Origin of the sequence: Gottfriedia acidiceleris (genome assembly GCF_023115465.1) — a bacterium.
Taxonomy (GTDB): Bacteria; Bacillota; Bacilli; order Bacillales; family Bacillaceae_G; genus Gottfriedia; species Gottfriedia acidiceleris_B.
In genome coordinates, this window is record NZ_CP096034.1 from 345298 (window position 1) to 402968 (window position 57671).

A 57671-nucleotide genomic window follows, 5' to 3' on the forward strand; every position below is an offset into this window, starting at 1 on the left:
CGCGAATGTCGTGAATTTTTAGAAACAATAGAACGAGAAGGAAATATCGGACAACTAACAGCTTGTCATAATTTCTTTCCTCTACCAGATACAGCATTGTCCTTAGAGGACATACGCTCAATTAACAATATGTTTGCTTTATTTGGTGTACCAGTCGGAGGATTTGTTGCATCGCAGCTTTCACCTAAAGATTTACACCATTTAGGTCATGGAGTTTGTACAATTGAAAAACACCGATTCTTGCCTAGCCATATTGCCATGCTAGAGTTATTTGCAAATGGTTTTAATGATGTGTTAATTGGAGACTCATTTGCAGATTTATCAGAGCTTAAAGAAATGGCTAGATGTTACAAACAAGATTATATAGAAATTCCAGTTGTTTTTAATCAGTTTGTTCCCGAGCAGACAAAGGCGAAAATTAGCGAGCAGGTTCTTATTTCAAGAGTAGATCAACCAGCAAATCTAATTCGTGCAACTGATACAAGGGGAATGGAAGTTCCTCATTGCTACTGTGCTCCAAGAGAGAAATATACAGTTTCTATTTTAAATAATCGAAGTGCACAATATGAGGGAGAGGTACAAATTTCATTAAAAGATTTAGGACAATCCGTTGAACATAATGTCATTGGATTTATTCATCCTTTTGCATACGATTTAATGCCTTATTTATTAGCAGGCAAAAATAAATTTCGATTAGTTGGATATAAATAAAAAAATATTATAGTCGAGGTATTAGAATGGTAAAAAGTGCAGTAATTCTTGCAGCAGGCAAAGGGAGTAAAATGAATCCTTTCAACGCAGTTCGCTCCAAAACAGCAATAAAAATCGCTGGTAAATCACTAATACGTTATAATATTGAATCAATTGTAACAATGGGAATAGAAGAGATTGTTGTTGTCGTTAATGAGGAACATCAAAGAGAGATTGAGAATCTTCTATTCGACATAGATAATGTTAAATTTGTAGTTGATCAATCAAATTTAGGAAGCGCAGAAAGTTTAGTAAAGGGAGCTGAAAGACTTTCAAGTACTAAGGAGTTTCTTGTTCTTTACGGTGATACGATTATCCAAAAAAAGGATCTCAAGCAATTAGCTAATTCCAACAAATCTACCGTTTTGTTGAAAAAATTAGAAGAATCTTCAAGGAATTGGATCGGTGCAAGTATAAAGGATGGATTTGTCCAGTCAATCGGTGCTCACTACCGTGGTGACAGTATTACCCACCAATTCGCAGGATTTCTTTTTGACGATTCATTACTAGATGAAGTCAGAAGAACGCCCGACTATTTTCCGAATGTAAAAGTAGGAGTGGGTGTTCCGAAAGAACGATACATCGAAGCTGCACTTCTAAAATCACTTGAGAAAACCAAATTACAAGCGATTGAGTGTAATGGCTATTTCTTTGATATCGATAAGCCTTGGCATATGTTAGAAGCGAATGAATATATGGTGAACCATTTTTGTAATGCAATAAAAGAGAATGAACTTGCAGAAGGTGCGACGATTTCTGAAAATGCAACCATTCATGGTCACGTAAAGCTTGGTAAGAATTCCTCAATTGGTGATCGAGTGGTCATTCACGGTAACCTAATTGTAGGTGATAATACAATCATAGATAATGGTGCGATTTTCAATGGCAATGCAGTTATTGGCGATCATACAGCCATTCGTAATTATTGTATGATTTATGATGGCGTTTCAATTGGGTCGCATTGTATATTCGACCATTGTGCAGAGTTCCTTGGCGGAATGGTAATGGATAAGGTATATCTTTACCACTATGGTGAATTTTATGGAGCAATAGGCAGTCATACGGATATCGGTGCTGCAACTGTATGTGGAACATTACGCTTTGATGACGGTGAAACTGAGCACGTTGTAAATGGGCGGAAAGAAATACCTTTACATTTTTCAAATGCAGCTTATCTTGGTGATTATTGTAGAACTGGTGTGAATACGATTATTATGCCTGGATGTAAAATAGGGGCTTATAGTGTGCTTGGAGCAGGTGCAATCATTGATAAAGATATTGAACAAAATAGTCTTGTGTTTGTAAAACAAGATTTAGTTATAAAAAAATGGAGTGAAAAGAAGTACGGTTGGTAATTTTATTAAATCAATAAAAGAAGGTATTCATTTATGGAGAATTATTTTAAGTATGTGATGGCAAATCTTGAAAAACTATATACGACACAGAATCAAAACATTGACCATGCAGCAACTTGTATTTTTGAAGCCATTCAAAATGGTGGTCGCTTCCTTGTTACTGGTTCGGGTCATTCCCATATGTTTGCAGAAGAATTTTATGTAAGAGCGGGTGGATTTGCGGAGGTCTCTCCAATTTTGCCCAATGAGTTTTTTTTACATGACCATCCATTAAAAAGTACTGTGATTGAACGAATAGAAGCTTATGCAAAGGTAATTTTTGAATTATACAAAATAAGCTCAAAGGATATTCTTGTGATTGCTTCCAATTCGGGAAGAAATGGAATGACTGTTGAACTTGCAAAAATGACACAGGAATGTGGTGCAAAGGTAATTGCTTTTACAAATCCAAATCATCCAGAAGGCTCAAAATCCAGACATAGTAGCGGAAAATATCTTTGTGATTTTAGTGATGTAGTCATAGATAATTGCACCGGACCTGGAGATGCTGCCTTTTATGTAGAAGAAGCAAATACAGGTATGGGGGCAACTTCTACAATGGCCGGAGCATTTGTTGCTCAATCAATTTCTATATTATTAGCCAAAAAATATCATCAAGCTGGATTAAAACCACCTGTGTTTAAAAGCTCTAATGTAGATGGTGGAGATGAATGGAATAAAGAGTTGTTCGCTAAGTATTATGGTGTTTAATAATGAATCGAATATCGATCAAAAAGGATCTATAAGGTTTAACTTACTTTTTGGCTCCCTTTTGCGTTCCCAGTTTATGGGAGCGCTTTTTCACGTTTGAACGGAATAAAGTGTTAACATTGTCTTACAGAATTTCTAATACAACGTTAAGAAATGCTTAAAACAATAAAAAGACAAAATCCTTGTGCTTAGTGCTTTTATGCTAAGATAAGGATTTTTTTTGTATACAAAAGAATTAGAAACGATTGGTGCTAGTAAAATGTTCCTGTATTTTGCGGTAGGACTTAGGGCGTATTATAGCATTGTAAGTATATAAGACATATGAACTAGACGTATTTGTTTTAAATTGCGAACTATATTGGAAAAATTCAAACTGTTAAATAGATTTGCTGGAAAGTAAACTTAAAATACTAGATTAGGCATCTAGGGTGGTGAGGTAATGTATGCGAAGAGATTTAATTTTGCAATATTTGTATCAAAAAGGAAAATCACTAACTTCACAGGAACTTGAATCAGAATTCGCTATTTCAAATCGTACATTGCGAAATGAATTGAAAGAATTAAACACGATTGGAGAAAAGTCCGGATTTGTGATTCAGAAAAAACGTGGTGAGGGCTATTTACTTTATGTAGAGAACCAAGAGTTGGTTCAAACATATATGAAAGAAATAGACGGGGCATTGGCACCAGATTTACCTCGCGTTCGAGTGAATAATATCATTATGCTTTTACTTCAAACGACAGAGTTTCAAACAATCGATATGTTTGCTGATAGTCTAATGATTAGCAGATCGACAGTTTTTACCGACATGATTGAAGTTGAAAAGCAAGTAAGGATTTTTGATTTAAAAGTAGAAACAAAATCACGTTACGGAGTTCGTTTACTTGGCGATGAAACGAATTTTAGAAGAGCGTTTTCCTACTTCCTAAGTCAAAAAGAAACAGGATTATTAAAGAAGTCAAATTATCAAACTTTTGAGAAAGCGTTTCCGTTTGAGGAAATTCGAGCTGTTTTGAGTGAAGAAGTACAGAATAATCAACTGAAATTAAGTTATTTTGCACTTGAGAATATTTTAGTGCATATCCAAGTACTCTCGTTTCGAGTAACTCAACACAACTTTATCTTGCCTAATCAAGAAAAAAAGTTAGATGTTTCTCTAATCAAACCATCGTTTATGAATATAGCAAAGAGAATTTGTGAAATTCTATCTGAACTATATCATGTCATATTACCAGAGAGTGAAATAATCTATTTAGCTGCTCATATAAGTGGTAAGTCGAGTGTAGACGATATTGAGGAACATGAAAAAAATGACCTAAAACAAAAACTAAAGAATTGTTTAGAAAGATTAGATCAAACTTTCTTAACTCAGTTTTCAGGTGATCAGCAACTTTTAAATACGATGATCATGCATATGTATCCATTGTTAAGAAGATTATATTTTAATTTGAAGCTTACGAATCCATTAATAGATGATGTTTATAGTAGGTATTCGGATGTGTTTATGATTGCTCTAAATTTTTCTGAAATGATAAAGGAAATATGGGGGTTCGAACTTTCTAGTGACGAAATGGGTTATATTACAATGCATTTAGCAGCTCACGTGGAAAGGGAGAAGCAAAAACAATTAAGTTCCTACAAAAAAATTCTACTCTCTTACGGATTAGGAGCAGGGTCGGCTGAATTAATGAAAATGAAACTTGAGACACTTTTCCAAGGCGCAAAAATTGATGTCGTTTTGTATAGTGAGCTTCAATTATTAAATTTAGAAGATTATGACTTATTAGTTTCATCGACTTCGATTCCATTTGACAATATTTCGATTCCGTATATTCAAGTAGCACCAATACTAACTGAAACGGATGTCCAAAGAATTCGTCGTACGCTTACTAGATACCCGGCTAATAAAGTTAAAGAAGATGTACCAACACTTTTATCTTTATTTCATACAGATTTGTTTTATATAGAAGAAAGCAAAGAGTCGTTTGACTACAAAGCCTTTATTAAAGAAAAGGCAAAAAGGGTTGTTGAACTAGGGTTTGCAGGACCTAACTATCCAGCTTTAGTTGTCGATCGTGAGGAAAAAATATCGACGATACTGCAAAATGGAATTGCTGCACCACATGCATTAAAAATGGTTGCGATTCAGGATTCGATCAGTGTGGTGATTTTTAAAAATCCGCCAACAATCGATGGGAAAGTTGTACAAATCTTATTTTTAATTAATCTTCGTGCCGGAGACTTATTTTTACACAAAGAGTTAAGTCGATTATTTTTACATTTAATGGACCACCCCGAGACGAAGCAGAAAGTATTAAAATCAAATAATTTTAACGATTTTCAGTATGAAATTTCAAAAATCCTGTTTCAATATGGTTCGTAGCAGTTTAGCGATCATTCTAACAAAAGAACTGGTAGATGATCGCTAATAGAAACGAATCAACTTCATGCTATCATTTGTCCTTTTTAGATAATCTTGAAAACGGTTACTTACTAAAAAGGTGTTCTTCGATTAGAAAATTAATTAAATAAATTATTTTGGAGGAAGATAAATGAAAAGAAATAAATGGTTTTTAGGTAGAGCACTTCCAGCTTCTGTACTAGCGGCTTCAATGTTTGCAACTCCATTTAGTGGCGTTGTTGCAAAAGCTGCACCAACTATTACAACTCAATCAGTAGCGCCAATCTCAACTGGCACTAAGATTTTTATGAATACTACACAAATCACTCATGCAAAACCAAGTGGTTTAGATACAACAAAGCCAGTAAAATGGACAACTTCTGATCCATACGTTGCATATGTTGACACGATTGGTAACGCAAAAGGTGATTACAGTGGAAAGATTTTAGGTGTATCTGGTGGATCGGCAATCATCACAGGTACTGGAGTAGATTTAAGTGGTAATGCAGCTACTGTGAATATTACGGTTTCTGTAATTGAGACTCAGGCATCTACTAATCTTGAAAAAGTAGTTTACTATTACAATGCGGGAGATTCAAAAATCCCTGCTGCTCTTTCATCATCTAATTTGCAAACAACAAATATTCCAACTGCTCCATCAGGAACTAAGTTTCCTTCTAAAAACTATGTTGGATATGTTAATGGAGAAAATGGCGTTAAATGGTTAGTTTCAAAGGATACTTTAATTAAGTCAAATGGTAACGTTAATTTTGGTGACGAAAAAGATCATCCTGTTACTACAGGTATCGTATCTGATGCAATTACTCTATATGATCCTAACTTAGCTCCAGCTGATCAAATTCAATATTTACAAGGTGGAAGATATATTCCTCAAACTGGTGAAAATTCAGGTTCAGGAGTCGATAAAAACGGAAACCCGATTCAATTTAACGCTAAAGAAGTAATTACAAACATTATGCCTGATGGAAATAATGGTCTTTGGATTCTAGGCGAAAAAGGAAATGCTACTCATATTGTAAGAAAACAAATGTCTCTAATGGGCAAATCATTAGTTCAAGAAGAAATTTCTAGAAACTACGCAGATCGATTTGGATTCCAATCTGGATCTATGAGTTTTGCAAATAAGGATAATATGATTAAAGCTCTTATGACTGCAGATAAAGATGCTTTAAGCTCAATTTCTGATACGGATAATGATGGATTATGGACAACGATGTACGCTTCAGGTGAAATTTGGAGATACAACTACATGAAAGAAAACTTTGGTGAAAAAGATGCTAGAACAATAGATGCTAAAGCCTCTGCTATTCGCGCTGTTGAAGCCATTGTAACGCTTGGTTATGTATCTGGAACGCAGTTAAAGGTACCTTCAAAAGACAATGTTAACGATGTTGTTTATGTTGTTAACTCACTAGGTGGCAATGTAACGACAATTGATGAAGGTAAGAAGTGGCTTGCAGATAACGAAGGTAAACCAGTGTTCGTTGATAATGAAGGAAAGTATACGTTAGACACAACAGGAAAACCTGCTTCTGCTGGCTTCTTTGCAAGATCATATAAAGTAGAGGGCAGCAACAATGGTTCTAATACTGCAGAAAGCAAATCATGGGATCAAGCATGGCTTCAAAAAAGTGCAGGAACTACTAAAGATGTAAACGGGAATACAGTTAAATATTCTGTTCCAGGTAAAATCAGTGGAGGAACTGCTGGAATCAAGGCTTATGACACTGTTGCTGTACCACCGCGTTTAACGAATATTGTAAATGAACAAAATCCTAATTTAGATGATGCAACAAAAGCTTTAGACTCAAACAAAGTCTATTATAAAGCAACTACGTCTACAGACGAATTAGTTGGTCATTACTTTACACTAGACCTTGCTTACAACACGTTTAAAGATAGTGATCCTGAATTAGCGGCTCTTGTGAAAAATGATTTAATTAACCATACAAATGCAATGGTTTTAAACAACTATTATCAAGTAAGTGTTACTGGGGAGAATCCAATTGAATCTCGTTTCAATGGAACAGCACCTGGAGATGGATTAAATGCTCCTTCAGCTCCAACTAAATGGGCAAATTTAAATCCAGAATTCCTTGACGGTGTGTCTAATGCATGGGGTAGAAATGACTACGAAGATGGTCCATTAAATGCAACATTAGCATTACAAATGCTTGTAGCTGCAAGAGATATGGGCGGCTATACGCCAGCAGAAAAAGCTGCTCTTGAAGCACAAGGAGTTGCAGTAATTTCTCCACTTGATTTTGCAAATGAATACAAAGTAATGAATGGTGTGAAAGCTTCTACAACGGCTTCAGAGCACAATGATTATGAAACAAGATATCCGAAGTCTTATAATTCAACTTCATTACTTGATATGTCATTACAGTACCATTCTAGATACTTTGGTATCTCTGCTCATAACGGAGACGATATTGGCGTAAGTGGTGTTTCTTACGAATCATACATGAACTATTCAGATGAAGAAGAAGCTGCACTATCATACTACACATTATCTCACCATGCAGAGAAAATGAATGCTAAAGGGATCTTAGATGGTATGAACCAATGGTGGTTCAATGAAAAGAGAGAGAAAAATCCATTTATGTCAACTTTCTATGCAGCTTCTCTAGGTGCATTGAAAGAAAAAGGATTTAGTATCGGAAGTTCAACGGTTGACCTTGCAGGTTCAACATGGCAAATGACACGTATACCAAATAACTTCATGAACTGGGATGTACTTTCTGCAAACAGAAATGACGTAACGCACGTGACACCTGATTTAATGGTTGATCAATTAATTCCACGTGATGAAGTGATGATGTCTAAATACAATACAAATATTTTCGGAACGATGGACCGAAGAACAATTGATTCTGGAAACAGCTTATCAATGGAATCTTCAACTGTAACATCTATGCCTTATTGGTTAACTCAAAACCCTGAGGATGCTGCATATGTAGAAGATTTAGGATCAAAAGTTACTGCGCCAGTAAATAACGGAACAGAAAGTATTAATTATCCAACGAATGTAGCAGCTATGAATCCAAATGCTAAATATAACGAAGACACACATACATTTACGATTAATGTTGGTGACTCTGTTAAATTAGATGCTAAAACAACAGGATATACGAACAACGTATCTTGGTTAACTAATTCATGGGATTTAGCTGGTTATAGCAATGGATTACCAACACAAGTCAATGCTGATTCAAATGTATCTCAAGTTCTCGATTTAAGAAATTTAGCAGCTTACGGTGAAGTTGGTAATGTTAATGCAGCTGGAATTAGTGTAGATGGTGTGCACTATGGTTCATACGCAACTGCTTTAAGACCAGGAACTAGTACAGTTACGGGCTATGTGATCGATGGATTCTTTAGAACACCGAAAAAAATCACTTACACAATCAAAGTTGTTGATCCGATGAAGTCAGCTGAAAAAATTGCTCCTACTGAGCTTGACAAGAACTCATTTGCATACCCAACGTGGTTAAAAGATGCAATGGCTGAAAAAGGATTGAATACAGACGGAAACAAATATGTAGAAGTTAGTTACGAATCATCATCACCAGACGACGTTGCTGTTGATGCAGATGGAAAAGTAACGTACAACACTGATAAACCAGCTAACATCACTGCGACGGTTGTATACTCTGGAATGACATTGAACGGAGATCCACAATTTGCAAATGATAGCCACGTGATGACTTTTGTACGCACAGTATCTAAAGATGCAAAACAAACAGTATCATTTAATTCACAAGGTGGATCTGCAGTTGATCCAGTAACTGCAACATACAATGAAGCTTTAACATCTCCAACACCAACAAAAACAGGATATACATTCCTTGGTTGGTATAAAGATGCTTCATGTACTCAAGCATGGAACTTTGCAACTGATAAAGTAACAGAGTCTACTACGCTTTACGCTAAATGGGGTATTAACAAATACACAGTTACATTTAACAGTAAAGGTGGATCTAATGTAGCTACTATAACAGGAAACTATGATTCTATCATTGAGAAACCAGCTAGCCCAACGAAAAAAGGATTTAACTTCGTTGGATGGTACAAAGATGCAGGGCTTAAAACAGCATGGAACTTTGCAACTGATAAAGTAACAGCAAATACAACACTTTACGCAAAATGGACTGTTGCTACACCAACAGGATTAAAAGCAACAAAAGCGAGTACAACTTCAATTAAAGTAAATTGGACTGGAATAAGTGGTGTTTCTGGTTATGAAATCGTTCGTGCAACAAAAAGCGATTTCTCTGATCAAACAACAAAAACAACGACAACTGGAGCATTTACTTCAACAGGATTAGTTAAAGGTAAAACGTACTACTTTAAAGTTCGTGCTTTCACTCTAGAAGGAAAAGTTAAAGTTTACGGTAGTTACACAACTGTTATTAAATTCAAACTTTAAATCTTAAATTTAAAAATGAAATAAATTCTAAAAGGGATCTTGGTATATGGGGAGTTACTGATTTACCAAGATCCTAATTCCTTAGAGAGGGGATAACGAAATGAACAGCAGCTTTTTTGAAAAAAAATTCTTACCGATCGCTTCGAAAATAGGTAATCAAAGACACTTACTTGCTTTGCGTGACGGTATTATGTTTGCGATGCCACTAATGATCATTGGTTCATTTTTCATTATCGTAGCTTGGTTAGAAGCGGATTGGTATCAAAACTTCATGTCAAAAGTATTTGGCGAAAATTGGAATGCTTTTGGAGATATCGTTTATAACGGTTCAATGGGGATTATCGCATTAGTTGCAGTATTTGGTGTAGCGTATTCCTTAGCAAGTAGTTATAAGGTCGATAAAAAGAATATTGATGGGGTTCCAGCTGGGGTATTAGCATTAGCAAGTTATTTAATCGTTAATATTATGAGCACTTTTAAAGATGGTAAGGAAACAGTATCTGCATGGTCGCCTGATCTTTTTGGTGCACAATACTTGTTTGTTGGATTAATCATTGCAATTATTACTGCTGAAATTTATCGTTACTTCTTACAAAAGAAGATCATCATCACTTTACCAGATACTGTGCCGCCAACAGTTTCACGTTCATTTACGGCTCTTATTCCTGGCTTTGTGATTATCCTTTTCTTCTTACTAGTTCGATACGGATTTAGTCATACTGGTTGGGGAGATTTTGCAACGTTTGTTCATAAAGTTGTGACACAGCCATTTACGATTTTAGGTTCAACTTATATTGGTACACTTGTTGCATGTCTAATGGAACACCTTCTATGGAGTTTTGGTATCCACGGTTCATCAATCATCACGTCTGTTATGGAACCAATTTGGATTACAAATGCAGATGCAAACTTAGAAGCACTTAAAGCAGGTAAAACGTTACCACATATCATTACGTATACATTTTATGAGAATGGAATTTGGATGGGTGGTTCTGGTGCTACTTTACCAGTTGCAATCTATATGACATTTTTAGCGAAGTCAAAACTTCTTAAGAAGGTAGGACGTCTAGCAATCGGGCCATCTATCTTTAACGTTAATGAGCCAATTATGTTTGGTGTTCCGATTGTTTTAAATCCATTTTTAATGATTCCTTATATTCTAGCTCCAGTAGCAGTATTAACAGTAACGTACTTTGGGACAGCAATGGGAATTTTCCCACATACAACTGGAACAATCATCCCGTGGACAACACCATATTTCATAAGTGGTTATCTAATGACGGGTGGTAAGATTATGGGTGTAGTCATGCAATTGGTAGCTTTTGCAGTGGCTTCGATCATTTGGTTCCCATTCATTCGAATTTGGGATAAGAAAAACTTAGAAATGGAGAAAGCTAGTAAATAATTCTCGCGTGCAAATAGATGGATAATTGATTAGAAGAAGGGACTTAAACTTATGGAAAATCGACAAAAAATAATAACTTCGTTTCGATTAAAAAGAATCGGTGCCTTTGCCATTGATGCAATAATTGTTTCAATCATCTTGTCAATTGTGTATCGAATCACTGGATTTCCAAATTTTCCAGGAGTTCTAGCAAATATGATTGAGCTTCAAAAATCAACTGCTAGTCAAGATGCAGCTGTAAAGGTAATGGCTCTTTTTAATGAAGCATTTCTCCAATCGCTTATAATCTATTTTTGTTATGACGTCTTAACAACCTTATTGTTAAGAGGATCAACAATTGGAAAGAAGATCTTTCGATTGAAATTAACACGCATTAATAATAAAAAGGGAATACTTCCTTATGTATTACTAGTGATTGTTAGAAGTTTCTTTAAATTTTTGACGATGTTTATATTTCAAGGTCTTCCGTTCTTTTTATCCGTTATTAGTATGTTTGCAAATAAAAAATCATTAGCTGTTCACGATCGAATCGGTCGATTTGTCGTTATAAATAAGAATGAAATCTAAATAATCTTACTAAAGAAAGAGGAAATCATCATGAATATCTTACTTTGCTGTGCTGCAGGCATGTCAACAAGTCTAATCGTTTCTAAAATGGAAAAAGTTGCTGAATCAAAAGGGATTTCAGCACGAATTTGGGCAGTTTCTGAATCAGTTGTTCGCTCAGAAATCGATGAAGCTAATGTGTTATTGTTAGGTCCACAAGTACGTTTCCTTTTAGAAGAAATGGAAGAAATATGTGAAGAGAAAAACATTCCAGTTGAAGTAATTAATATGATGAATTACGGCATGTGTGATGGTGAAGCGATCCTAGAGCAAGCTATCAATTTAATTGAAAATAAGTAGTAATTTGTTTAGAAATGACTTTTCTGATCTTTACTCAAGAAAAATACGATGAATACCTTAAAGGTTTATAACTTTGAAAATTAATAACCGTGGGGTTATGACGATAAAAAAATTTATTAATCAAGAGAGGAGGTCAGTTTATGGTAAAAAATGAAACGGAAATTTTCACACTGATTCTTCATGGTGGAAATGGTCGAAGTGCTGCAATGGAAGCGATTCAAGCAGCAAAAAAACAAGACTTTGATTTGGCTCGTAAGAAATTGAAAGAATCAGGTGATGCTTTAAATGAGGCACACCATATTCAAACAACGCTTATTCAATCAGAGATCGGTGGCACTCCAACGGAGATTTCACTTTTAATGATTCATGCTCAAGATCACTTAATGAATGCAATGACTGTAAAAGACTTGGCAAAAGAGTTCGTTGACATGTATGAAAGGGGCCTAAAGTAATGTCAAAGAAATTTAAAATCGTTACAATAGGTGGGGGCTCAAGTTATACGCCAGAATTGGTTGAGGGAATTATTAAGCGCTATGAACAAATCCCAGTAACTGAGCTGTGGCTTGTTGATGTAGAAGCTGGACGCGAAAAATTAGAAACAGTTGGTGCACTAGCAAAGCGTATGGTCAAAAAAGCTGGAGTACCAATGGAAATTCATCTTTCGTTTGATCGTCGTGAGGCCTTAAAAGATGCTGATTTTGTTACAACACAGCTTCGTGTTGGACAACTAGCTGCACGTGCACTTGATGAAAGAATTCCACTTAAACATGGGGTAATCGGACAAGAAACAAATGGTGCAGGTGGACTGTTTAAAGCTTTACGTACAATTCCTGTTATTTTGGATATTTGTAACGAAGTTGAGGAGCTATGTCCAGATGCTTGGATTCTTAACTTTACAAACCCTGCGGGTATGGTTACAGAAGCAGCATTAAGATATTCAAATATTAAGAGATTCATTGGTCTTTGCAATATACCGATCGGAATGGAAATGGGTGTTGCAAAACTATTAAACGTAGATCACTCACGTGTACGTATTGATTTTGCAGGTCTAAATCATATGGTATATGGAACAGAGGTTTATTTAGACGGAGTTAGTGTAAAAGAGCAAGTACTTGAAATGATTATGGATCCTGCTAATGCTAGTTTTGTAAAAAATATAGATGCTGAAGAATGGGCACCTGAATTCCTAAAAGCAATCAATGTCATTCCTTGTTCTTATCACCATTACTATTACAAAACATCTGAAATGCTTGAAAGAGCATTAAAAGATTTTGAATCAAATGAAACGCGTGCAGAAGTCGTACAAAAAATTGAAGCTTCTCTTTTTGAAAAATATAAAGATGAAACGCTAGATATAAAACCACCTGAGCTAGAAAAACGTGGTGGAGCTTACTATTCTGATGCGGCTTGTCGTTTAATTTCATCTATTTATAATGATACGAGAGATATCCAACCATTAAACACGATAAACAAGGGAGCTATCTCAGGCTTACCATATGACGGTGCAGTAGAAGTTAGCTGTGTCATTACAAAAGATGGTCCAATTCCACTGACAATCGGGGAATTACCAGTTCCAGTTCGAGGATTAATTCAAACGATTAAATCTTTCGAACAAACAGCAATTGAGGCTGCTGTAGAAGGAAGTCGAGAAAAAGCAATTCTTGCATTGACGATTAATCCGCTTGTAGCAAATGATAAAGTAGCGGTAGCGATCGTTGACGAAATGCTAGAAGCTCATAAAGAATATTTACCAAGGTTTTTTAAATAAAACGATTGTTTAAGGCAGCGAACCCGATGTGGGTGCTGTCTTTTTTATTTTTTGACTTATTTAAAGCTATTCGTTAGCCATGGACCATCTTATTGCTTATTTAATTTGGGATTTCAAACACCTAAATTTACTATAGAAGTCTTACAGTGTTTTTTTTTTTTCTATTTTTAAAAAAATATGAATATTTATCTAGATAAATAAACAATTCTAGAACTTTAAGTCTATAAAATACATACTTAAAACGCTAATATAATACAAATTTTTACATATTTTTATCAAAAATACATTAAAATTTTAATAATTTTAAAAATATTTGGAAATTTATAAAGGAGTTTTGACTCAAAAAAAGAATTACTTAATTTATCTATTATTCCTTAAATACTTTTTAAAAATTATTTAAAAAGTATATGCAATAATAGTTTTAATAACGATGAAAGGAGATATTAGGGGGTTATCTGGAATTAAATTTTAGAGGTAATTTGGCATGCTCTTGATTGAGAAATCTTTTCATTGATGTGTCGATATTCCTCGAATTGCCGTATTAAAAAACAGGGGAAGTTTTTTAAGAAAGTTTATAAAAATCTATTTTATTTTTTACTTAAAATTTTCATGAGAGGAACTAAAGAAATGAATAACAAGAAGAACCGTAAAATTACTACATATGCTTTGGCATCTGCTCTTGCTCTTTCTAATTTAGCATTTGTTTCACCAACTTCAGCTGAATCTTACCGACCAGGTGACTTAGCTTCAAAGTTGGAACAAATTAAACAATCACAAGAATCAAAAGAACTACAAAATAAAAACAAAGTATCTGAACAAAAAGCAAATTTAAAAGCTTCAGATAAAGTACGTGTCATCGTTGAAGTGGACGGACAGTCACCAATTGAATACGCAACAAAACAAGGTAAATTATTTAAGGACCTATCTGAAAGCCAAAAATCTAGTCTTTATGCTACTGTAGAAAGCCAACAAAACTCAGTTAAATCTAAGTTACAATCAAAAGGAATCAACATTAATTATAAGAAACAATTTTCAACTGCATTTAACGGTTTCAGTGGTGTAGTTGAGTTTGGTGATGTAGCAAAAATTGAAGCTACTTCAGGTGTAAAAAATGTTTATTTAGCAAATGAATATAACCGTCCTACAGCTGAGCCATCTACTCCAGATATGACGAAGAGCCATCAATTTATTCAATCTAAAGAAACTTGGAAAGACACTGGATACGACGGTAAAGGGATGGTTATCTCTATTATTGATACAGGGATTGACCCAACACACCGTGACTTTAAATTAACTGATCCCTCAAAAGAAGACTTAACAAAAGATTCAGTAGCTCAACTTGTAAAAGATAAAGGATTACCTGGTAAATTCTACACTGATAAGGTTCCTTATGGTTATAACTATTATGACCAAAATAGTATTGTAACGGATCTTGGACCTGGTGCTTCAATGCACGGTATGCACGTAGCAGGTATTACGGCTGCTAACGGTGACGAAGCAAACGGTGGTATTAAAGGGGTTGCACCAGAAGCGCAAGTTCTTGCGATGAAGGTATTCAGTAATGACCCAAGTTATCCATCTACATGGTCTGATATTTATCTTGCAGCGATCGACGATTCTATTAAACTAGGAGCAGATGTATTAAACATGAGCCTTGGTTCTGTAGCATCTTCTTATGAGCCAAATAGCGCAGAAGATCTTGCAATTACTCGTGCAGTTGACAATGGTATTGTGTGTGCTGTTTCTTCTGGTAACTCGAATCATATTGGTTATGGATGGGGAGATCCTCTATCACAAAATCCTGATATCGGTGTAACTGGTGCTCCAGGTCTTAATAAAGACACAATCTCAGTAGCTGCTTCTGGTAATGAAGCTTATCTTTTTGAACATGCGATCACTGTTGATGGTAATAATGATCTTAGCGTTGTTGGTAAGGGAATCGATGCTTGGAAAAGTTTATCTGATAAATTCAGTGGAAATATTCCAGTTGTGAACCTTGGTAAAAAGGCTGATGGAAGCTACAAATTAGGTTCACCTGATGATTATAACGGTGTAGATGTAAAAGGAAAAATTGTATTAGTAGCACGTGGTTCTTTAACTTTTGCAGATAAAACGAAATATGCTGCACAAGCTGGAGCAGTTGGTATTATCGTATGGAATGCAACAAACGGTACTCAATACGCTGACCAAGGCGGATGGGATGTGCCTATTATGCTTGTTAACTCAAAAGCAGATGGTGAAGCATTATTTAATTCGATTAATGGTTCAGGAACAATTCATGTTAACCAAACAGCTAAAAATGAAAGTCCTGAAATGGGTCGTATGACAGGCTTCACTTCATGGGGAGTTACACCTAGCCTTGAGTTAAAGCCAGAAATTACAGCTCCCGGTGGAAATATTTATTCAACTGTTAATAACAACCAATATGAAGTAATGAGTGGTACTTCAATGGCAGCTCCACACGTAGCTGGTGGTTCTGCATTAGTACAAGAGTACTTGAAAAATGATAAACGTTTCAGTTCTTTAAGCTTAAGTCAACGTACTCACTTAGCAAAAGTATTATTAATGAATACTGCAAAAGTTATTAATGACTTAGATGGTCATCCGTTCTCACCACGTCGTCAAGGTGCAGGTATGATGCAAATTGAAAACGCTGTTACAACACCAGTTTATTTCTATAGTAAGGCAACAGGTGAAGCAAAATACGAATTAAAAGATTTCCAATCTAAGCAAGTATCAATGACTTTCACAGCCAAAAATATTTCTGAAAAAGATGCTGAATATAAAGTTGACACAAATGCGCTAACAGATGAATTCTATCAAACTGCTAATGTTGATCGTAATGCGCTACAAACAGGTGCATTAGATGGTGCAAAAATAGATGCTCCTGAAACGATTAAAGTTCCTGCAGGTAAATCTGTTGATTTCACTGTGAAAGTTGATTTAACTAATGCAAAAATTCCAGGATTCGATAAAGCTGGGAAAAAAATCCTAGCAGATCTTCATGACAACATATTCGTAGAAGGTTCTGTAAATCTTATCGGTACAAATGGCAATCCAAATTTAACAGCTCCATACGTAGGCTTCTACGGTAAGTGGGACAGTCTGCCAATCGTTGATGGATTCAAAGATCTTGGTGAGACTCGTTATTTTGATTTACAACCGTATTTTAAAAAGTATTATAATATTGACGATGCACATGACATGACAACTGATGGCGATAGTACATTCTGGGATGCTGCTCCTGGAAAGGATGGAGGGCAGAACTATTACGCGTTTTCACCAAATGGCGATAACAGTGGTGATGATATCAATGCACTTCCATCATTCTTAAGAAATGCATCAGAAGTACAATATAACATCCTTGACAAAGGCGGAAAATCTCTTCGCCGTTTAAGTGCTCAATCTGATGTTACAAAAAACGCATATGACAATGGTAAAGGCACACCGTTTAAGGATAGTGAGTCAACTATTTGGGATGGTAAAGTAAATGGTGAAGTTATGCCAGACGGTTTATACTATTACGAGATTAAATCTGTAATTGGCTATGATAATGCAAAGTGGCAGTCTAAAAAGATTCCAGTTTATATTGATACTAAAGCTCCAAGTATTAAAGCAACTTATGATCCAGATAAGAAAATTGTATCTTGGGAAGGATCGGATGATGCAACAGGAGTCAAAGTATATGGTATTTTCGTAAATGGTAAACTAGATGGAACAACTGATAATACAAAATCTTCTTATGATCTATCTAAAGCTCCTGCTAAAGCTTTAGTAGAAGTAGTTGCTATGGACTATGCAGGTAACGGGGTAGAAGATATTGCAACAATTGGTGATGTAGAACTTCCATTAGTCTATATAACTGACGGATCCAAAGATGATAGTGGTGAATATATTCCAAACTCACCAGAACCATGGGGGGCTTACAGTGATAACACAATTCCTGTTAAAGGTTTCGTAACAGATGATATTGGTATTAAAACAGTTAAGGTTAATGGAAAAGAAGTTCCAGTAGATTTTGATGCTAAGACTGGACACTACAACTATTCAACAACTGTAACATTTGACCAAGATGGACCGTTCACAGTTCAAGTAGAAGCAACAGACTTTGCTAACAAAAACTTCTCAGTTGCGCGTCATATTTATGTTGATACTCACGCAGCGGAAATCAATGTATTAAACGCTCCTACTCGAGTGGATAAAAAGGTAGATCAAGTTACATTTAAAGTAAACTTAAAAGATAACTACAGCTACTTAAACTTCTTCGTTGGTGAAAACCACGAATTTGAAGTACCATTAAAAAGCCCAGTAGATGTTGTAAAACCACTAAACAAAGATTATGAAGTAACTGTACCGTTAAAAGAAGGACAAAATAAAATTACGTTAAGAGCGACTGACCTTGCTGGTAATGAAACAGTGAAGGAAGTAGTTATTCATCGCGCAGATGTACCGATTAAAACTGGTTGGGTAGTAGAAAGTGGCAAAAAATACTACTACAATAGCAAAGGTGTTAAAGTAACTGGATGGGCAACAATCAGTGGTAAAAAATATTATTTCGATAATAACGGAGTAATGAAAACTAGTTGGTTAACTTACAATGGCAAGAAATATTACTTCGATAAGTATGGAGTAATGAAAACTAGCTGGTTAGTATTAGGAAATAAACACTATTACTTTGATAAGTACGGAGTAATGAAAACTAGCTGGTTAGTATTAGGAAATAAACACTATTACTTTGATAAGTACGGAGTAATGAAAACTAGTTGGTTAGTATTAGGAAATAAACACTATTACTTTGATAAATACGGAGTAATGAAAACTGGTTGGTTAGTATTAGGCTCTAAACACTACTACTTCGATCCAAATGGTGTAATGTTTAGTAATGGCTGGAAAAAAATAAATGGTAAATATTATTACTTCAACAAATCTGGCATAATGGCTGTGAATACTACAATCGGTAAATATAAAGTAGGTAAAGACGGAGCAAGAAAGTAAGCTTTTAATTTAATAGTTTACTAGAATGCGAAAATATTGGGCATGTATTCGATTTAAGATCGGATACATGCTTTTTGTTTTGAACAGGATTTATTGGAAAATAGGAAAGAAAGGGATACTTAAATTAACAAAAAATGCCACAAGGAAAGGAATTTTCCTTGTGGCATTCTTTATTTTTAGTGGCTTTTTGTGATAGCCATTCTTTTGCTACTTTAGCTTATTTTAGTTTTATTATTGTTGTTGTCATTCGCAGTACCCAGTGTACTTCTTTTCTTACCATATAATCCATACACAACAAGTCCTATAGCCATCCAGACAATAAAACGAATAAATGTAATACCTGGAAGACTAGCGATTAGATAAGCAGAAAATCCAATCCCAATTAATGGAATAATTGGTACTAATGGTGTTTTGAAACCTCTTTTTAAATCAGGACGTTTTATACGTAATACAATAATAGAAGAACAAATTAAAATAAATGCTGTCAACGTTCCGATATTAACTAATTCTGCCACTTCATTAATTGGCGTAACACCTGCTACAACTGCCGTAATTAAACCAATTAATAAAGTAGGACGATAAGGTGTTTTATATTTAGGATGTAATTTTGTAAACCATTTTGGTAATAGTCCATCTCTACTCATTGAGAACCAAATACGTGATCCGGCAAGCATAAATGAGAATAATACTGATAGAATTCCTGTAATTGCAGCGGCAGAAATGATTAACGTAATCCACTTCATACCAATATTACTAAAAGCTTTTGCTACAGGTGCTGCATTATTAAGTGTTTCATATGGAGCCATCCCTGTAATAATAAGTGACATTGCAACATACAAACATAAAGCGACAGCTAATGATATGATAACTGCAAGTGGTAAATCACGTTGCGGTCTTTTTGCTTCTTCGGCTGCTGTAGTTAATGTGTCATATCCGAATACAGCAAAGAAAACTAGAGCTGCTCCACTCATTACGCCATGAAAACCAAAAGGCATGAATGGGTGCCAGTTAGCTGTATTAATATGAAAGCTTCCAACGCCAATAACTAAAAGAATAATACCTAATTTGATTATAACCATTAATGAATTAAATTTAGAACCCATTTCAGTGCCTAATGTAAGTAAGCCCGCAATTCCAAGACTAACTAAAACGGCAATTAAGTCAACTTTGTGACCTGCTCCAGTACCAGGCGCGCCTTGTGCCCATACAGGAATATGAACTCCCATTTGTAATAAAAACTCTTGCATGTAGCCAGACCATCCAATAGCTACTACTGCAACAACTAAGGCGTACTCGAGTAACAAATCCCACCCGATTAACCAAGCTGTACCTTCTCCTAAAACAGCATAGCTGTAAGTATAAGCACTTCCAGCTACAGGTATTAATCCAGCAAATTCTGCATAACACAATGCTGCTGCTGCGCTAGCTAAACCAGCAATAATAAACGATATAAGAACTGCCGGACCGGCGTGTTCAGCCGCAGCTACACCGGTTAATACGAAAATACCTACACCTATGATTCCGCCTAAACCAATGGCAGTCAGTTGCCATAAACCTAGAACGCGGTTAAGTCCGGTATTTTTAGCCCCATCCTGTTGGAGCTGTTCAATCGACTTTTTCCTGAAAAAAGCATTCATCCAAAGACTCCCCCTTTATTGTGAATAATCTGTATTTTTAGTAAATAAATACACACCGCTTAAAAGAGTGCGTAGTAACTAATCAATTTGCATCGGGAGATTTGAAATAATCTCAAAATTGATAGAGAAAAAATGTTAATTCCTTGAAAAGTTCGTAAGCGTTTTCCAATACGTATACGAAAAACATTTTAATAGACTTATAGAATGGAAAAAATATCCTATTCTACAAAGATATTTTTTGTATTGTAACATAGTTCAATAATACTACGCAATAATAGTATGAATGTTTTAAATATTATATTTTAATCTTATAGAGTCTAAATTTTAATTAAATTAATGAAAGTGTGTGAGAAAATACATAGATTTATCAAGGGGTTCTGTGACTTTTTTAGTAGACTCTACTCATTCATTCTTCCTGGGAAAAATTAAAACAGTAACGATAAAATTATTTTTTTAAAATTAAAATTTGAATATTCTGAAATAATTTAAATAAGTCCAAATCAACCTAAAAATCCCCTCAAAAGGACAAATAAAATGTTTTTTAAAAAAAACATATCAAATATTTATCATTTTCTAAAAAATCTCCTTGAAACGCTTTTTAAAACAATAGACAATAGATATAGGAGATGTCGTATTAAGTTTTTGGCAAGATAAGGAAGGGGCAAAAGTTTTATGCAAACGGCGAAAAGAATTGACGAAGAAAAAGAACAAGTAAAAGTAATTACGCCACGTCAGAAGAAAATTATTTTAATGGGGATCATTGTTCTTTTCATCGTTTCTGTGGTTCTTAGCGTAGCGGTGGTAGAAATTAAAAAAAGTAAATCTAAAACATTACAGTTTATCAGTCCAACGGTAAAAAATTTTACGAAAACTGAAACTGTGTCAGGTAGCGTCGTACAAAGTCAGACTGAAACAATTTACGTTAATCCAACTAAAGGTTCTATAAATGAGATTTTTGTTAAAGAAGGAGATACTGTCACTAAAGGGCAAAAACTTTTTTCTTATGAAGATACAACTATAGCAGCTGAACTAGGACAAGCAGAAGTAAATAAGAAGCTAGCAGAAACAACTGTTACCCAGAAAAACGACCAAATTGTATCATTAGAGAAAGACATTCAAAATGCTATTTCAGCGTCAACATCAACATCTAATACATCTGATGTAAATAAAACAGATAAAAATGCAGCAAATATAACAAATACATCTGAGATTCAATCGTTGCAAGCTGAACTTAATACTACAAAGGAAGAGCTTAATGCTGCACATCTAAAAGTAGAACAATATACACTTGAAGTTGAAAAGCTAAAAGCACAACAAGAATCATTAATTGTTAACAGTAATAATGATGGAGTAGTACTTAATTTGAACAAAAGTATCGGTCAAGGCTATAAAGCAACAGATAAACAGCAAATCTCAATTATGCAAATCGCTTCAAACGAACCTTTTCAAATTGAAGGAAAGCTAACAGAAGAAGAGAAAGCAAAAGTTGAGCCAGGTCAAGCAATTAAAGTCACTTCAAAGGTTGTTGCCGATAAGAACTGGAAAGGAAGCATTTCAGAGGTAAGTAACTATCCTATGAATGATCAATCCACAAATCAAGATAAAAATTCGAAAAAAGAAGCTAAACCATATTATACTTTTAGAGCAACGCTAGATTCACAAGAGAATCTATATCCTGGTTATGAAACAAATCTTGAAGTAGTAGTACAATCAAAGGATTTGTTAGCAATACCAGTGACGAGCGTTAAAGGATCAGGAAAATCAAAATATGTGTATGTACTTAAAAAAGGAACTATTTATAAACAAAATGTAAAAACAGGTCAAAAACAAGGGAAATATATTGCCATTCTTAAAGGAGTAAAAGAAGGGGATAAGGTAGGAAAAAATCCTTCTTGGACTGTCCGCCCTGGAACTAAAATTGATTTAAATAAGTAATAGAAGAGATAATCACTGTAGAAAATTCAATTTTCGATCGTGATCATCTCTTTGTAAAAGAAGGCGTCTCATAAAGTCAGATTAACTGACACGAGACGCCTTTTTTAATATGAAAATAGTATTTAGTTTAATTAGTAGCGGTATCTCAATAGAACCTTTTGAACTAACACCAAATATACGGGTTAATGCAGTAGCGCCAGGAGGGACAATAACAGCACTAACTATCATCCCACCTTTACCTACTTTTACTAAATCTGTGGATAATGATACAAAAGCAAGCAATATAAAAAGAAAGAAATCCACTTCAACTTGCACAAATGCCTGAAAATCATGTCGCTGCATATGTACTTTTAGCATCCGACCAGTCACGTGCACTCACTGGTGAAGTCATTTCTAGTGACGGTGGATTATCGGTTCGAGGACTTGGTTAAGAAATTTTTGTTAAAGTATAGGGTGTCTTAAAGGGTTACAATTTAAGGACACTCTCTTTTTTTAGTGTTAGTGGTAGTAGTTCTAACCGTATTCATGATGGGTTAAATAGAACCAGATATATGAAATATTGTATGAATACGCTGCTTTTTCATCTAATTTACCTTTGCATAGATGCAGGTATCAGTTAGCTTTTTACCGTCAGCTGAAAGATCTTCATTACGTAATATCCCTTCAAGCTCAAAACCTAGTTTTTCAGGGATCGAACGACTTTTAGTGTTATTAGAGTCACAGCGTATTTCAATCCTTCTAAATTTGAGTAGCTGAAAGCCAAGGTTTGTTAACTCACTTACTGCTTCTGTCATATATCCATTGCCACTAAATTGTGTGTTTATCCAGTATCCAATTTCACATTTAGAAATCTTCCAATCAATTCTGTGAAGGCTAGCAGTTCCAATAAATTCATTAGTATCCTTATGATAGATAAGATAGCGAAAGCTTTCTCTTTTCAAAAAATCTATATGGGCATTTCTAAGGAGAATTTCCGTTTCTTCAATAGTAGGAATTGACTGGAATAAATGCAACCATTGCTTTAACTCACTAATTGAAGCATTAATAGCTTGGTATACTACATTCCCGTCACCAGCTTGAAGTGGTGCTCTAAGAATTAGTCTGTCTGTTTCTATTTGTAACGGAACATCTAATAAAATAGGATTCATATAATTTCCCCTCTCGAAAACTTTAAATTATAATCTAATGAAACTTAAATGATAAAAAAACTATCATCCGAAAGAAATAATGATTGAGGAAGAGAGTTACAAATTCTTAGTACCACCCCAGTTGGTTGATATATGATAATATCAACCTCTTCGGGCAACTATAATATATAAATTCGCTACTCCTTCTTATGCATGCTAGGTCTATTCAGAATCACTAAATTTTCTTACAACGAAGTAACAATTACTTGATACACAGCAATATAGTAAAGCTGATCTATTATAAAGGAACCTCCTGCAAATTGATAAACAATAAATATATATTCAATTAATCACTTAGACATCCCTTTTTCCAAATTGAAAACTAAACTGCCAGTTGTTCCAAAAAAAATAGGCTACCTAAGCAGTCTTCTTATTGTCCAACTATCGCAATGCGTTCGTTACATTAGGTTATGATTTCTTAATAAAGCCCATCCTAACTTGAGTTAGAATGAGCGTCAATCTATTTCAATATTAATTTAGCAACAGGTTCCTAAAATTGCTCCAATTAGGCCATTTTCATTTTTTCAATCACAAGTTAAAGTGTTTTTTTAAAACAAACTATCCATTTCCAATAGGTTAGAAAATCTTAGATTAAAAGGGTTAGGAATTTCGTTCTAGTTTACTCTTAGAAGTTTCCGTAGAAGGAAATTTGATAAAAAAGGATAATAAAAAACCTACTAAGAGAATGGTACCTAAGATTCCGAAAGAAAATACATATTGATCTATTTTTAGTAAGTAAATAGCTAATATCGGACCCGTACTGGCACCAAGGAAGAGAATAAACGCGTTAAACGAAATAGCACTTCCCCTTGCATTCCCAGCTAGTTGACTGATAATTGAGATGATTATGGGAGTTACAACTGCAATACCGGCTACAAATACTACACTCATTAGGATAATTAATGGCAAGTAAGAGTTAAGACCCAAAGCAAGCAGTCCAACAGCAGCTAAAGCTAATCCCCCTCTGAGAACAATTTCTATTCCCATTTTTTGTGCAATTTTTCCGGAAAACAGTGATAGAAACATCCCAAGGATCCCAACTGCTCGAATATTTAGGATCTCCTGGTTAGTAAGTGAGAACTTAGTCGAACTTAAATAACTTCCCAGTATGGTATACATTCCAACTAAAGATAATAGGAGCATAAACGTAATAGAAAAAGCTAATAGTAACTGTGTTTGTTTTAGTAGAGTTGCCATTTGTTTAAACTTAATAAGTATATTTTCTCTTGGTCTTAGTATTTCATCTTTTGGAAGAATTCCTATAACGACTAGGGAAGTGACAAAATACAAAATTCCTAAAATAAAGAAAATAGCGTGCCATCCTAAATACTCATTTACAAGTCCGCTAAACACTTGTCCCACTATGCCTGCCATAAGAAGCCCTGAACTGATACATCCAATAGCTGTTAGCCTTTTTTGGAGCGGAAACATTTCCCCTACATATACTAATGAAATTGGAGCAAACGCAGCAGCTACAATCCCTTGAACCCCTCTTAGGATAATAAATCCGTAAAAACTGTCTACAAATCCAATGGCAATTGTAACAACTGTTAACACACTGATGCTCGTTACTAAAAAGACTTTACGTCCATATCTGTCGGAGAATGGTCCATAAAGGAGACACCCCAGTGCATAACATAGAGAAAATGAACTTCCAATCCAAGCTGCTTGTGAAGAGCTAACCTGAAAGGATTGGATAAATACAGTTGTTAAAGGAATCGTAATATACATACTCGTTAAAATAACTAAACCACACCAAAATAATATCGTGGTTATTAAAAAATAATTCTTATTGTATGATGTTGTAATTTCCGGTTGAATCACCAGTATAAATCCTCCTTTTTTAAGATTGATTCGGGATACTAATTCCCTTCATAACATGGGTTAATAATTCGTTGATATAGTCTTCATCTGGAACTTTTTTAAATATGAGTATTTGGAAATAAATAGGACCATATAACATATCTAAAACTACATCCGAATTGATTGTGGATTGGATTTCACCTTTATCCATTGCAGCTTGAAGTAAATGTTTTGCTTCACTTCTTCTAAGGCTAAGATATGAAGTGTAAAATTTCTTAGCAACTTCTTCATTCTCTGTAACTATGGTTAATGTTGACTTTCCAATCTTGCTGTTAAGAATACGTGCTAAAGCTTCCATATGTTGATTAAAAGTATCCTTTATAGGATCATTGCTGTTAAATTTAAATTCTGAATCTGCTGTCATTAAAAAAGCATCTAACACAAGGTAAGCTTTATTTTCCCACCATCGATAGATAGTTGTTTTTCCGACTCCAGCTTCTGAAGCAATTGCTTCAATTGTTAAAGAAGAATAATTGGTGAATTCTAACATCTCAATGGTTGCATTAAGAATCGCATTCCTACTTCGAGGTTCTTTTTTCTTTTCTGTCATATTGATTTCACCTCCTTAATTTAAACAGTCAGACTAATGAAACGATACGTATCGTTTTGTTTTATGATTACAATATACTTTTTGAAATTCATTTTTGCAAGTTAAAAGGATTAACAAGAAATAAAGTAATTAACTTCCCTATATAAATAACAGATGAGGGTTATTTTACCTTAACAAAAAACACCACTCTATTAGATAAAGGAATGTAGCAAGGCGATCACTCCCATACAAAAGAGGCGTCCTAATCATACCGAAATTTAAAAGTGCTTTCTTCTACTAAATGGCCCAGTCAACGTCATAGGTGCATTCATTTTAATTTTTGATGATCATTGATAAGGGAACTACCGTATTTTCTTAATTTTTTATAAAAACACCCACACAAAGAGACCTATAAAAATCCCCTTACAATGATTCAAAAGAGGAAGTTTATAGGTCTTTTTTTTAAAAGATTAATAATTACTGTCTGTAATTAATTAAAACCAAGAACGTCTTCTACTGCTTTTTATCATATTCCACATTTCTCTTTGGTGATCAGGATCTTGTGGGTTTACGTCACAATTCATTAGCCATTGAGCTGCGTTTTCACGTTGTTCCGCAGTTATTGTTACACTGCAACAATCCGAGAGTCTGTCAATCATATGACATGCACCTTCTCGACTTTTTAAATCATTTTTACGATATGATCGAAGAATACTATAAATGCGTGGAAACTTGCGAGGATCACAAATTTTCCCACAAAATTCTCTCATTAAGCTTGGGTCAAGATTTCCCATAAAGCCACTCCTTTATTGTTTGAACCATAAACTAAAATGACATCTACACAAATAACAATGTATTATATGCCATCAAAGAAAATAAGGACAAGGCGTTTAACTAGAAATCGCAAATTAGTCACTTGTCTCATATTTATTAAGATAATGACTTAAAGTCAATAAGGGCCATATATAACGATAGCTATGGTAATTTATATAAAAATGACCTGGTAATCCGCCACCTGTTGGATAGGTGAATCGCTTATCATGGACCTTTAACCAGTTTAAAATGTTTACTATTCCATCATCAATATCACTAGTGGGATAATCGTTGATCGAAATGAGCGTATCTACAACCCATGATGTATGAACAATTGTGGAATAAGAAAGTGGGATATATTTTCTTTCTATGTCGCTTTTACAAGACTCACCCCAGCCACCATCTTCGTTTTTTATATTGAGGAGCCAGTTATTAGCTTGTTGAATACTCGGGTGATTTGAAGGGATACCGACTGCTTTCATTCCAGTAATAGCGGCCCATGTTCCATAAATATATGAAATTCCCCAACGACCGTACCAAGAACCATCTTTGTGTTGATGGTGGATTAACCAATTTACCCCATCCTCAATTCTTGGATGAACCATATTTAATTTTAATTTGGATCCTAGAAATTCGATTGTTCGACCGGTCAAATCTGCTGTAGAAGGATCAATTGCAGTATCAACAAAATTTTGGATAGGGAAAATGAGATTTAAATACTTGCTACTGTTTTTTTCAAATGAGGCCCATCCGCCGTCCTTATTTTGCATATCAAATAACCATTTCACTCCAGCGTTCCAAGATTTTCTAAAATCGTCATCAATTAAAGAGAAATCAGTTGTTGCTCTTAAGACTGCTTGTGTATCATCTACATCCGGATTTTGAGTATTACTGTCCGAAAACCCCCATCCACCTAAACAAATCTGATGATCTTTCTCGACTAGTGTATGTTGGAGAGAGACTAAGTAGTTAGAAGCAGACTCGATCGCTTTATCATTTATTGGCACACCTGCTTCCTGCAATGCGTAACTAGTAAGTGCTGTATCCCATATTGTCGATGGGGAATTTTGGATATGAAGGGAATCTTCTAATTCAAATAGGAAAGATTTTATACCTAAAACAGCATTTTGAATTACGGGAGAAGTAACCTGATAGCCTAATGAAAGAAGTGCATAAACTCCAATAAAAGTAGCGCTGGCATAACTAGATAATGTTCCATCCCTTTCAATATTTTGAAGAATATAGTTCTCGGCCTTCTTAATAGCCATTTTGGATAAGGATTTTGTGAAAGGTATTTTAAAATTTGGGAATTTCCGCTTTTTGTTCATCGCTTTAAATTTATTGTTTGTAAACAAATGTTGTATTGTAGTCGTCCATTGATTTTTAATCGTAAATTTTTTATGTCCTAATATTAAAAGTGGGGCAAAGTGGAATCGAACATAAGAACTAAATTTAAAGAAGGAAAAAGGAAAAAACTTTGGTAAATTCATTAACAGAAGAGGGACTGGAAAAAATCTGGGCCATGGGTACAATTCATGTAAAGCAAGCATAAATTTTGTGGAAATGTGTACACTCTCTAATCCCCCATTTTGACGGATGAACGCTTCTGCTTTCTTCATTTTTTCATCAGTAATTTCTATACAACCCGAGAAAAGCAAGGCAGTGTAAGCTTCTACAGTTACCGATAAATTTCCTGAGTCATCATCAAAAAGCTTCCAGGACCCACTGGCATCTTGCTTAATTAATAGACGATTTACCAGCTTCTTAATTAATTTTTCATCATGACATTCAATCGTTCTTAACATAATAATCATATAGGCATCTGTCATAGGACCACTCTCGAAACAATATCTCCATGATCCATCATCACTTTGATCCGATTTAATTTTATCTATTAGACTATCTATTTCAGCTCTAACTTTCTCCGATAAATCCATTTTTAATCTTCACCGCCAACTGATTGTAATCCCTATTTTTTCACGTTAAAAATTTAAATTGGCAGCAGGGAATCTTACTCGATGTGGTTGCCAATTTTAGGAATTAAGTATAAGTGCAACTACGCCTCTGTCTTCACCTAAAAGGATTGCCAGTCGACGAGTTTTCTTTATATAGATATGTATAGGGCCATCAATTGGGGCGGGCAACTATCTGTACAAATCTATTGTTAAGAAGTAAAAACAGCTATTAAATTTTGAATACATAGATTAAGTGTAAAAAAATAAAAAGGAAGTATCTCAGAAAGCAAGAATACTAAAAATACCCTCTATTTAAATTTCCAATATTTAGTAGTGTGGCTTTTTTCGTTTTATATAAGGAAGGGTGGGGATAAAAAATGGAAAGAGATTATTTGATTAAACCATTACTTGGCCAGCATTACCCTATGATTTCTCATGGAAAGGGTGTGTACCTATTTGATAAAGATGGTAATAGGTACATTGATGGTTCATCTGGTGCAATTACTGTAGGAATTGGACATGGGGTTGAAGAAATCATTGATGTTATGACTGAACAAGCAAAACAAGTTTCTTTTGTTTATCGTTCACAGTTTACTAGTGAACCTGCTGAGAAGCTAGCAAAAAAGCTGAGTGAGATCACTCAAGGTGATTTAAATTGGACGTTCTTTGTTAATAGTGGTACTGAAGCAACGGAAACTGCTATGAAACTAGCGATACAGCATTACCAAGAAAAGGGAATGAAGGGGAAGAATAAAATCCTCTCACGTTGGATGAGCTACCATGGCATAACAATCGGAGCACTATCTATGTCTGGTCACCCTTTAAGACGTCAACGTTTTGTACCAATCTTGGAGGATTACCCTTCAGTTTCACCACCATATTGCTATCGTTGTCCTTTCAACTTAGAACACCCATCTTGTGATTTAGCGTGTGCATCTGAATTAGAAACAGCTATTGATCGAATTGGCTCTGAACATATTGCAGCCTTTATTGCCGAACCAATTATCGGTGCTGCAGGCGGTGCAATTGTACCATCTAATGGTTATTACCAAAGAATTAAAGCCATTTGTGAAAAGTACGATATTTTACTGATTGCAGACGAGGTTATGACTGGCCTTGGACGTACTGGAAAAATGTTTGCAATGGAGCATTGGGGTGTTCAGCCAGATATCATTACGCTTGGAAAAGGATTAACATCTGGCTATACACCTATGGCTGCAACGATTGCTAGCGATCGAGTTATTGAACCAATTATGCAAGGATCAAAGCTTGTAATGAGTGGACATACTTTTAGTGCCAACCCACTATCAGCTGCTGTTTCGTTAGCCGTTATTGAGTATGTTGAAAAACATAATTTAGTACAAGCCGCAGAAGAAAAAGGTAATTATATGTTGAATAAGCTCCAAGGATTAAAAGAGAAATTTCCATTCATAGGAGATGTTAGAGGAAAAGGTTTATTAATTGGTATTGAATTTATTAATGATATTAAATCAAGTTCCTTTATTCAAAAAGTAATGGGTAAGGGTTTACTATTATACCCTTCTGTTGCTGGAAAAAACGGAAAAGAAGACTCAGCTTTCATGATTGCTCCACCTTTAACGATTACATATGGAGAACTGGATGAATTGCTTCAAATTCTTACAGAGGGTTTAAAAGAATTAGAAATGGAACAATCCCATCTAACTTATACAGCTAAGGGGGAAATCGTATGAATTTAGTTGAAAATACTTATAAAAAAATAGCAACAATGGAACAAATTCTTCAATTTTTTCATGACGACATGACACTAATGGTTGGAGGATTTGGAGGAGTCGGTTCACCGCCAACTTTACTTCAAGCATTATTTGATAGTGGGGTTAAGGATCTTAACTTGATTTGTAATGATACTGGATTTCCAGACATTGGTATCGGAAGGATGGTAAGGAATGAAAGGATCAAGTCAATTGTGACATCTCATATAGGGTCGAATCCGTTTGCAGGAAAACTAATGACGGAAGGAAAACTCAAAGTAGAATTTTCTCCGCAAGGTACGTTAGCAGAGCGTATCCGAGCTGGAGGGATGGGGCTTGGGGGAGTATTAGTAGATGTAGGTCTTGATAGTATGGCAGAAAACGGTAAAGAGAAAGTATCTGTAAAAGGTAAACAATTTCTAGTTGAAGAAGCTCTTAAAGCAGAAGTCAGTATTATTTTTGCAAAGAAAGCTGATCCATTTGGAAATTTGGTTTTTGACAAGAGTGCAAGGAATATGAATCCTCATATGGCTATGGCAGGAGATATTACGATTGTAGAAGCGGAAGAAATTGTTCCACTTGGCTCGTTGAATCCTGAGGAAATCGTAACTCCAGGTGTATTTGTTGATTACATAATTTCATCAGAAGGAGTGAACTGGAAATGGGCATGGGAATAGACTTTCGTCAAAAAATTGCAATGCGAGCTGCTAAGGAAATAAAAAACGGAATGATTGTAAATTTAGGGATTGGAATTCCATCCATTGTTCCTGATTATTTACCGGAAGATGTACATGTTATGTTCCACGCGGAAAATGGCGTTATGGGAATTGGACCAAGTCCCGAAAAAGGGAAAGAAGATGAAAATTTATGTAATGCAGGTGGTTTTCCAATAACTGTTTTAAAAGGTTCTAGCTATTTTGATAGTGCTACTGCTTTTGGCATTATACGAAGAGGTTTACTAGATTTAACGGTTCTAGGGGCATTACAAGTTAGTGAAAAAGGGGATTTAGCAAATTGGATTGTACCTGGAAAGCGTGTACCGGGAATAGGTGGGGCGATGGATTTAGCTCAAAAAGCTAAAAGAGTAATAGTCGTTATGAATCATACCGATAAAGCTGGGAATCCAAAAATTGTGAAAGAATGTAGTTTGCCGTTAACTTCAAAATCTTGTGTTGATTTAATTATTACGGAAATGGCTGTCATTGAAGTAGTCGATGATACTTTAGTGCTTAAAGAACTAATGAGTCCATATACTGTAGAGGATGTAATTGAAAAAACTGGTGCAAAACTAGAAATTAGTACAGATTTAAAAATGTTTATATAGAAAAGGGGAAGAGGATGAGTCATTACAAAAAAGTTATTCAAGATTATATAAGCAATCACAAAGATAAAACAATTGATCTTCTTAAACAGTTAGTAATGGAAAATAGTGTGTCTAGTAATGAGAGTAAGGCACAAGCAATTGTCCTTGAAAAACTAAGAGAGCTTGAATTGGATTTAGACGTATGGGAACCAGATCTAAAAGAAATGAAAGAGCATCCTTATTTTATTTCAACAAGAGACAGTTTTACTGGTAGTCCTAATATTGTCGCTACGCTTAAAGGAACGAGCGGAGGAAAGTCCATGATCTTAAATGGACATATAGATGTTGTTCCAGAAGGGAATATTCAACAATGGACGTACCCTCCTTACAGTGCAACCGTTGTAGATAATAAGCTTTATGGGCGTGGTGCTACTGATATGAAAGGCGGAAATGTTGCGCTAATTTTAGCGATTGAAGCAATAAAACGAAGTGGAATTACACTAAAAGGTGATGTTTATTTTCAAAGTGTAATTGAGGAAGAGAGTGGTGGTGCTGGTACACTTGCTACAATTTTGCGAGGCTATACAGCTGATGGTGTTATTATTCCTGAACCAACAAATATGAAGTTTTTCATTAAGCAGCAAGGATCAATGTGGTTCCGTCTTAATGTAAAAGGTAAGGTAGCTCATGGTGGTACTCGTTACGAAGGTGTAAGCGCTATCGAAAAAAGTGTACTCATCATTCAACAAATCCAAAAACTTGAGCAATTACGAAATGAACGAATAGCTGATCCGTTATATGATGGAGTACCAATTCCGATTCCAATTAATATTGGAACAATTCATGGTGGAACATGGCCATCTTCTGTATCTGATCTAGTGACTTTAGAAGGAAGATTCGGAGTTGCGCCAAATGAAAGATTAGAAGATGCGAAAATAGAATTTGAGAATTGGATTGATAATATAAAAAATCTTGATGATTGGTTTGTAGAAAATCCTGTAGAAGTAGAGTGGTTTGGAGCAAGGTGGGTTCCAGGTACTGTTGAAGCTGATAGTGAATTAGTGCAAACTTTGCAACGAAACTATCTTGAAACAACGAAACAAAACCCAGTAGTTGAAGCTGCACCATGGGGAACTGATGGAGGATTATTTACACAAATTTTAAATATTCCTATGATTGTTTTTGGACCTGGGGAGACAAAAGTAGCTCACTACCCAGATGAATTTATTGATTTAGATCAAATGTTTTTAGCTGCAGAAATCATTGCCTGTACATTAATTGACTGGTGTGGAGTTGAGGGCCAACAACATGAAGGTGAGGGAGCATATGAAAACGAAAAAGTATTATGAAACAATTAAAGTTCAACAAGAAAACTATTATTTTGAAGGTGCTTTAGATTATTTTAATGAGCGAATTCGTGTTGATTTTTACTTAGGGAATGCATCACTACTAATTGAGAGAATAGAAAAACTAGCAAAAGAATACAAATTTACTAAGCTAATCATTAAAGCAAGAAGTGAACATTTATATTCCTTCTTACAATCAGGATATATGATTGAATCAGCACTGAAAGGCTATTTTCAAGGTAGTGATGGTTTTTTTGTTACGAAATATGCTAGCCAGGATAGAAGAAACAGTCTTTATTGGGCCGCTGCAGATGATATTTTAGATGCTGTTTTAAAAAGTGATCGATCAAAAGAAAAAGTAATTCCTGATGAATATGTTTTACGAAGAGCAGAAAAAAATGACTCAACTAAACTTGCTAAATTATATGGTCAAGTTTTTAAAGTATATCCTACACCTTTAAATGAATCCGCTTATGTTGAAAAGACGATGGATGAAGGGACTATTTATTGGATTTATGAGAAAGATGGAAATATTGTAAGTGCAGCATCTGCTGAAGTGGACTTCGGTCAAAGAAATGCCGAGCTAACAAATTGTGCAACACTTGAGGAACATCGTAAGCATGGATTGATGAAGGAGCTAATGAAGAAGTTGGAACAGGATTTAGTAAGCCAATCAGTTTATTGCTCTTATACGATAGCGCGATCATTATCATATGGAATGAATGCAGCCTTTCATCAATTAGGGTATCAGTATACTGGAAGAATGACAAACAACTGCTATATCTTTGATAAATTAGAAGATATGAACGTATGGGTAAAGGATCTTTCAAAAGTAGTCTTTTAATGTCAAGCTGCCGAAAAGTGAGCGCAGAATTGCCAAGTTTTCGGCAGTGAAAGGATGGTTATGAAATGAACGCAACAATTCCAACTAATGAAATGATTAGTGCCATATTAAATAGTATCGATGAATCAATTCACGCAGTCGACAAAAATGGAATGACTATATTTTATAATCAAGTTGCGGCTGACCATGACGGTGTTTCAGTTGAAGAGGTTCTGGGAAAGCATGTACTAGAAGCTTTCCCTTCTTTAACGAAAGAAACAAGTACCTTATTGAAAGTACTAGAAACAAAGCAAGCGATTATTCAACAGCCTCAACGCTATGAAAATATTAAAGGTCAATTTATTGATACAGTTAACACGACAATTCCGATTATTTTGGATGATCAATTGATCGGTGCTGTAGAAATTGCAAAGGATTATTCTACAATTAAGTCGCTCGGTGAGAAGGTTTTAGACTTACAAGCGAGGATTAAACCGCAAGTGAAAAAAGGAAAAGCTAAACAAGTTCACTCATATACGATCTCAGATATATTAACGGATGATCCTGCTTTAATAGCCGTAAAAAATCAAGTTGGAAAGGTAGCAAATGCAGACTCTGCAGTACTGGTAGTTGGTGAAACTGGAACTGGTAAAGAACTTTTTGTACAGTCAATTCATCATAGTTCAAATAGAAGTGAAGGCCCTTTTATTGCTCAAAACTGTGCTGCTTTACCAGAATCATTATTGGAAAGTATACTATTTGGTACGACAAAGGGTAGTTATACGGGAGCGATAGATCGAGCAGGGTTATTTGAACTTGCTGATGGTGGAAGCTTGTTTTTAGATGAACTAAATTCAATGCCATTAGAGCTCCAAGCTAAGCTACTGAGAGTACTAGAGGATGGAGTTGTTCGCCGGATAGGTGATCAAAAAACTCGTAAAGTTAATGTAAGAGTAATCGCTGCGATTAATGAATCACCTTTAGATTGCGTTCAAAACGGTATTATGCGACCGGATTTGTATTATCGTTTGAATGTGTTTTCATTGTTCATACCTCCGTTAAGAGAAAGGAATTATGATATCGAGCTGCTCACATCTTTTTTTGTTGAGCAATTTAATGAACGCTTCTCAAAGAATATTCGAAATGTAGAACATACTGTATTTGAGTTATTCCACCAATATAATTGGCCTGGTAATGTTCGAGAATTAAAGCATACGATTGAGCATGCTATGATTATGGCAGAAGGGCATACTCTTACGGTTAAACATCTTCCAATTCAACTACAACATATTAAGAAAAGTACTGAAACAAAAGGAGTTCAGCCTTTACGTACTGCAATGCAGGAGATGGAAATTTCACTTATTAAACAAGCATTGCTACAAACGAATTCTAATATTCAACAAGCTGCAGCGCTACTTGAAATACCTAGGCAAACTCTTCAATATAAGATTCAAAAGTTAAATATCGTAGTATAAACTACTTTTTAAACTTCTAAAAAACTAGTTTTAGCACTTCATTTAATAGCCAAGCCGCCTAATTTTAGGCGGTTTTATTATTTTGGATTCATCTTGGTAAGATACCAACTTAAGATTTTAACTTTAAAAAATAAAAAAACAGGCTGAATAGTTTGAATTTTCTATATTTGTGGCGTTTTTATTAAATATTTGTAAATTTTTGGCACGGCTCTTGCTATATATTAATACAAACAGTTTGAAAGGGGATGTAAGTATGGTAAATGCAGTCTATGCTCCACAAAGACATTGGAAAGAAATTGAATTATGGAAAGATGTAACAGATGAACAATGGAATGATTGGGTTTGGCAACTTACAAACACCATCAAATCATTGGATGAGTTAAAGCAAGTAATTAACCTCACGCCAGACGAAGAAGATGGGGTACGAATTGCGACAAAAACAATTCCACTAAACATTACCCCATATTATGCATCGTTAATGAATCCGGATGACCCACGTTGTCCAGTTCGTATGCAATCAGTTCCGATCTCTGCGGAGATTCATAAAACTAAGTATGATTTAGAGGACCCTCTTCATGAGGATGAAGATTCTCCTGTACCAGGTTTAACACATCGTTATCCAGATCGTGTCCTTTTTTTAGTAACAAATCAATGCTCAATGTACTGTCGTTACTGTACTAGACGTCGCTTCTCAGGACAAATTGGAATGGGAGTGCCAAAGAAACAGCTTGATGCTGCTATTAATTACATTAGCAAAAATCCTCAAGTACGAGATGTACTTATTTCAGGGGGAGACGGTCTTTTAATTAACGATAATATTTTAGAGTATATTTTAAAAAATTTACGTGAAATTCCACATGTGGAAATTATCCGTATTGGTACAAGGGCACCTGTAGTATTCCCACAACGTATTACTGAAAATCTTTGTAATATCTTAAAAAAATATCATCCAGTTTGGTTAAATACTCACTTTAATACTTCAATTGAAATTACAGAGGAATCGAAACGAGCTTGTGAAATGCTTGCAAATGCAGGTGTACCATTAGGAAACCAAGCCGTAATCTTAGCTGGAATTAACGACAGTGTACCAATTATGAAAAAGCTAATGCATGATTTAGTTAAAATTCGTGTTCGTCCATATTATATTTATCAATGTGATTTATCAGAAGGAATTGGTCACTTCCGTGCACCTGTTTCAAAAGGTTTAGAAATTATGGAAGGATTACGCGGCCATACTTCTGGATATGCAGTACCAACATTTGTAGTAGACGCACCGGGTGGAGGAGGAAAAATTTCTCTTCAACCAAATTACTTAATTTCGCAAAGTGCTGATAAAGTTGTTCTTCGTAATTTTGAAGGTGTAATAACTACTTATCCAGAACCACAAAATTACGTACCAGGTAGAGCAGAAGCGTACTTTAAAGAAATTTATCCTAATATGGAAGAAAAACGTTCTAATGCAGGAATCGCGGGATTAATGAATGAAACAAAATTCAATCTTGTACCAGAAGGTTTACAACGTATGGAAGTTCGTAAAACATATGCAACAAACCCAGAGCATGCTTCTTTGAAAGATAAGCGGGATAAACGCGACGAATTAAAAGAGAAGAAATTCCAAGCACAGCTTACAAAAATCCAAGTTAGTGAAAAGCTAGTAGGAAGTGCGCAAGGAGACACTGAATGATGAAATGTCAGTGGTGTGAATCAGCTAACATAGTTGAATCAACAAATACGGTCTACTGGGAACTTCCTGATGGTACGAAGGCAATTGAGATTAAAGAAACACCATGTATCATTTGCTTAGATTGTAAAATAACATATCAAACAGATGATACGGTTAGTGCAATTGAAGAGCAATTATACTTAATCGACACTAAATTACTTGGTAAAACAACTTCATATAATGGGTTAATCGAGCAACAAAGATTATTAAAGAGGAATTACTTTGACTTTTCCAAATAAGAAATGAGAAGCGACTATTCGCTTCTCATTTTCTCTACTGTTCAAACTTTTCCTAATCCTGCTGATGGGTGTTTAAAAAAATTAGAAAATTTAGAATACAAAAAAACGACTGAAAAGGAGTATTTTAATGAAAAATACGGTAACTACAATAACAGTCAATGATTCTAAGAACCATATTCCATCTATGCCTCAAGAGCTAAAGCGTGGATTAAAACCACGCCATATTACAATGATTTCACTCGGAGGAACAATTGGAACAGGTCTATTTTTGGCAAGTGGTGGTGCAATCCATACTGCAGGACCAGGTGGTGTTCTCGCAGCTTATATAGCGATTGGAATAATGGTGTACTTTTTAATGACAAGCCTTGCTGAGATGGCTACATATATGCCAGTTGCCGGATCTTTTAGTACATACGCAACAAAATTCGTCGATCCTGCACTTGGTTTTGCACTTGGCTGGAATTACTGGTATAACTGGGCAATTACGATAGCAGCTGAATTAGCTGCCGTTACAATGGTTATGAAATTCTGGTTACCACATACATCCTCACTCTTATGGAGTTCATTATTTTTAGCGATTATCTTTCTTTTAAACTATCTGTCTGTTAAAGGGTTTGGGGAATCTGAATACTGGTTTTCTATTATAAAAGTTGTTACAGTAATCATTTTTTTAATATCGGGATTTTTAATGATTTTTGGAATTATCGGCGGAGAAGCAGTAGGGTTTAAAAACTTTACAGTTGGTGACGCTCCTTTTCATGGAGGATTCATGGCGACACTTGGAATTTTTATGGCAGCTGGATTTTCTTTCCAAGGTACCGAGTTATTAGGGGTAGCAGCTGGAGAAAGTGAGGAGCCAGAGCGAAATATTCCTCGTGCGGCTCGCCAAATATTTTGGCGTATTTTACTATTTTACGTATTATCTGTATTTGTAATAGGTTTACTAATACCATATACAAATCATAATCTAGCAAGTGGAGATGTAGCTGTTAGTCCATTTACGCTAGTATTTGATAAAGCTGGCATTGCATTTGCAGCATCTGTAATGAATGCAGTTATCTTAACAGCGGTTTTATCAGCTGGAAATTCAGGAATGTATGCTTCAGCTCGAATGCTGTGGGACATGGCTCGCCAAGGAAAAGCTCCAAAGGCATTAGGTAGGTTAAATAAAAGAGGTGTACCAGTTAATGCATTAATGATTACAGCGGCAGTCGGTACATTAGCTTTTTTAGCTTCTCTATATGGTGACGGAGTTGTTTACATTTGGTTACTGAATGCTTCAGGTATGTCTGGTTTTATTGCATGGCTTGGCATTGCAATTTGTCATTATCGATTCCGCAAAGCCTACGTAGCACAAGGGAAGGATTTAAATGACCTACCGTATAAAGCAAAATGGTTCCCATTCGGACCAATATTTGCTTTTGTACTATGTGGGGTTGTAATTCTTGGCCAAAACTATTCAGCATTTATGGGCAAAACAATTGACTGGAATGGTGTACTTGTTTCATATATAGGGTTGCCATTATTTCTTATTTTATGGATTGGCTATAAACTAATAAAAAGAACAAAAATTGTTCAGCTTAATGAGTGCGATTTGGAGAATTGAGCGAGAAAGACATATTTTTTTATCGTTTTTAATTAAAATAGTAATTGTTTAGGGATGTAATTCGTATTAGAATTAGCATCTCTTTTTTTATCTGAAAAATCGGTATCCTTTAGTTAGAAATCATTAAGGAAGGAAAAGTTGATTTCATTTCGCTAAGCTACTATATGTCACGCACTGAGAAAAAACATAAAACGAACGAAGAAAGTAGCCAAGGTAATTTAGTTGGTGGCGTTAAAAATCCATTTTTAAAAGAAAGTGATTGGGGATGGGGAATCGATCCAACTGGTCTTCGCATTGGATTAAATCAATTATATGACCACTACCAAAAACCACTATTCATCGTAGAAAATGGCCTTGGAGCATACGATCAAATTGAAGAAGATGGTTCGATTAATGATGATTACCGTATTAATTACCTACGTAGTCATATTGAGGCAATTGGTGAAGCAATCGAGGATGGTGTCGAACTGATGGGTTACACTCCATGGGGATGCATTGACTTAGTAAGTCCGTCTACAGGTGAAATGTCTAAACGCTACGGCTTTATTTATGTAGACAAACAAGATGATGGAAGCGGAACTTTAGAACGCAAAAAGAAAAAATCATTTTATTGGTACCAAAATGTTATTCAAACTAATGGGGAACAACTTGATTAATTAAAGATATAAGAAATTCTCGTGCGCTTGATTTCTTAAATCGATTCGAAGCTAAAACGACTGTGGTGGACGCAAAAGATTTTGGTTTAGGTTCTGTCATCGCAAAAGAAGTAGTAGATTACTTCAATCCAATTTTAATTTCAGGTGTTTTACGAGTGTATGCGGAGCAACTAGCTAAAGTTAGAAATCATCCGTTAACAAAAAGAAGATATATGTGGAAGCTAGAATACTAATCTATTTTTTAAATTAATAAAAAGCCGATCTCCTCTAATATAGGGGAGCATCGGCTTATTTTTCTTTTACATATCTAAATCCTTCTCTAAATTAATACCAATTTTCCCTTCCTGTATTCTAGACCTGAATAGAGCCCAGTAAATAACGATTCCAGCAAGAAATAAGTAAAGGATTACTTTAGTAGTTGGTATGAAATCTTTAGGGATTGTTAAAATACCAACTTCAAATACTAACCAAATAATCGCAAGAATGGTAACAGGTAGTCGCCACTTTCCTAACTTAAAACCATCTGTATCCGGTAAGGTCTTAATTTTAGTAGCATATGCGATTACAGTAATTAAGTAAATTATGGCCGGAAGAGCAGCAGAAGTACCTATTAATAAAGATAGCTTCCCAAAATAGAATACGGCAATAATGCCTAATACAGAAACTAAAATGATCGCATTGTACGGTACATTATGTTTTTTATCTACCTTTTTAAATACATTTGAAGCAAAAAACACATTGTCTCTTGAAAGGGCATAAATAAGTCGTGAAGCAGAAGCCATAATAATTAATCCGCAAGCAAAAATTGACACGATCACTAATGCAAGGAAGAAGTCAGCAACCGCAGTGCCCAAACGTGATTGTAAAATATCAGAAATAGGGGATGTAGAAGCCATGATACTATTAATATCTTTAATTCCTGAAGTAACAATGATTAAGAAAACAAATCCAATTATACCTGCAAGTAACATTGAGTAAACGATTGCCTTAGGTACGGTTTTATTAGCATCCACTGTTTCTTCTGCTAAATTTGCCGCAGCTTCAAAGCCTACTAATGTATAAGATCCCATTACGACTGATAGTACAAATGCTGTTAAATAGCTTCCATTTGAACCAACCTTGTGAGCAGTGTAAGTTAATAATGAAAAATCTGCCCCTTTAAAAAATAAGACAAAGCTTAAAATAATAATAATACCAATAAATCCGATTACTTCTGTATAGACAGCTGAATTATTAATAATTGTAGCAATCCTTACTCCGTAAATATTTAATAATGCTTGGATAACGATTGTAATTAATACAACGGTTGTAAGAACTGTAGTAGTACTCTTAATACCAATTAAATCAAGAAAAATTGGTGCTACACCATAATCAACAGTAGGAACAACAATAATTAAGTAACATAACGCTGCCCAACCTGTAAACCAACCAAATCCCCGATTCGTTAAACGGCTAACCCATTGGTATACATAGCCACTTAAAGGAATTTTGCTCGATAAGTCTGCAAATATTAAGGCTACAAGTAAATGTCCCACCATGACAAATGGCCATGTCCAAATTCCAGCAGGTCCGGCTGCTCCTAAAGCAAGACTATAAGAGCTAAAAATACCAGTTGTAATTGAGATAAACGAGAATGCAACTGCAAATGAACTGAAAAATTTTAATGATCGCTGTAATTCCTGTTTGTAGTTAAACGATTGTAAAGCATCTGAATCAATACCTTGTTTACTCATAAATCATCTCCTCCATATATTTACAGAATTTTCTTATAATTAAACTCATAGTTAGTCCAATTAGATTAACCAAAAGTTTTATTATCAATCCGGTAAAAGATCTACCTATTAATCTTGTACCTAAAATTGGGCAGAATGATCGTTTACCGTTAATAATGCAACTTCCGTGCCAGTCTAAAAGATATTAGTAATTTTCGAGTTTCGTATAAAAAGAGAAGTAAATCTTATGTGGTCTTGAATAATGTATGCAGTACTGAATAACAACCAGACTGATCATAAAAGTAGATACTAGTGAAAGGAATTTCGTTTTTTCGATTAATACTTAATAATTTCAAAGCAATAGTAGCTGTTCTTTATAACGTTTACAAAAAATTAATAATTTGGCATAAAACTTGCAGTTCTAAAAAAAGACTTATTTAAATATTCAAAAAAAGGAGGTTTCTGTCGGATAAGTAAGAATTATAAGGAAGTAGTAATTTCGGTGTAAGCGCTTAATTTAAAAAACGAAGGGGATATGATAGGTGGAAAATAAAACACAGTTAAAAAGATCCTTAAAGTTATGGCAAGTAGTTATGATGGGGTTAGCCTATATGACCCCTATGGTTGTTTTCGACACATTTGGAATTGTCTCTGATGTAACTAATGGTCACGTACCAAGTGCATATATAGTAGCTCTAATAGGAATGTTATTTACAGCTGTTAGCTACGGCAAGTTAGTAAGAGTATTTCCTGAAGCTGGGTCTGCATACACATACACCCAGAAGGCAATTAGTGGTCACTTAGGTTTTCTAGTTGGCTGGTCATCATTACTAGATTACTTGTTCCTACCTATGGTAAATGCTTTATTAACGAAAATATACTTAAACGCACTTTTTCCAAATGTTCCAACCTGGATATGGGTAGTTGGGTTTGTAGGACTAGTTACTTTCTTAAACTTAAGAAGTATAAATATGCTGGCGAACTTCAATACCTTCTTTGTATTAGTCCAACTTGCGATTATGGTTGTCTTTATCATTCTAGTTATTCAAGGATTACATCATGGAGAAGGATATGGTGGATTCAGTCTAAAACCACTATTTAATGCAGGGATGCATTTTGGTACATTAGTAACCGGTGCAACAATTCTTTGCTTCTCATTTTTAGGATTCGACGCTGTTTCAACTTTATCAGAAGAAGCAATAAACCCTGCAAAAACAATTCCTAAAGCAATTCTTTATACAGCTCTGTGGGGAGGAGTTATCTTCACGGTTACATCATTTTTCATTCAATTATACTATCCGGACATATCTAGATTTAAGCATCCAGATGCTGCATCTCCAGAGATTGCACTCTATGTAGGTGGCAAATTATTTCAATCAATTTTCTTATGCATTACTTTTATTAACACACTTGCTTCTGCATTGGCGTCACATGCAAGTGTCTCACGTTTGTTATTTGTAATGGGGCGTGACAAAGTTTTCCCAGATAAATGGTTCGGATTTGTTCACCCAAAATGGAAAACACCAGCATTTAACGTAATTTTTGTCGGTGTGATTTCATTATCAGCAATCTTTTTCAACTTGGTAACAGCTACTTCATTAATTAACTTTGGAGCATTAATGGCATTTACTTTTGTTAATTTATCAGTCATTAACCATTTTTACATTAGAGGAAAGCATAGATCATTCAAAGGATTCTGTTCTTACCTGCTTTTGCCTTTAATTGGAGCCGCATCCGTAGCAATCCTATGGTTCAACATTGAAAAAAGCTCATTAATAATGGGAACAGTTTGGTTTGTCGTTGGATTATTATATCTAATTTACTTAACGAAGGCATTCCAAATTGCCCCTCCTAAATATGAAGAAGAGGCTGCTGTATAGTAAACTCAAAATGAAAAAAAGTCACAAGGAAATTTACTCCTTGTGACTTTTTTGTGTCTAATCTGGAATATTCTATTCGCATTTCTCTTTTCCTTGATAATGGATTTTAAGTAATTCAATTTTGAATAATGATTAATGCAAAATTGAATAATTCATGCATTCAATCATATTTTCAGTAAAGGATCAAATTAGGTTATTGAAGGAAAAAACAATAAAAAGGATCGTTCAAAAAAATAGATAAAAGTCTTGTAATTGCCTTACTAATAAGCTTTTGTCTATTTTATCACTTCACAGAGTTATGATATGAATTCAAGTTGGCACAGGAATTGCTATTAAATTTTTAAAATATAACTATGAGGTGTGTAAAATGAGCTCAAATTTAACGAAAGTAGAACAAAATGAAAAGAGTAGTGAACAGGTAGAAATAGATGATTCCCTTCAGGAGTTTAGAGAAACATTAAATGAAGCAATCGGAATAATGAACTATCCGAGTCAAGTGTTTGATTTCCTTAAAACACCAATGCGATTTTTAGAATTTAGTATTCCCGTTCAAATGGATAATGGTGAGACAAAAGTATTTCAAGGGTATCGAGCCCAACATAATGATGCATTAGGACCTACTAAAGGGGGAATCAGATTTCATCCTGATGTAACGCCAGAGGAAGTAAAAGCATTGGCTGGATGGATGAGTTTAAAGTGTAGTATTACTGATTTACCTTATGGGGGAGCAAAAGGTGGGGTTGTTTGTGACCCAAGACTATTAAGTATGAATGAGCTAGAAAAATTAAGTAGAGGTTATGTAAGAGCTGTAAGCCAAATTGTAGGACCTACTAAAGATATTCCAGCACCTGATATGTATACAAACGCACAAGTAATGGCTTGGATGCTAGATGAATATGACCATATTAGAGAGTTTGATTCACCAAGCTTTATTACTGGTAAACCTATAACTTTAGGGGGTTCAGTAGGTCGTGAGACGGCAACATCAAAAGGAGTATTTTATGCTCTCGAGTTAATTAGTGAAATACAGAAAATCGAGATTAAAAATATGAAGGTCATTATTCAAGGATTTGGAAATGTTGGTAGTTACTTAGCACAATACTTACATGAAGCTGGGGCAAAGGTTGTTGGAGTCTCAGATGTACTCGGAGCAATTTATGATCCAAAAGGTTTAGACATTCCATATCTATTAGACAATCGCGATTCATTTGGAGTTGTTTCTAATTTATTTAAAAATGCAATTTCCAATCATGAGTTATTAGAAAAAGAATGTGATGTCTTAATTCCAGCTGCAATAAGTGGTGTTATTAATAACCGTAATGCGGATAAATTGAAATGCAAGATTGTTGTAGAAGCAGCGAATGGACCGACTACTAAAGAAGCCCTAGAAATTCTTGATCAAAAAGAGATTTTAGTCGTTCCCGATATTTTAGCTAACTCAGGTGGAGTTGTTGTTTCTTATTTTGAATGGTGTCAAAATATGCAAGGTTATTATTGGACTGAGAGTACTGTAGATGAGAGATTAAAAGAAAAAATGACAGATAGCTTTTTAAAAGTTTATAAAACATCACAAAAATATAATGTAAACATGAAAATAGCAGCTTATATTGAAGGGATTCGTAAAATCGCTGAAGCTTGTCGCTTAAGAGGTTGGGTAAAATATTAAAATAAAAAGGAGAGATCTAGAATGATTGATATTATTTCTGAATCAACGGAAAGACAGCTTGTACACCATTATTGTCTATTAACGCAGAACAATCGATATGATTTATCAATTGGCTTTTCAAGCCACTTTTATGGAAAATCAATGGTTACATCAATTCAATCTAGTAAAATGGCATTATTATGTTTAGAAGATATTCATTCTGAACAATATTGGGCACCTAAATTAGGTATTGCTGAAGAGGATATTTTAGAAATTCAAAATTTCTTTAGTATGGTTTTGCCATCAAAACATATCTGTGAGTTATAATACAGGAATTATTTTTTAAGAAAACTCCCTTATTGGCGAGCTTTAAGGCTAAAAAAAGGCGAATTACTATCTTCGCTGCAAATCTATACATTCTTTAATGTGCAAAAAAAGGAGTGAGTTTTATGTATTATGGAGTCATTGTCAGTGACTACCATGGAACAGTTGAAGAGACTGCTATTCAGAAAGATTCAAGAATTTATGAATGGGAGCCGTTATTCTTTATTAAAACTACAGATGGAATTACAAAAGTTATTCATCAAGGAATAAGTGGTGAAGTTGTTTCATTGGAGGTCTCAAATGGAGACAAAATAGTTCCTGGAATGGTTCTTGCTTATGTTAAAGAAGATTTGTTTGTTACTGCTAGCGATTGAGTAAATTGTGATTAAGATTTTGAGGATCTACAAATAACAACTTTGATTCAATGAACTCGTTCTCTTTTCTAACAAATAAAGGGTGTCTCTGGTCGAATAGACTTAAGAGACTGCCCTTTCTTTTTGTTTGTGTTAAATAGATTAGTAAATTATAATTTTAGATTTTTATGATAAATTTAAAAATTCTGCTAAAATAGGAATGTATAATGGAATAGATATAAGGGGGGAAAGTAATGTTATCAATAAATGAGAAACAAATAAGACCAGTCATCACAATAGATATCGATCAATTTAAAGAAAATGATGAAATCGATTTATCCAATATAAATGAACCCTTTTTATTCTTACGTAAGCAAAACCAGATTGTTGGTTATGTTCAATTAAATAATATTACTCAAAGTAGTAATAAAAAGAGAAGTATAGCATTCTCGAAGATTATTAGTTCTTCTCAATCGATAAATAGTGTTAGTCGCTTAAGTGAGCAAATTTCATTAACTACACTATTTCAAATTATTGGTGAACCAATCTCAATTGTAAAAGAAGAGGAAGAAATGCCAATTGGTTACATACTTCGTGAAGATATATTAGCGGAGCTTTTTAAACAAGAAAATAAAAGTGTAGATTTATTAAAGAGCATTTTAACATCGATACCGATGGGAACATTTGTAGTAGATAAAAATAAAGTTATTGTAAATTGCAATGATGCTGGGTTGAAAATGATTAAATCAACATCAGAAAAAGTAATTAATACAAAAGCAGAAACTATATTCAGCGGCGAACAAGTCGATAATGTATTTGCGACAGGTAAAACAATTCTTAATCAGATTCAAATTAGTGACGATATGGGTGTTCTTGTTGATTATAGCCCAATTTTCGTTGATAACGAGGTTGAAGGAGTTGTCATTGTCGTACAAGATCTCCCAATGGTTGAAGAAATGGCCTCCGAAATAGAATATGTAAAAGATTTAAATAAAGATCTGAATGCCATTTTATCGAGTATTTATGATGAAATACTTGTAGTAAATCGCAAGGGTGAGCTAATCCGTTACAGTGAAAATATAATACCTGGATTTTGGAATGTAGATTTAAAAGAACTACTTGGAAAGAGTATTTTAGAATTCGAAAACCAAGGACTTTTTACGCCATCAGTTACAAAACTAGTTTTAGAAAAAAAGAAGAAAGTCTCAATTGTTCAAGAAACAATTAATGGACGTAAAGTACTTGCGGTAGGAAATCCAGTTTTTGATGAGAATATGGAAATTGAACGTATTATTATTGCTTCTAGGGATATTACAGAAACTTCACGACTTAAAACGGAATTAAAAGAAATGAAGAAGATTTCTGAGCAATATAAAAAGGAGCTTGAAGATATAAAGAGCAAGGATCGTTTTGTCAAAAAACTGATTTACTGTAGCCCAAAAATGGAGCAAATCATTAATCAAGCGAAAAAAATTGCTGATTTTTCTTCCACTGTGTTACTGCATGGAGAGTCTGGTGTAGGGAAGGAAGTAATTGCACAGGCTATTCATCAATTAGGAAACCGTTCTTCAAAACCGTTTTTAAAATTAAACTGCGGTGCAATACCTGAAAATCTACTGGAAAGTGAGCTTTTTGGTTATATTAAAGGAGCGTTTACAGGAGCAGATCAAAATAAGGACGGCTATTTTAAGCAAGCAGATGAAGGCGTTTTATTTTTAGATGAAATTGGTGAAATGCCATTACATTTACAAGTAAAACTGCTTAGAGTCCTTCAAGAACAAGAAGTAATTCCAGTCGGAAGTACAAAGCCAATTAAAGTAAATGTGCAAATTATTGCAGCTACAAATAAAAGATTAGAAAAAATGGTTGAAGAACGAACATTTAGGGAGGACTTGTATTATCGACTAAATGTAATACCTTTAAATATTCCACCATTAAGAGAAAGAATTGAAGATATCTCATTATTAGCTTTCCATTTTTTACAGCAATTAAATGAAAAGTATAATAAGAGTTTTCATCTTACTCCAGATGCAATTAACGTATTGGAATTTTATTCCTGGCCAGGGAATGTCAGAGAACTTCAAAACATCATAGAAAGATTAGTCGTTTCTGCTGAAGATCAAATTATTAATGCAGAGGATGTTAATCAATTCTTACCAAATAGCTATGATTTTAATAAATCTAAACCAGTTATTAATAAAGTAATTCCTCTACAAGAAGCGATTGACTATGTAGAGGAGCAACTCATTGTGCTTGCAATGAAGCAATATAAAACAACAACGAAGGCTGCGCAGGTTTTAGGCATTAGCCAGTCATCGGTTAGTCGTAAGTATCAAAAAATAATGAATGAAAAGAATATGAATAGTGACTTTATGTCATTTAAATAAAAAAACGCACTGGGTGCGTTTTTTTATGCTGTTGAAAAACTACCTTGTCAATAAATTATCAAATTTTCGTAAAAGGAGTAGAGTGATGTTGATTTCCACTACATGGTGCTCGCTTTCCATGGGGCGAGATTCTTTAGCCTCCTCGGCGAGCCTGCGGGGTCTCAGCCTTCCCGCTAATCCCATAGGAGTCGATCACCCCTCCGTTCCAATCAACTTATTCAATCAAAAAAAGTCTGCAATAAATACTAGTCAAATAGCCTTTACTTAGAGTAATCTAACTGTTGTATTTAATCAGCTTATAGATCAATTAATATCGAAAAATTATTAAACTAAAAAATAGCCCATAATATTTTTAACTTCTAAAAAAATCATTACTAGTATTATTGGAAAATGGAATTGCTCAAACACATTTACATTTAAAATCAAAATCATTAAAAGCTATTCAAAAAATGCTAATTTTATCATTATTAAATGTTCATATAAAGTCCGTTTTCCCTATTGACGACTTTATATTTTAACACTCTGAAAAAACGCACTGGGTGCGTTTTTTTATTTCTCTAAATCCCCTATATTTTCAACATGACTATCAATTACTTCAGTCATACTAACTTGATCTCTGGATAGACTAAATGCCATGAATATGATGATGAGTCCCACTGCAATGCATGTTCCTGCAAGCAACATAATATTTCCCCCTTTCATGGTGTTCTAGCCTATGCAATGAATTTTCTTAATATGTCGTTTTACAGAAATAGTTTAAAAAACGTTTAATTACTGCAGAATTTGTACGAGTTTCAAAGATTATGCAAAGTGTAATAGTGTTATGCAAAATTGAATAGTAGTCTACAGGGTATTTGAAGTTAAACCCTTATAAATTAGGAGTATTAAAGTTGGCACGGTTCTTGCAAACTATTAAATTGTTAAGAATTTAAGGAGGGTTTATATACAATGGTCGATGTTCAATTTAAAACAATTGATTTAAAGATGTTTATTAATGGCGAATGGAAAGATTCTAGCAATCATGAGAAACGCCCTGTTATTAACCCGGCAAATGGAGAAATCATTGCATATGCTCCTGAAGGAACGGTTGAAGATGCGAAAGAAGCAATTGATGTTGCTCGTAAAGCATTCAATGATGGAAGATGGTCTGATTTATCTGCTCAAGAAAGAGCAACTTATTTATTTAAAATTGCAGACAAAATAGAAGAGTACCAAGAGGAATTAACGAAACTTGAAACGTTAGATAACGGTAAACCAAATCGTGAAGCGGGCTTTGATGTTGCCGATGCAGCAGCTTGTTTTCGTTATTATGCAGGATTAATTACAAAGCCAGATGGTTTTACTTACCATGTAGCAGATCCTATGCAGGCTATGGTTGTTCGCGAACCAATTGGAGTATGTGGATTAATTGTTCCTTGGAACTATCCATTATTAATGAGTGTATGGAAAATTGCTCCAGCATTAGCGGCAGGTAATACAATCGTTTTTAAACCATCTGAGGTAACACCAGTGACACCTAAGAAATTATTTGAAATTTTTGAAGAGGTTGGTCTTCCACAAGGTGTAGCAAATATGGTTATGGGTGCTGGTCCAGTAGTTGGAAATGAAATCGCTGCCAACCCTGATGTTGATATGGTTTCATTCACAGGTGGAACAAAAACGGGCAAACATATCATGAAAACAGCGGCAGATACAATGAAAAAAGTATCTCTAGAGCTTGGTGGAAAATCTCCGAATATTATTTTTGCAGATGCAGATTTTGAAACGGCCGTCGATTATGCTCTATTTGGGATTTTTGCAGGTTCAGGTCAAGTTTGTTCGGCTGGATCAAGAATTTTAGTCGAAGAATCAATTTATGATCGCTTCGTAGAGCGATTTGTAGAGCGAGCTGGGAAAATTAAAGTAGGTCCTGGTAATATAGCTGAAACAGAAATGGGGCCACTAGTTAGTAAAGAGCATTTAGAAAAAGTTTTAAGCTATATACAAATAGGTAAAGAAGAAGGTGCAAGGCTTGCTTGCGGTGGAAATCGAATCGAAAGAAATGGCTTAGAAAAAGGTTATTTTGTTGAACCAACTGTTTTTGCAGATGTTGAACAAAATATGCGCATTGTCCAAGAAGAAATTTTTGGTCCAGTCGTATGTATTCAAAAGTTTAAATCTGAAGAAGAAGCAATAAAACTTGCAAATGGCACTGTATATGGTTTAGCGGGTGCTGTCTTTAGTAAAGATGGAGCGAAAGCTTTAAGGGTAATTAAAAAGCTACGTTCAGGCATTACTTGGATTAACTCATACCACCCAACATACAATGAAGCTCCTTGGGGCGGCTACAAACAAAGCGGTGTAGGACGTAGCTTAGGTACATTTGGGCTAGAAGAATTCCAAGAAATTAAACAAATTAACATTAATTTACAAGTTGAACCCATTGGATGGTTTGCAGAATAATTTTAGGCAGTTTTAAGAAGAGACAGATAGGTAAGAAAAAAATAGATAAAATGACTATAGGAGTGAACAAAATGAGTATCAACTTAAAAAACGAATTAAAAAGTGAAGAAAAAAATGTAACCGAGTACATTAATAAGGTTTTAAGTTTAATAGAAAAAGAGACTGTTACAGAAGAAGACGCTGCATGGATTACTAAGGAAACAGTTGATGGTTTTAGAGAGCATGTAAACCCAGGTTTCCTTGCTTACCGTAAAACTGTTACAGAAGGCGGTCAATTTGCATCTGTTGAATGGTCTGATAGCGGCTCATGCTTTAAAGACGTAAATGGTAAAGAGTATATTGACTGTCTAGGCGGATTTGGAATTTATAATGTTGGACACCGTCATCCAAAAGTTATCAAAGCAGTTACAGATCAGTTAAAAAGACAGGCACTTCATAGCCAAGATTTATTAGATCCATTACGTGCAATGCTTGCTAAAATTTTAGCAGATATTACACCTGGTGATTTAAAATTCTCATTCTTTACAAATAGTGGTACTGAAAGTGTAGAAGCAGCATTAAAGCTTGCAAAAATGTATAGTGAGCGCAGTACATTTATCTCAACTACACGTGCATTCCACGGAAAAAGCTTAGGTTCTTTATCTGGTACTGCAAAAGGCATGTTCCGTAAACCGTTTTTACCGTTAATTCCTGGATTCCGTCATGTTCCATTTGGTGACATTGATATGATGAGAAAAACATTTGAAACTTGCTCTTTAGTAGGTGAAGATGTTGCAGCAGTTATACTTGAGCCAATACAAGGTGAAGGTGGAATTATTCTTCCTCCTCCAAACTACTTAAAAGAAGTTCGTGAACTATGTGATGAGTATGGAGCTCTACTAATTTTTGACGAAGTTCAAACAGGTATGGGACGTACTGGAAAAATGTTTGCTGCTGATTTATATGAAGTAGTTCCGGACATTATTTGTCTTGCTAAAGCATTCGGCGGCGGAGTTATGCCAGCTGGAGCAGTAGTTGCAAAAGAAGAAGTATTCAAAAGCTGGTTCCCAAATCCATTTATGCATACAACAACATTTGGTGGAAATCCATTAGCATGTGCAGCAGCTATTGCTACAATCAGCGTGCTTCTTGAAGAAAAATTACCTGAAAGAGCAGAAGTAGTTGGGGCTTACTTCTTAGATCAATTAAAAGAAGCAGCAAAAGGACATGAAGACAAAGTTTTAGAAATTCGTGGTCAAGGTTTAATGATTGGAATCGAGTTCCATCAAGATGAAATTGGCTATGAAGTTTCTAAAGGAATGTTTGATAAAGGGATCCTAGTTGCTGGTACATTAATTAACTCAAAAACAATTCGTATCGAGCCTTCTTTAAAAATTAGCTATGAAGAAGTTGATACTGTAGTAAGTGCATTTAAAGAAATTTTATCTACTATTGAAGTTTAGTCTTTACTGCATGTCATGACCGATAATCATGACATGCTTTCATTACATTCAAAAATCATTATAGATAGGATGGTGCAATTATGGCAGATCGAAAATTCGTTAAAATCCAAACTTCAATTCCAGGACCAAAATCACAAGAGTTGGTTGCAAGAAGAAATAAAGTGGTTCCAAAAGGAATTAGTAATAATAGTACAGCATTTGTAAAAAAAGCAAAGGGTGCATTAGTTGAGGATATTGATGGTAATACGTTTATTGACTTTGCAGGTGCAATTGGAACAATAAATGTGGGCCATTCCCATCCTAGAGTAGTAAGGGCGCTTCAAGCTCAGACTGGCGATTATATTCACACAGGCTTTAATGTCATGATGTATGAATCTTATATTCAGCTTGCAGAAAGATTAGCTGAACTTTCACCTGGAAGTTTTGAAAAACAAGTAGCATTTTTTAATAGTGGCGCAGAAGCTGTTGAAAATGCAGTGAAAATTGCAAGAAAGTATACAAAGCGTCAAGGAATCATTTCCTTTACTAGAGGATTCCATGGTCGAACATTAATGACAATGACGATGACAAGTAAAGTTAAGCCATACAAATATGGATTTGGACCATTTGCTCCTGAAGTATATAAAGCACCATACCCATATGTTTACCGTCGTCCAGATCAAATGGATGAAAAAGAATATAGTAAATTTATCATTGAACAATTTGAACAGTTTTTGATTGCAGAGGTTGCACCAGAAACGATTGCTGCAGTCGTAATGGAACCAATTCAAGGTGAAGGTGGCTTTATTGTTCCTGATCTTGACTTTGTAAAAAGGGTTAGAGAAATCTGTACGCAATATGGCATATTATTTGTAGCAGATGAGATTCAAACTGGTTTTGCTAGAACAGGTAAATATTTTGCAATTGAGCACTTTGGAGTTGAGCCTGATTTAATTACCATTTCAAAATCAATGGGTGCAGGAGTACCTATTAGTGGCGTTATTGGTAGAAAAGAAATTATGGAAGCATCTGATGCCGGAGAAATAGGCGGAACATACTCTGGAAGTCCACTTGGATGTCGTGCAGCATTAGCAGTACTCGATATCATTGAGGAAGAAGGTTTAAATGAGCGAGCTGTTGTAATTGGCGAAAAAGTTAATGAGAAAATGCATGGGTGGGCTAAACAGTTTGAACAAATAGGTGATATTCGCGGAATTGGCGCAATGTGTGCAATGGAGATTGTAACAAATAAGAAAGATAAAACACCAGATAAAGTGACAGTTGGAAAGATTGTAAAAGAAGCTAACAATAGAGGGTTAATGTTGTTAAGCGCAGGTATCTTTGGCAATGTTATTCGTTTGTTAATGCCACTAACGATTACAGATGAACAGCTTGAAGAAGGACTAGATATTTTAAGGGAGTCAATTGAAGCTGTACTACTACCAGAATTACAATTGGAGGTAAACTCATGAGCCAAATTAAAGAGAAATATGAAGTCTACCCAATGTATATAGATGGTACATGGGTTGGGAACGATCATGAATATTATACGAAGGTTACAAATCCTGCAACTGGTGCAGTTGTAGGGGCAATTCCAACGGGTGGTACATATGAAGCTAAATTAGCTGTTGATGCTGCTCATAAAGCATTTAAAACTTGGTCAAAAAAGACAGCAGAAGAAAGATATCATTTACTAATGAACTGGTATCGTCTTATTGACGAAAAGAAAGAAGAAATTGCTAAATTAATGACAATTGAGCAAGGTAAACCATTAAAAGAAGCGTTAGGTGAAACTGTTTATGCAAATGGTTTTATTTCTTGGTATGCAGAAGAAGGCAAACGTGTATATGGAGAAACAATTCCTGCATCACAACCTAATAAACGAATTCTAATTAGGAAAGAACCTGTAGGAGTTGTAGCAGCAATTACTCCTTGGAATTTCCCGGCAGCTATGATTACAAGAAAAGTTGCTCCTGCACTTGCAGCTGGTTGTACAACAGTTATTAAACCAGCTACTCAAACACCCTTAACAGCGTTAAAGCTTGCGGAGCTTGCTCATGAAGCGGGAATCCCAAAAGGTGTAATTAATGTTGTTACTGGTAAGTCTGCTGAAATTGGTGATGTATGGTTAAAAGATCCAAGGGTAACAAAGATTACATTCACTGGCTCTACTGAAGTTGGCAAAACGCTAATGGTAGGAGCAGCAGAGAATGTCAAAAAGGTTTCACTAGAGCTTGGTGGAAATGCACCATTTATTGTCATGGATGATGCTAATTTATCAAAAGCAGCGGTTGGTTTAGTGCAGTCAAAATTCCGTAATGCAGGTCAAACTTGCATTTGTACAAATCGTATTTATGTACAGGAAAGTGTAGCAGAAGAATTTACAGCGTTATTTACAAAAGAGCTAGAAAAATTAAAAGTGGGTAACGGCTTAGAAGAGGGAATTGATGTTGGTCCACTAATTGATCATGCAGCTTTAGAAAAGGTAAAAACGCTAGTTGAAGACGCTACTAATAATGGTGGGAAAATCGTATATAGTGGAAATAAACCTTCAGAGGAAAATGGATATTATTATGCACCAACGATTTTAACGGGTATTACGGATGAAATGGCATGTATGAAGGAAGAAATATTTGGTCCACTTGCACCAATTACTACGTTTAAAACCGAAGAAGAAGTAATTGAAAGAGCAAATAATTCAAATTACGGTCTTGCTGCATATGTTTATACGGAAAACTTAAGTCGTTCTTTCCGTATTACAGAAGCACTTGAGTACGGAATTATTGGACTAAACGATGGCACACCTTCTGCTGTACAAGTTCCATTTGGCGGTTATAAAGAGAGCGGTCTTGGAAGAGAAGGCGGTCATTTTGGAATTGAAGAATTTTTAGAAGTTAAATATATTTCAATTGGGTTAGACATTTAATAAATCTACTGTTAATACAAAGCGCAGTTGTAAGCCAGTTAAACATTCAATTCAACTATTGTGATTGATCGTTTTACTGGCTTATTAACTAGATTAATAGAGGTGGAAAAATTGCCGGGTGCATTACATGGAATAAAAATCATTGATTTAACAAGAGTACTAGCCGGACCCTTTTGTACGATGATCCTTGGGGATTTAGGAGCAGAGATTATAAAAGTAGAAAGTATAAATAATGGCGATGAAACAAGGGGATGGGGGCCACCTTTCGTTGAAGGTGAAAGCGCTTATTATTTATGTGCGAACCGCAATAAAAAAGGCATAACACTAAACTTAAAAAGTGAGCAAGGTAAAGAAATTTTAAAAAAGCTAGTTTCAGAGGCTGATGTAGTTGTTCAAAATTTCAAACCTGGAACAATGACAAAACTAGGTTTTGGGTATGAGGACTTGACGAAAATAAAGGAAGATATAATACTAGCGTCCATTAGTGGATTTGGTAGTGAAGGACCGAATTCAAGTTTACCAGGATATGATTATATCATCCAAGCGATGTCTGGATTAATGAGCATTACTGGTGAGAAAGAGGCAGAGCCAACAAAAGTAGGTGTAGCCATTTCCGATGTTTTAACTGGTCTATTTACATGTATTGGGATTCTTGCTTCACTTCAAAATCGAGATCGTACAGGAGAAGGCCAGGAAATCGATATTTCATTGTTTGACTCTCAGCTAGCTGCTTTAGTAAATGTAGCTAGTAATTATTTATGTAGTGGAATTGTTCCTGAACGAATGGGGAATCAACACCCAAATATCGTTCCATATCAAGTCTTTACTGCAAGTGACGGTGAATTAGTCGTAGCGGTAGGTAATGACGAACAATTTAAAAGGTTTACTTTACTAATTGATGAACCAATTTTATTGGATGAAAAATTTAAGACAAATACTAGCCGTTTACAGCATAGAAAACAAATAGAGCAATTAATTCAAAATAAGTTGAAGTTGAAAAGTAAAAAAGAGTGGAAACAATTATTAGATCAAATAGGGATTCCAAATGGCCCAATAAATAATGTGAGTGAAGCTCTACAGTCTGAACAAGCTAAATCGAGAGAAATGGTGTTGGATGTAACCCATCCTTTTATAAAGGATCTAAAATTAGTCGGATCACCGTTAAAATTATCAAAAACACCAATTGAAGTATTAAGACACCCGCCCCTACATGGCGAGCATACAGAAGAAATAGTAAGTAAACTAGGATATTCCCAAATTGAAATAGAAGAAATGAAACGTAATCAAACAATTTAAGGAGGAAATAAAAATGGATTTTTCATTATCAGAGGAACAAATTAGTGTAAGGAAAGTAGTCAGGTCATTTGTAGACAGAGAAATTATCCCTTTTATCAAAGAATGGGATGAAAAAGGACATTTTGAAGCTAATATTCTAAAACGACTTGCAGATTTACAATTAATGGGTGTATGTATTCCAGAACAATACGGCGGAGTAGGAATGGATTATAACACATTAGCGATTGTATGTGAGGAATTAGAACGTGGAGATACTGCTTTCCGTACTGCTGTTTCAGTACATACTGGTTTAAATAGTATGACATTACTTCAATGGGGTACTGAAGAACAAAAGAAAAAATATCTTGTTCCTCAAGCGCAAGGAAAAAAAATTGGTGCGTTTGGATTAACAGAGCCAAATGCAGGATCAGATGTAGTAGCAATGGCAACAACAGCTGTAAAAGATGGAGATAGTTACATCTTAAACGGATCAAAAACATGGATTTCTTTATGTGATGTAGCTGATCATTTCTTAATTTTTGCGAAAACAAATCATGACTTAAAGCACCATGGAATTTCTTGCTTTATCGTAGAACGAACTTTTGAAGGCGTTTCCACAAAAGCGATCAAAGGAAAAATGGGAATTAGAGCAGGGAATACTGGTGAAGTATTTTTAGATGATGTAAGAATCCCAGCTGAAAACTTACTAGGTTTCGAAGGCGAAGGGTTTAAAATTGCTATGTCTGCGCTTGATAATGGACGATTCACAGTTGCAGCTGGTGCTTGCGGATTAATCCAGGCATCACTTGAAGCAAGCGTAAAATACTGTAATGAGAGAAAAACATTTGGAAAAGAAATTGGTAAACATCAATTAGTACAACAAATGATCGCAAAAATGTCATCAAACCTTGAAATCTCACGTCTATTAGTTTATAAGGCTGGTTGGTTAAAAAATAATGGAAAACGTAACACTAGAGAAACGTCTCTAGCAAAATGGATCTCTTGTAATGCCGCAAATGAAGCAGCAAACGATGCAGTTCAAATTCACGGTGCATACGGATTCTCAAACGAATTCCCAGTGGAACGCTATTTAAGAAACTCAAAAGCACCTGTTATTTACGAAGGAACAAGAGAAATTCACACAATTATGCAAGCTGAATATGACCTTGGATATAGAGAAGATAAAGTGTTAAGAAAAATGCTTCCAGCTTGGCCATTTGAAGAAGTTACGGTTGAAGCGGTGAAGTCATAAAATTAAATTCTAGTAAAAAGACTGTCCGTTAAAGACAGTCTTATTCAGAGTGTTGAAATATAAAGTCGTCAATAGGGAAAACGGACTTTAAATGTACATTTAATAATCATAAAATTAGCATTTTTTGAATGTTTAGTTTAATAATTGTTCGATATTAATTGATCTACAAGCTGATTAATATACAACAGTTAGATTACTCTAAGTAAAGGCTATTTGACTTTTATTTATTGCAGACTTTTTTTGATTGAATAAGTTGATTGAAACGGAGGGGTGATCGACTCCTATGGGATTAGCGGGAAGGCTGAGACCCCGCAGGCTTGCCGAGGAGGCTCAGGTCTCGCCCCATGGAAAGCGAGCACTCTGTAGTGGAAATCAACATCACTCTACTCCTTTTACGAAAATTTGATAATTAATTGACCAGGTAGTTTTTCAACAGCATGTAATAAGACT

The 57671-nt window shown here is 34.9% G+C and carries 42 protein-coding genes and 1 pseudogene (1 of these 43 running past the window's edge); 34 read left to right on the forward strand and 9 right to left on the reverse strand.

Going from position 1 to position 57671, the window contains the following annotated elements; all coding sequences use genetic code 11:
• From MY490_RS01750 to MY490_RS01800, 11 genes are all read left to right on the forward strand, one after another.
• Positions 1 to 711 carry the 3' portion of a MupG family TIM beta-alpha barrel fold protein gene (locus MY490_RS01750; protein WP_248267717.1) on the forward strand. Its footprint begins 417 nt before the window's first position, so only the last 711 of its 1128 coding nucleotides appear in the window; the start codon falls outside the window, past its left edge; the stop codon is at positions 709 to 711.
• A 26-nt stretch (positions 712 to 737) separates the two neighbouring features.
• Positions 738 to 2105, forward strand: a complete 1368-nt coding sequence (locus MY490_RS01755; protein WP_248267718.1) for a nucleotidyltransferase family protein — start codon at positions 738 to 740, stop codon at positions 2103 to 2105.
• Between the two features lie 33 nt (positions 2106 to 2138).
• Positions 2139 to 2855: an SIS domain-containing protein gene (locus tag MY490_RS01760; protein WP_248267719.1), complete on the forward strand. Its 717-nt coding sequence runs from the start codon at positions 2139 to 2141 to the stop codon at positions 2853 to 2855.
• A 443-nt stretch (positions 2856 to 3298) separates the two neighbouring features.
• A complete protein-coding gene (locus MY490_RS01765) occupies positions 3299 to 5239 on the forward strand; it encodes a BglG family transcription antiterminator (RefSeq protein WP_248267720.1) in 1941 nt (646 codons plus the stop codon).
• Positions 5240 to 5408: 169 nt separating this feature from the next.
• Positions 5409 to 9710 (forward strand): InlB B-repeat-containing protein, encoded by a 4302-nt coding sequence (locus MY490_RS01770; protein ID WP_248267721.1) that lies wholly within the window; start codon positions 5409 to 5411, stop codon positions 9708 to 9710.
• A gap of 100 nt (positions 9711 to 9810) precedes the next feature.
• On the forward strand, positions 9811 to 11115 hold the full coding sequence (celB, locus tag MY490_RS01775; RefSeq protein ID WP_248267722.1) for a PTS cellobiose transporter subunit IIC: 1305 nt from the start codon (positions 9811 to 9813) through the stop codon (positions 11113 to 11115).
• A 51-nt stretch (positions 11116 to 11166) separates the two neighbouring features.
• Positions 11167 to 11682, forward strand: a complete 516-nt coding sequence (locus MY490_RS01780) for an RDD family protein (RefSeq protein WP_248267723.1) — start codon at positions 11167 to 11169, stop codon at positions 11680 to 11682.
• A gap of 30 nt (positions 11683 to 11712) precedes the next feature.
• Complete coding sequence (locus MY490_RS01785) at positions 11713 to 12021, forward strand: PTS sugar transporter subunit IIB (protein ID WP_248267724.1); 309 nt, start codon at positions 11713 to 11715, stop codon at positions 12019 to 12021.
• A 140-nt stretch (positions 12022 to 12161) separates the two neighbouring features.
• Positions 12162 to 12473, forward strand: a complete 312-nt coding sequence (locus MY490_RS01790; RefSeq protein ID WP_097974004.1) for a PTS lactose/cellobiose transporter subunit IIA — start codon at positions 12162 to 12164, stop codon at positions 12471 to 12473.
• On the forward strand, positions 12473 to 13789 hold the full coding sequence (locus MY490_RS01795; protein WP_248267725.1) for a 6-phospho-beta-glucosidase: 1317 nt from the start codon (positions 12473 to 12475) through the stop codon (positions 13787 to 13789). The genes MY490_RS01790 and MY490_RS01795 overlap by 1 nt, the downstream gene beginning before the upstream one ends.
• Positions 13790 to 14416: 627 nt before the next feature.
• On the forward strand, positions 14417 to 18784 hold the full coding sequence (locus MY490_RS01800) for a S8 family serine peptidase (protein ID WP_248267726.1): 4368 nt from the start codon (positions 14417 to 14419) through the stop codon (positions 18782 to 18784).
• A gap of 212 nt (positions 18785 to 18996) precedes the next feature.
• On the opposite strand, the gene MY490_RS01805 is transcribed toward MY490_RS01800, so the two are convergent.
• Positions 18997 to 20421 (reverse strand): amino acid permease, encoded by a 1425-nt coding sequence (locus MY490_RS01805; RefSeq protein ID WP_248267727.1) that lies wholly within the window; start codon positions 20419 to 20421, stop codon positions 18997 to 18999.
• A 672-nt stretch (positions 20422 to 21093) separates the two neighbouring features.
• Between MY490_RS01805 and MY490_RS01810 the strand changes: the two genes are divergently transcribed.
• Positions 21094 to 22356 (forward strand): efflux RND transporter periplasmic adaptor subunit, encoded by a 1263-nt coding sequence (locus tag MY490_RS01810; protein WP_248267728.1) that lies wholly within the window; start codon positions 21094 to 21096, stop codon positions 22354 to 22356.
• Positions 22357 to 22437: 81 nt separating this feature from the next.
• On the opposite strand, the gene MY490_RS01815 is transcribed toward MY490_RS01810, so the two are convergent.
• The 6 genes from MY490_RS01815 to MY490_RS01840 all read right to left on the reverse strand — a co-directional run bounded on the left by MY490_RS01815 (position 22438) and on the right by MY490_RS01840 (position 28685).
• Positions 22438 to 22725 (reverse strand): hypothetical protein, encoded by a 288-nt coding sequence (locus MY490_RS01815; RefSeq protein ID WP_248267729.1) that lies wholly within the window; start codon positions 22723 to 22725, stop codon positions 22438 to 22440.
• Positions 22726 to 22940: 215 nt separating this feature from the next.
• Positions 22941 to 23504: a GNAT family N-acetyltransferase gene (locus MY490_RS01820; protein ID WP_248267730.1), complete on the reverse strand. Its 564-nt coding sequence runs from the start codon at positions 23502 to 23504 to the stop codon at positions 22941 to 22943.
• Between the two features lie 639 nt (positions 23505 to 24143).
• Positions 24144 to 25367 (reverse strand): MFS transporter, encoded by a 1224-nt coding sequence (locus tag MY490_RS01825; protein ID WP_248267731.1) that lies wholly within the window; start codon positions 25365 to 25367, stop codon positions 24144 to 24146.
• Between the two features lie 19 nt (positions 25368 to 25386).
• On the reverse strand, positions 25387 to 25956 hold the full coding sequence (locus MY490_RS01830; RefSeq protein WP_248267732.1) for a TetR/AcrR family transcriptional regulator: 570 nt from the start codon (positions 25954 to 25956) through the stop codon (positions 25387 to 25389).
• A 473-nt stretch (positions 25957 to 26429) separates the two neighbouring features.
• A complete protein-coding gene (locus MY490_RS01835; protein WP_248267733.1) occupies positions 26430 to 26729 on the reverse strand; it encodes a hypothetical protein in 300 nt (99 codons plus the stop codon).
• Between the two features lie 114 nt (positions 26730 to 26843).
• The gene (locus MY490_RS01840) at positions 26844 to 28685 is read right to left on the reverse strand and encodes a terpene cyclase/mutase family protein (RefSeq protein ID WP_248267734.1); all 1842 of its coding nucleotides are present in this window, start codon (positions 28683 to 28685) and stop codon (positions 26844 to 26846) included.
• A gap of 395 nt (positions 28686 to 29080) precedes the next feature.
• Here MY490_RS01840 and MY490_RS01845 point away from each other — a divergent pair, with 395 nt between their 5' ends.
• The 11 genes and pseudogenes from MY490_RS01845 to MY490_RS01895 all read left to right on the forward strand — a co-directional run bounded on the left by MY490_RS01845 (position 29081) and on the right by MY490_RS01895 (position 39837).
• Positions 29081 to 30415 carry an aspartate aminotransferase family protein gene (locus tag MY490_RS01845; protein ID WP_248267735.1) on the forward strand — a complete coding sequence of 445 codons (1335 nt, stop codon included), beginning with the start codon at positions 29081 to 29083 and terminating at the stop codon, positions 30413 to 30415.
• Complete coding sequence (locus tag MY490_RS01850; RefSeq protein WP_248267736.1) at positions 30412 to 31110, forward strand: CoA transferase subunit A; 699 nt, start codon at positions 30412 to 30414, stop codon at positions 31108 to 31110. Before MY490_RS01845 ends, MY490_RS01850 begins: the two co-directional genes overlap by 4 nt.
• Positions 31095 to 31757, forward strand: coding sequence for a 3-oxoacid CoA-transferase subunit B (locus tag MY490_RS01855; RefSeq protein WP_069032693.1), 663 nt, complete (start codon positions 31095 to 31097; stop codon positions 31755 to 31757). The genes MY490_RS01850 and MY490_RS01855 overlap by 16 nt, the downstream gene beginning before the upstream one ends.
• Positions 31758 to 31771: 14 nt before the next feature.
• Positions 31772 to 33085 carry a peptidase gene (locus tag MY490_RS01860; protein WP_248267737.1) on the forward strand — a complete coding sequence of 438 codons (1314 nt, stop codon included), beginning with the start codon at positions 31772 to 31774 and terminating at the stop codon, positions 33083 to 33085.
• The gene (gene ablB / locus MY490_RS01865) at positions 33063 to 33926 is read left to right on the forward strand and encodes a putative beta-lysine N-acetyltransferase (RefSeq protein WP_248267738.1); all 864 of its coding nucleotides are present in this window, start codon (positions 33063 to 33065) and stop codon (positions 33924 to 33926) included. Before MY490_RS01860 ends, ablB begins: the two co-directional genes overlap by 23 nt.
• Positions 33927 to 33991: 65 nt before the next feature.
• Positions 33992 to 35380: a sigma-54 interaction domain-containing protein gene (locus MY490_RS01870; protein WP_248267739.1), complete on the forward strand. Its 1389-nt coding sequence runs from the start codon at positions 33992 to 33994 to the stop codon at positions 35378 to 35380.
• A 253-nt stretch (positions 35381 to 35633) separates the two neighbouring features.
• A complete protein-coding gene (gene ablA / locus MY490_RS01875; protein ID WP_248267740.1) occupies positions 35634 to 37064 on the forward strand; it encodes a lysine 2,3-aminomutase in 1431 nt (476 codons plus the stop codon).
• Positions 37064 to 37342, forward strand: a complete 279-nt coding sequence (locus tag MY490_RS01880; RefSeq protein ID WP_248269301.1) for a YokU family protein — start codon at positions 37064 to 37066, stop codon at positions 37340 to 37342. The genes ablA and MY490_RS01880 overlap by 1 nt, the downstream gene beginning before the upstream one ends.
• A 184-nt stretch (positions 37343 to 37526) precedes the next feature.
• Positions 37527 to 38948 carry an amino acid permease gene (locus MY490_RS01885; protein ID WP_248269302.1) on the forward strand — a complete coding sequence of 474 codons (1422 nt, stop codon included), beginning with the start codon at positions 37527 to 37529 and terminating at the stop codon, positions 38946 to 38948.
• A gap of 113 nt (positions 38949 to 39061) precedes the next feature.
• Positions 39062 to 39604, forward strand: a pseudogene (locus MY490_RS01890) (family 1 glycosylhydrolase); the annotation flags it as partial.
• A gap of 65 nt (positions 39605 to 39669) precedes the next feature.
• Positions 39670 to 39837, forward strand: coding sequence for a hypothetical protein (locus MY490_RS01895; RefSeq protein ID WP_248267741.1), 168 nt, complete (start codon positions 39670 to 39672; stop codon positions 39835 to 39837).
• 66 nt (positions 39838 to 39903) lie between these two features.
• On the opposite strand, the gene MY490_RS01900 is transcribed toward MY490_RS01895, so the two are convergent.
• Positions 39904 to 41337 (reverse strand): APC family permease, encoded by a 1434-nt coding sequence (locus MY490_RS01900; RefSeq protein ID WP_248267742.1) that lies wholly within the window; start codon positions 41335 to 41337, stop codon positions 39904 to 39906.
• Between the two features lie 572 nt (positions 41338 to 41909).
• On the opposite strand from MY490_RS01900, the gene MY490_RS01905 reads away from it, so the two are divergent.
• The 5 genes from MY490_RS01905 (at position 41910) to MY490_RS01925 (ending at position 47905) form a co-directional block, all read left to right on the forward strand.
• The gene (locus tag MY490_RS01905) at positions 41910 to 43196 is read left to right on the forward strand and encodes an APC family permease (RefSeq protein ID WP_248269303.1); all 1287 of its coding nucleotides are present in this window, start codon (positions 41910 to 41912) and stop codon (positions 43194 to 43196) included.
• Between the two features lie 367 nt (positions 43197 to 43563).
• The gene (locus MY490_RS01910) at positions 43564 to 44862 is read left to right on the forward strand and encodes a Glu/Leu/Phe/Val family dehydrogenase (RefSeq protein ID WP_248267743.1); all 1299 of its coding nucleotides are present in this window, start codon (positions 43564 to 43566) and stop codon (positions 44860 to 44862) included.
• 21 nt (positions 44863 to 44883) lie between these two features.
• Positions 44884 to 45168, forward strand: a complete 285-nt coding sequence (locus MY490_RS01915) for an SAV0927 family protein (RefSeq protein WP_248267744.1) — start codon at positions 44884 to 44886, stop codon at positions 45166 to 45168.
• A gap of 122 nt (positions 45169 to 45290) precedes the next feature.
• Positions 45291 to 45539 (forward strand): biotin/lipoyl attachment domain-containing protein, encoded by a 249-nt coding sequence (locus MY490_RS01920; RefSeq protein ID WP_097973126.1) that lies wholly within the window; start codon positions 45291 to 45293, stop codon positions 45537 to 45539.
• Positions 45540 to 45772: 233 nt separating this feature from the next.
• Complete coding sequence (locus MY490_RS01925; protein WP_248267745.1) at positions 45773 to 47905, forward strand: sigma 54-interacting transcriptional regulator; 2133 nt, start codon at positions 45773 to 45775, stop codon at positions 47903 to 47905.
• Between the two features lie 549 nt (positions 47906 to 48454).
• Here MY490_RS01925 and MY490_RS22035 read toward each other — a convergent pair.
• A complete protein-coding gene (locus MY490_RS22035; RefSeq protein WP_282439832.1) occupies positions 48455 to 48589 on the reverse strand; it encodes a hypothetical protein in 135 nt (44 codons plus the stop codon).
• Between the two features lie 264 nt (positions 48590 to 48853).
• Here MY490_RS22035 and MY490_RS01930 point away from each other — a divergent pair, with 264 nt between their 5' ends.
• From MY490_RS01930 to MY490_RS01955, 6 genes are all read left to right on the forward strand, one after another.
• Positions 48854 to 50347: an aldehyde dehydrogenase family protein gene (locus MY490_RS01930; RefSeq protein ID WP_248267746.1), complete on the forward strand. Its 1494-nt coding sequence runs from the start codon at positions 48854 to 48856 to the stop codon at positions 50345 to 50347.
• A gap of 71 nt (positions 50348 to 50418) precedes the next feature.
• On the forward strand, positions 50419 to 51789 hold the full coding sequence (locus MY490_RS01935) for a putrescine aminotransferase (RefSeq protein WP_248267747.1): 1371 nt from the start codon (positions 50419 to 50421) through the stop codon (positions 51787 to 51789).
• Positions 51790 to 51869: 80 nt separating this feature from the next.
• Positions 51870 to 53240 carry a 4-aminobutyrate--2-oxoglutarate transaminase gene (gabT, locus tag MY490_RS01940; protein WP_248267748.1) on the forward strand — a complete coding sequence of 457 codons (1371 nt, stop codon included), beginning with the start codon at positions 51870 to 51872 and terminating at the stop codon, positions 53238 to 53240.
• A complete protein-coding gene (locus tag MY490_RS01945) occupies positions 53237 to 54694 on the forward strand; it encodes an NAD-dependent succinate-semialdehyde dehydrogenase (protein ID WP_248267749.1) in 1458 nt (485 codons plus the stop codon). The genes gabT and MY490_RS01945 overlap by 4 nt, the downstream gene beginning before the upstream one ends.
• 111 nt (positions 54695 to 54805) lie before the next feature.
• Positions 54806 to 55990 carry a CaiB/BaiF CoA transferase family protein gene (locus tag MY490_RS01950; RefSeq protein WP_248267750.1) on the forward strand — a complete coding sequence of 395 codons (1185 nt, stop codon included), beginning with the start codon at positions 54806 to 54808 and terminating at the stop codon, positions 55988 to 55990.
• A gap of 13 nt (positions 55991 to 56003) precedes the next feature.
• A complete protein-coding gene (locus MY490_RS01955; RefSeq protein WP_248267751.1) occupies positions 56004 to 57221 on the forward strand; it encodes an acyl-CoA dehydrogenase family protein in 1218 nt (405 codons plus the stop codon).
• The last annotated feature ends 450 nt before the right edge of the window (positions 57222 to 57671 follow it).

Bases quoted from the DNA above. Each gene is read 5' to 3' on its own strand.
- MY490_RS01755 (WP_248267718.1), top strand. From the start codon at position 738: ATGGTAAAAAGTGCAGTAATTCTTGCAGCAGGCAAAGGGAGTAAAATG.
- MY490_RS01760 (WP_248267719.1), top strand. From the start codon at position 2,139: ATGGAGAATTATTTTAAGTATGTGATGGCAAATCTTGAAAAACTATAT.
- MY490_RS01765 (WP_248267720.1), top strand. From the start codon at position 3,299: ATGCGAAGAGATTTAATTTTGCAATATTTGTATCAAAAAGGAAAATCA.
- MY490_RS01770 (WP_248267721.1), top strand. From the start codon at position 5,409: ATGAAAAGAAATAAATGGTTTTTAGGTAGAGCACTTCCAGCTTCTGTA.
- celB (WP_248267722.1), top strand. From the start codon at position 9,811: ATGAACAGCAGCTTTTTTGAAAAAAAATTCTTACCGATCGCTTCGAAA.
- MY490_RS01780 (WP_248267723.1), top strand. From the start codon at position 11,167: ATGGAAAATCGACAAAAAATAATAACTTCGTTTCGATTAAAAAGAATC.
- MY490_RS01785 (WP_248267724.1), top strand. From the start codon at position 11,713: ATGAATATCTTACTTTGCTGTGCTGCAGGCATGTCAACAAGTCTAATC.
- MY490_RS01790 (WP_097974004.1), top strand. From the start codon at position 12,162: ATGGTAAAAAATGAAACGGAAATTTTCACACTGATTCTTCATGGTGGA.
- MY490_RS01795 (WP_248267725.1), top strand. From the start codon at position 12,473: ATGTCAAAGAAATTTAAAATCGTTACAATAGGTGGGGGCTCAAGTTAT.
- MY490_RS01800 (WP_248267726.1), top strand. From the start codon at position 14,417: ATGAATAACAAGAAGAACCGTAAAATTACTACATATGCTTTGGCATCT.
- MY490_RS01805 (WP_248267727.1), bottom strand. From the start codon at position 20,421: ATGAATGCTTTTTTCAGGAAAAAGTCGATTGAACAGCTCCAACAGGAT.
- MY490_RS01810 (WP_248267728.1), top strand. From the start codon at position 21,094: ATGCAAACGGCGAAAAGAATTGACGAAGAAAAAGAACAAGTAAAAGTA.
- MY490_RS01820 (WP_248267730.1), bottom strand. From the start codon at position 23,504: ATGAATCCTATTTTATTAGATGTTCCGTTACAAATAGAAACAGACAGA.
- MY490_RS01830 (WP_248267732.1), bottom strand. From the start codon at position 25,956: ATGACAGAAAAGAAAAAAGAACCTCGAAGTAGGAATGCGATTCTTAAT.
- MY490_RS01835 (WP_248267733.1), bottom strand. From the start codon at position 26,729: ATGGGAAATCTTGACCCAAGCTTAATGAGAGAATTTTGTGGGAAAATT.
- MY490_RS01840 (WP_248267734.1), bottom strand. From the start codon at position 28,685: ATGGATTTATCGGAGAAAGTTAGAGCTGAAATAGATAGTCTAATAGAT.
- MY490_RS01845 (WP_248267735.1), top strand. From the start codon at position 29,081: ATGGAAAGAGATTATTTGATTAAACCATTACTTGGCCAGCATTACCCT.
- MY490_RS01850 (WP_248267736.1), top strand. From the start codon at position 30,412: ATGAATTTAGTTGAAAATACTTATAAAAAAATAGCAACAATGGAACAA.
- MY490_RS01855 (WP_069032693.1), top strand. From the start codon at position 31,095: ATGGGCATGGGAATAGACTTTCGTCAAAAAATTGCAATGCGAGCTGCT.
- MY490_RS01860 (WP_248267737.1), top strand. From the start codon at position 31,772: ATGAGTCATTACAAAAAAGTTATTCAAGATTATATAAGCAATCACAAA.
- ablB (WP_248267738.1), top strand. From the start codon at position 33,063: ATGAAAACGAAAAAGTATTATGAAACAATTAAAGTTCAACAAGAAAAC.
- MY490_RS01870 (WP_248267739.1), top strand. From the start codon at position 33,992: ATGAACGCAACAATTCCAACTAATGAAATGATTAGTGCCATATTAAAT.
- ablA (WP_248267740.1), top strand. From the start codon at position 35,634: ATGGTAAATGCAGTCTATGCTCCACAAAGACATTGGAAAGAAATTGAA.
- MY490_RS01880 (WP_248269301.1), top strand. From the start codon at position 37,064: ATGAAATGTCAGTGGTGTGAATCAGCTAACATAGTTGAATCAACAAAT.
- MY490_RS01885 (WP_248269302.1), top strand. From the start codon at position 37,527: ATGCCTCAAGAGCTAAAGCGTGGATTAAAACCACGCCATATTACAATG.
- MY490_RS01900 (WP_248267742.1), bottom strand. From the start codon at position 41,337: ATGAGTAAACAAGGTATTGATTCAGATGCTTTACAATCGTTTAACTAC.
- MY490_RS01905 (WP_248269303.1), top strand. From the start codon at position 41,910: ATGATGGGGTTAGCCTATATGACCCCTATGGTTGTTTTCGACACATTT.
- MY490_RS01910 (WP_248267743.1), top strand. From the start codon at position 43,564: ATGAGCTCAAATTTAACGAAAGTAGAACAAAATGAAAAGAGTAGTGAA.
- MY490_RS01915 (WP_248267744.1), top strand. From the start codon at position 44,884: ATGATTGATATTATTTCTGAATCAACGGAAAGACAGCTTGTACACCAT.
- MY490_RS01920 (WP_097973126.1), top strand. From the start codon at position 45,291: ATGTATTATGGAGTCATTGTCAGTGACTACCATGGAACAGTTGAAGAG.
- MY490_RS01925 (WP_248267745.1), top strand. From the start codon at position 45,773: ATGTTATCAATAAATGAGAAACAAATAAGACCAGTCATCACAATAGAT.
- MY490_RS22035 (WP_282439832.1), bottom strand. From the start codon at position 48,589: ATGTTGCTTGCAGGAACATGCATTGCAGTGGGACTCATCATCATATTC.
- MY490_RS01930 (WP_248267746.1), top strand. From the start codon at position 48,854: ATGGTCGATGTTCAATTTAAAACAATTGATTTAAAGATGTTTATTAAT.
- MY490_RS01935 (WP_248267747.1), top strand. From the start codon at position 50,419: ATGAGTATCAACTTAAAAAACGAATTAAAAAGTGAAGAAAAAAATGTA.
- gabT (WP_248267748.1), top strand. From the start codon at position 51,870: ATGGCAGATCGAAAATTCGTTAAAATCCAAACTTCAATTCCAGGACCA.
- MY490_RS01945 (WP_248267749.1), top strand. From the start codon at position 53,237: ATGAGCCAAATTAAAGAGAAATATGAAGTCTACCCAATGTATATAGAT.
- MY490_RS01955 (WP_248267751.1), top strand. From the start codon at position 56,004: ATGGATTTTTCATTATCAGAGGAACAAATTAGTGTAAGGAAAGTAGTC.